At 64.8% G+C, this 42,401-nt stretch carries 43 protein-coding genes and 2 pseudogenes; 25 read left to right on the top strand and 20 right to left on the bottom strand.

Annotated features, from left to right (window positions below):
- The first annotated feature begins 9 nt into the window (after positions 1–9).
- The 7 genes and pseudogenes from GY937_26915 to GY937_26885 all read left to right on the top strand — a co-directional run bounded on the left by GY937_26915 (position 10) and on the right by GY937_26885 (position 3,604).
- Entirely contained in the window at positions 10–111 is a 102-nt protein-coding gene (locus tag GY937_26915; protein ID MCP5060346.1) for a hypothetical protein, read from the top strand.
- A 28-nt stretch (positions 112–139) separates the two neighbouring features.
- Positions 140–685: pseudogene (locus GY937_26910) on the top strand (AAC(3) family N-acetyltransferase).
- 92 nt (positions 686–777) lie between these two features.
- Positions 778–1,599: a nucleotidyltransferase domain-containing protein gene (locus GY937_26905; GenBank protein ID MCP5060345.1), complete on the top strand. Its 822-nt coding sequence runs from the start codon at positions 778–780 to the stop codon at positions 1,597–1,599.
- Between the two features lie 31 nt (positions 1,600–1,630).
- A complete protein-coding gene (locus GY937_26900; GenBank protein MCP5060344.1) occupies positions 1,631–2,125 on the top strand; it encodes a hypothetical protein in 495 nt (164 codons plus the stop codon).
- A gap of 82 nt (positions 2,126–2,207) precedes the next feature.
- Positions 2,208–2,720 carry a GNAT family N-acetyltransferase gene (locus tag GY937_26895; protein ID MCP5060343.1) on the top strand — a complete coding sequence of 171 codons (513 nt, stop codon included), beginning with the start codon at positions 2,208–2,210 and terminating at the stop codon, positions 2,718–2,720.
- Positions 2,721–2,995: 275 nt separating this feature from the next.
- Positions 2,996–3,187 carry a hypothetical protein gene (locus GY937_26890; GenBank protein ID MCP5060342.1) on the top strand — a complete coding sequence of 64 codons (192 nt, stop codon included), beginning with the start codon at positions 2,996–2,998 and terminating at the stop codon, positions 3,185–3,187.
- Between the two features lie 6 nt (positions 3,188–3,193).
- Complete coding sequence (locus GY937_26885; protein ID MCP5060341.1) at positions 3,194–3,604, top strand: hypothetical protein; 411 nt, start codon at positions 3,194–3,196, stop codon at positions 3,602–3,604.
- A gap of 14 nt (positions 3,605–3,618) precedes the next feature.
- Here the strand turns inward: GY937_26885 and GY937_26880 are convergent, their stop codons facing one another.
- The 4 genes from GY937_26880 to GY937_26865 all read right to left on the bottom strand — a co-directional run bounded on the left by GY937_26880 (position 3,619) and on the right by GY937_26865 (position 6,513).
- Positions 3,619–5,037: a hypothetical protein gene (locus GY937_26880; protein MCP5060340.1), complete on the bottom strand. Its 1,419-nt coding sequence runs from the start codon at positions 5,035–5,037 to the stop codon at positions 3,619–3,621.
- A gap of 84 nt (positions 5,038–5,121) precedes the next feature.
- Positions 5,122–5,724: an HAD family hydrolase gene (locus GY937_26875; GenBank protein ID MCP5060339.1), complete on the bottom strand. Its 603-nt coding sequence runs from the start codon at positions 5,722–5,724 to the stop codon at positions 5,122–5,124.
- 72 nt (positions 5,725–5,796) lie between these two features.
- The gene (locus tag GY937_26870; protein MCP5060338.1) at positions 5,797–6,075 is read right to left on the bottom strand and encodes a hypothetical protein; all 279 of its coding nucleotides are present in this window, start codon (positions 6,073–6,075) and stop codon (positions 5,797–5,799) included.
- Between the two features lie 27 nt (positions 6,076–6,102).
- Positions 6,103–6,513 carry a hypothetical protein gene (locus GY937_26865; GenBank protein ID MCP5060337.1) on the bottom strand — a complete coding sequence of 137 codons (411 nt, stop codon included), beginning with the start codon at positions 6,511–6,513 and terminating at the stop codon, positions 6,103–6,105.
- Here GY937_26865 and GY937_26860 point away from each other — a divergent pair.
- From GY937_26860 to GY937_26850, 3 genes are read left to right on the top strand one after another with little or no spacing between them, the layout of a single operon-like run.
- Entirely contained in the window at positions 6,512–6,862 is a 351-nt protein-coding gene (locus GY937_26860) for a DUF4097 family beta strand repeat protein (GenBank protein ID MCP5060336.1), read from the top strand. The genes GY937_26865 and GY937_26860 overlap by 2 nt on opposite strands.
- Before the next feature lie 14 nt (positions 6,863–6,876).
- On the top strand, positions 6,877–7,371 hold the full coding sequence (locus GY937_26855; protein ID MCP5060335.1) for a hypothetical protein: 495 nt from the start codon (positions 6,877–6,879) through the stop codon (positions 7,369–7,371).
- Complete coding sequence (locus GY937_26850; GenBank protein MCP5060334.1) at positions 7,314–7,754, top strand: DUF4097 domain-containing protein; 441 nt, start codon at positions 7,314–7,316, stop codon at positions 7,752–7,754. The genes GY937_26855 and GY937_26850 overlap by 58 nt, the downstream gene beginning before the upstream one ends.
- A 500-nt stretch (positions 7,755–8,254) precedes the next feature.
- Here the strand turns inward: GY937_26850 and GY937_26845 are convergent, their stop codons facing one another.
- Positions 8,255–8,632 carry a hypothetical protein gene (locus tag GY937_26845; GenBank protein ID MCP5060333.1) on the bottom strand — a complete coding sequence of 126 codons (378 nt, stop codon included), beginning with the start codon at positions 8,630–8,632 and terminating at the stop codon, positions 8,255–8,257.
- 84 nt (positions 8,633–8,716) lie between these two features.
- On the opposite strand from GY937_26845, the gene GY937_26840 reads away from it, so the two are divergent.
- Together GY937_26840 and GY937_26835 are read left to right on the top strand one after the other, a co-directional pair.
- Positions 8,717–10,102: an MFS transporter gene (locus tag GY937_26840; GenBank protein ID MCP5060332.1), complete on the top strand. Its 1,386-nt coding sequence runs from the start codon at positions 8,717–8,719 to the stop codon at positions 10,100–10,102.
- A 120-nt stretch (positions 10,103–10,222) separates the two neighbouring features.
- Positions 10,223–10,480, top strand: coding sequence for a hypothetical protein (locus tag GY937_26835; GenBank protein ID MCP5060331.1), 258 nt, complete (start codon positions 10,223–10,225; stop codon positions 10,478–10,480).
- Here the strand turns inward: GY937_26835 and GY937_26830 are convergent.
- Positions 10,473–11,930: a hypothetical protein gene (locus tag GY937_26830; GenBank protein ID MCP5060330.1), complete on the bottom strand. Its 1,458-nt coding sequence runs from the start codon at positions 11,928–11,930 to the stop codon at positions 10,473–10,475. The genes GY937_26835 and GY937_26830 overlap by 8 nt on opposite strands.
- A 130-nt stretch (positions 11,931–12,060) precedes the next feature.
- Between GY937_26830 and GY937_26825 the strand changes: the two genes are divergently transcribed.
- Both GY937_26825 and GY937_26820 read left to right on the top strand, forming a co-directional pair.
- Positions 12,061–13,368, top strand: a complete 1,308-nt coding sequence (locus GY937_26825; GenBank protein ID MCP5060329.1) for an amidohydrolase — start codon at positions 12,061–12,063, stop codon at positions 13,366–13,368.
- Positions 13,369–13,377: 9 nt separating this feature from the next.
- The gene (locus tag GY937_26820) at positions 13,378–15,795 is read left to right on the top strand and encodes a glycerol-3-phosphate 1-O-acyltransferase (protein ID MCP5060328.1); all 2,418 of its coding nucleotides are present in this window, start codon (positions 13,378–13,380) and stop codon (positions 15,793–15,795) included.
- 21 nt (positions 15,796–15,816) lie between these two features.
- Here the strand turns inward: GY937_26820 and GY937_26815 are convergent, their stop codons facing one another.
- Complete coding sequence (locus tag GY937_26815; protein ID MCP5060327.1) at positions 15,817–16,593, bottom strand: methyltransferase domain-containing protein; 777 nt, start codon at positions 16,591–16,593, stop codon at positions 15,817–15,819.
- Between the two features lie 60 nt (positions 16,594–16,653).
- Here GY937_26815 and GY937_26810 point away from each other — a divergent pair, with 60 nt between their 5' ends.
- The 3 genes from GY937_26810 to GY937_26800 all read left to right on the top strand — a co-directional run bounded on the left by GY937_26810 (position 16,654) and on the right by GY937_26800 (position 21,269).
- Positions 16,654–17,124: a winged helix-turn-helix transcriptional regulator gene (locus GY937_26810; GenBank protein ID MCP5060326.1), complete on the top strand. Its 471-nt coding sequence runs from the start codon at positions 16,654–16,656 to the stop codon at positions 17,122–17,124.
- A gap of 350 nt (positions 17,125–17,474) precedes the next feature.
- On the top strand, positions 17,475–20,120 hold the full coding sequence (locus GY937_26805; GenBank protein ID MCP5060325.1) for a M1 family peptidase: 2,646 nt from the start codon (positions 17,475–17,477) through the stop codon (positions 20,118–20,120).
- A 33-nt stretch (positions 20,121–20,153) separates the two neighbouring features.
- The gene (locus GY937_26800; GenBank protein MCP5060324.1) at positions 20,154–21,269 is read left to right on the top strand and encodes a PA0069 family radical SAM protein; all 1,116 of its coding nucleotides are present in this window, start codon (positions 20,154–20,156) and stop codon (positions 21,267–21,269) included.
- Here the strand turns inward: GY937_26800 and GY937_26795 are convergent.
- Complete coding sequence (locus GY937_26795; protein MCP5060323.1) at positions 21,242–21,700, bottom strand: VOC family protein; 459 nt, start codon at positions 21,698–21,700, stop codon at positions 21,242–21,244. The genes GY937_26800 and GY937_26795 overlap by 28 nt on opposite strands.
- Before the next feature lie 53 nt (positions 21,701–21,753).
- On the opposite strand from GY937_26795, the gene GY937_26790 reads away from it, so the two are divergent.
- Complete coding sequence (locus tag GY937_26790) at positions 21,754–23,484, top strand: ABC-ATPase domain-containing protein (protein ID MCP5060322.1); 1,731 nt, start codon at positions 21,754–21,756, stop codon at positions 23,482–23,484.
- Here GY937_26790 and GY937_26785 read toward each other — a convergent pair.
- Positions 23,481–24,134 (bottom strand): class I SAM-dependent methyltransferase, encoded by a 654-nt coding sequence (locus tag GY937_26785; protein ID MCP5060321.1) that lies wholly within the window; start codon positions 24,132–24,134, stop codon positions 23,481–23,483. The genes GY937_26790 and GY937_26785 overlap by 4 nt on opposite strands.
- Before the next feature lie 103 nt (positions 24,135–24,237).
- On the opposite strand from GY937_26785, the gene GY937_26780 reads away from it, so the two are divergent.
- The 4 genes from GY937_26780 to GY937_26765 all read left to right on the top strand — a co-directional run bounded on the left by GY937_26780 (position 24,238) and on the right by GY937_26765 (position 28,013).
- Complete coding sequence (locus GY937_26780) at positions 24,238–25,305, top strand: MBL fold metallo-hydrolase (GenBank protein MCP5060320.1); 1,068 nt, start codon at positions 24,238–24,240, stop codon at positions 25,303–25,305.
- A gap of 63 nt (positions 25,306–25,368) precedes the next feature.
- The gene (gene fabA, locus GY937_26775; protein MCP5060319.1) at positions 25,369–25,959 is read left to right on the top strand and encodes a bifunctional 3-hydroxydecanoyl-ACP dehydratase/trans-2-decenoyl-ACP isomerase; all 591 of its coding nucleotides are present in this window, start codon (positions 25,369–25,371) and stop codon (positions 25,957–25,959) included.
- Between the two features lie 150 nt (positions 25,960–26,109).
- Positions 26,110–26,772, top strand: a complete 663-nt coding sequence (locus GY937_26770; GenBank protein MCP5060318.1) for a TetR/AcrR family transcriptional regulator — start codon at positions 26,110–26,112, stop codon at positions 26,770–26,772.
- An 11-nt stretch (positions 26,773–26,783) separates the two neighbouring features.
- Complete coding sequence (locus GY937_26765; GenBank protein MCP5060317.1) at positions 26,784–28,013, top strand: cytochrome P450; 1,230 nt, start codon at positions 26,784–26,786, stop codon at positions 28,011–28,013.
- 40 nt (positions 28,014–28,053) lie between these two features.
- Here the strand turns inward: GY937_26765 and GY937_26760 are convergent, their stop codons facing one another.
- Positions 28,054–29,604 (bottom strand): sigma-54-dependent Fis family transcriptional regulator, encoded by a 1,551-nt coding sequence (locus GY937_26760; GenBank protein MCP5060316.1) that lies wholly within the window; start codon positions 29,602–29,604, stop codon positions 28,054–28,056.
- Positions 29,605–29,685: 81 nt separating this feature from the next.
- Between GY937_26760 and GY937_26755 the strand changes: the two genes are divergently transcribed.
- Positions 29,686–31,053, top strand: a complete 1,368-nt coding sequence (locus tag GY937_26755; protein MCP5060315.1) for a hypothetical protein — start codon at positions 29,686–29,688, stop codon at positions 31,051–31,053.
- Between the two features lie 47 nt (positions 31,054–31,100).
- Here GY937_26755 and GY937_26750 read toward each other — a convergent pair whose 3' ends face one another.
- Both GY937_26750 and GY937_26745 read right to left on the bottom strand, forming a co-directional pair.
- Positions 31,101–31,763 carry an alpha/beta fold hydrolase gene (locus GY937_26750; GenBank protein ID MCP5060314.1) on the bottom strand — a complete coding sequence of 221 codons (663 nt, stop codon included), beginning with the start codon at positions 31,761–31,763 and terminating at the stop codon, positions 31,101–31,103.
- Positions 31,760–32,734: an alpha/beta hydrolase gene (locus tag GY937_26745; protein MCP5060313.1), complete on the bottom strand. Its 975-nt coding sequence runs from the start codon at positions 32,732–32,734 to the stop codon at positions 31,760–31,762. The genes GY937_26750 and GY937_26745 overlap by 4 nt, the downstream gene beginning before the upstream one ends.
- Before the next feature lie 123 nt (positions 32,735–32,857).
- On the opposite strand from GY937_26745, the gene GY937_26740 reads away from it, so the two are divergent.
- On the top strand, positions 32,858–34,093 hold the full coding sequence (locus GY937_26740; GenBank protein MCP5060312.1) for a Glu/Leu/Phe/Val dehydrogenase: 1,236 nt from the start codon (positions 32,858–32,860) through the stop codon (positions 34,091–34,093).
- Here GY937_26740 and GY937_26735 read toward each other — a convergent pair.
- The 5 genes from GY937_26735 to GY937_26715 form a co-directional block, all read right to left on the bottom strand.
- A complete protein-coding gene (locus GY937_26735; GenBank protein ID MCP5060311.1) occupies positions 33,990–35,018 on the bottom strand; it encodes an RNA pseudouridine synthase in 1,029 nt (342 codons plus the stop codon). The two genes, GY937_26740 and GY937_26735, sit on opposite strands and share 104 nt — an antisense overlap.
- Before the next feature lie 29 nt (positions 35,019–35,047).
- On the bottom strand, positions 35,048–35,656 hold the full coding sequence (locus GY937_26730) for a redoxin domain-containing protein (GenBank protein ID MCP5060310.1): 609 nt from the start codon (positions 35,654–35,656) through the stop codon (positions 35,048–35,050).
- Between the two features lie 9 nt (positions 35,657–35,665).
- The gene (locus GY937_26725) at positions 35,666–35,800 is read right to left on the bottom strand and encodes a redoxin domain-containing protein (GenBank protein MCP5060309.1); all 135 of its coding nucleotides are present in this window, start codon (positions 35,798–35,800) and stop codon (positions 35,666–35,668) included.
- 55 nt (positions 35,801–35,855) lie between these two features.
- Positions 35,856–38,735: a 2-oxoglutarate dehydrogenase E1 component gene (locus tag GY937_26720; GenBank protein MCP5060308.1), complete on the bottom strand. Its 2,880-nt coding sequence runs from the start codon at positions 38,733–38,735 to the stop codon at positions 35,856–35,858.
- A 195-nt stretch (positions 38,736–38,930) separates the two neighbouring features.
- On the bottom strand, positions 38,931–39,842 hold the full coding sequence (locus GY937_26715; protein MCP5060307.1) for an alpha/beta hydrolase: 912 nt from the start codon (positions 39,840–39,842) through the stop codon (positions 38,931–38,933).
- On the opposite strand from GY937_26715, the gene GY937_26710 reads away from it, so the two are divergent.
- Positions 39,720–40,520 (top strand): CoA pyrophosphatase, encoded by an 801-nt coding sequence (locus GY937_26710; protein ID MCP5060306.1) that lies wholly within the window; start codon positions 39,720–39,722, stop codon positions 40,518–40,520. The genes GY937_26715 and GY937_26710 overlap by 123 nt on opposite strands.
- Here GY937_26710 and GY937_26705 read toward each other — a convergent pair.
- The 3 genes and pseudogenes from GY937_26705 to GY937_26695 all read right to left on the bottom strand — a co-directional run bounded on the left by GY937_26705 (position 40,517) and on the right by GY937_26695 (position 42,194).
- Positions 40,517–41,062, bottom strand: a complete 546-nt coding sequence (locus GY937_26705) for a GrpB family protein (GenBank protein MCP5060305.1) — start codon at positions 41,060–41,062, stop codon at positions 40,517–40,519. The genes GY937_26710 and GY937_26705 overlap by 4 nt on opposite strands.
- Before the next feature lie 18 nt (positions 41,063–41,080).
- Positions 41,081–41,683 (bottom strand): GNAT family N-acetyltransferase, encoded by a 603-nt coding sequence (locus GY937_26700; protein MCP5060304.1) that lies wholly within the window; start codon positions 41,681–41,683, stop codon positions 41,081–41,083.
- Between the two features lie 9 nt (positions 41,684–41,692).
- Positions 41,693–42,194 (bottom strand): annotated as a pseudogene (locus GY937_26695) (flavin reductase family protein).
- Positions 42,195–42,401: the final 207 nt, after the last annotated feature.

Here is a 42,401-nt window from a genome sequence, read left to right as displayed (position 1 = left end):
CGTCTCGCCATCTTCGACTTCATCGAGGGCTTCTACAACCCGACCCGCATGCACTCCACGCTCGGCTACCACTCGCCCGACGAATATGAGACGATGACTTCAGCAGCTTGAAAACCCGTCCACTTTTCCCGGGGAAGATCCCTTCGATGCGCTTTCCTCTGAGGCCGACGAAGACATGGGCGTGCTGGCCGAGGTCTTCCGCCAGCGGCCTGGAACCCGGGTCAATGACCACGCAGCCGCGCGCTACGGAGCGTTGGGGCCCGATGCTGCCGAACTCCTGGAGCCCGTTCCACACAACGACTACCACGGCCCCGGTTCGGTTCTTTCGAGGTTCGCGGGTGCGGGAGGAAGGGTCCTACGCCTCGGAGCGGACCTCGACACCGTGACCCTGACCCATTGGGCGGAATACCTGGCGGCAGTTCCAGACAAACGCCGCGTCCGACGCCGCTATGTACGAGCGGACTCTGGGGAGTGTTGGATCGAAGGCCTCGACGATTCGAACGGAATCGCCGAATGGAAAGGGGGTGACTACTTCCCCCAGATCCTCGTGGACTTCCTGGCGGCGGGCCACGCACGATCGGGGCGTGTAGGCAGTTGCGCAGCGGAGCTCTTCGAAGCGGCAGCCTTCGTGGAATTCGCCGTGGAGTGGCTGGAGACTATCCTCGCTCCGAACATTCGTCCCTGATCCCCAACGCCCCCAGAGAGCCGCTCGTGGAATGAGGCCGTCTGCTTGATTGGCCGCCTCCTCCGAGCAAGGCGCAGCAATGAAGGAACCCGATGCCTCGATTCCAGACATTCCTCGCGTGCTCGGCCTCATTGGCGCTCGCGGACGTCTTGGGACGACTCGAACGCCACGAGCGAGTCATCGGCGCAGCGCTGCTTGGATCGACCGCAGGGAACGTCGCTCCCTGGAGCGATTTCGACATCCTCGTCGCAACGGCGGACGGGCCCGCTTTCGATGTGGAGTTCACCTACGTCGAGCATCGTCCAACCGACGTCATCTTCATGAATCGCGCTGAAATCCGCCGCTTGTCGGCGAAGGGCGCGACGTCGAAGAAGGACGCCGACCTGCTTCGCTGGCTGGGAACGGGGAGGAGCGTCTTCTCGAAGTCGGCTGATTTCCAGGCTCTGGCCGACACCGCTGCCGATGCTCCTCCCGCATCGGGCCCGGCGGATTCCGAGATCTTCTTCCGCTGGGTCGAAGCCAACTTCACGTTGGTCAAGACGCGCCGCTGGCTGGGAGCCAGTGGGTCTTCCTACCGGCTGGCATTGGAGTTCCTTCTACTCGGTGCGCTATCCGCCGTGCTCGCCGACTACCTCGCCTGTCGCGGACATCCCTGGCAAGGCGAGAAGACAGCGGTCGAGTGGCTCGAACAGGAGGATCCCGATTTCCTCGAAGCGCTTGCTGCCGCTAGCCGAGAGACGTCACCCGAACACAAGGTTCGCCACTACGAACGCCTCGTGACGCACGCGTTCTCCCCCGTCGGGCAGCTGTGGGGCCCTGACGAGACGTCTGGCGGATGGATCCGAGCCGACGGCGAAGCTCGAGAGCGAAGCCTCTGGGAAGAACTCATCCAGTTCGAAACCAACCCACCCTGATGCCGCATTCGCGGCGCAGCAGAGGACCAACGTGTCGGAGACTTTCATAGGCGGAGCCGTCGTCGGCCTGATCCTTGCGGCCTTGTTCCTTGGATTCAGAGCGCTGTTTCAACTCGTGCGGAATGGCGTTCGCCACGGCGCCCCCAACCTGTTCGGCGCGTTCGTCCTGTTCGGTGCAGCCGCCGTTCTCGCCGGAACGCTTCTTCCCTCAGCCGAACCTCTCGATGGCAGAACCTCCAGCTTCCTCGGGGGTTGCCAGAAAGGCTGTGTTGCCGACGGCAACCAGGGGGCTGTCTGCCAACCCTACTGCGAGTGCCTGTTGAGCGCCCTTTCGAAGGGAAAGAGTCCGGAGGAGTTCAACGAACTGGTCGCGAGTGCAGGCCGGGAGGGACCTTCCGAATCCGGAAAGGAAGCCGCATCAGCGGCAGAAGCGTGTGCGGCCAGCCTCGACGAGATGCTCCAACCGAAACGCCCGGAAGGCTCTCCTTCCTCGGACCATGGCAGGCCGGAGGAAACCAGCGGATGACGATGCAACACTTCACCTGCCTGCCTTGCGTTGGCATCCGGACCCCGATCCTCTCGCATGTCGGTTTCATGGGAGTACGGCGATGCCGTTCGACGACCAACCCACTCTGAGGGGTAGGCTCGTCGAGCTCGTGCCTCTTCGGAAAGAAGACCGGGAAGATCTCTACGCTGTTGCCGCCGATCCGCTCATCTGGGAACAGCACCCCGAAAAGACACGGCACGAGAGGCCGGTATTCGACGAGTTCTTTCGCGAGTCACTGGCGTCGGGAGGCGCATTGTTGGCCAGCGAGGTTTCGACCGGCCGGGTGATCGGCTCATCGCGATTCCATGGCTACGACGAGCGACGAAGCGAGGTCGAGATCGGCTGGACCTTTCTGGCCCGATCCCATTGGGGCGGCAGGTACAATGGCGAACTGAAGGCCCTCATGCTTCGCCACGCCTTCCGCTACGTGGAATCGGTGGTCCTCTTCGTCAGCCCCGAGAACATCCGATCCCAGCGGGCCGTTCTCAGGATCGGAGGTGTTCGCGAAATCGCCTCTGACGGCCCTGACAGGCTCGTCTATCGCGTCGCGAGCACGGATTACGATCGGCCCTGATCGAGGCATGGTACCGTCACGAAATAGGACCGTGGCGCTGCCCCTGAGCCGTGTCCAGGGGGTTCAGACGGGAGCAAGATGATGCAACCGGTGGATCAGTGAGCGTCCACATGTGTTGGATCGTCCCGCGACGCAATCATTGAACCAGGAGGCTCGTCATCCGCAGTTGTGCAGGACGCACGCACCCTGACTACCGGGTTCCACGCCGGACGCCCGGATGAGCTGCCGGCTTCCGGCTGAAAGGTCCGACAATGCGAGAAAAATGGGGACCGGCCATGTTTGCGGCCGCCCTTTGCGTGATCGCCATGGCCGGCCTCGCCTCTGGCCGCTGGGAATCGGCGGCTCCGGCCTTCTTCTCGTTCCTGCCCGTGGTCTTCTTCCTGCTGTGCCAGAAGATCGAAACGCTCTCGAAACGAGTGGAAGAGCTCGAGCGTTCGCACCCTGACGGGCGAACGACACCAGGCTGAAGAGCGTTGCCTTACGAGATTTCGTTCACGAAACGCGTCGAGAGCAATGACGCGGACGAGTACATCAACGAGTGCTGTTTCGGCGGCGACGTCGTATCGGACGTTCTTCTTCCCACCATTCGGGAACGCTACGAGCACGTTCGAGCGAACCAGGAAGATTGGGGCTGGTTCATCTGGTTTTGGCGTGGGCCGGTTTCTCTCGCCATCGACATCTGTTGTGATGATCCCGCTACGGGCGACTTCCGAATTCATCTCATTTCCCGAGTCAAGCGGATGCTGTTCATGAGCCGGGTCGTGGACACACCCGCCCTCGACGAACTCGAATCGACCGTGGTCCGCCTGCTCACGGAATGGATCGGTGAACCTCCGCGTGTGGCCCACCTCGATCACCAGTTTGAAGCAACCGAAGACGGTTAGGCCGGCCCGAACCTCTACTTGTCTTCCGGCCGATCGGAACCACGCGTCGAGAGCTCTTCGCGAATACGCGCATGCTCCCCTTCGTCGAGAGCGAACGTGCGAAGCAAGAGCGCTCCGGCGAGATAGCAGACGAACGGGAAGCCGCCGTAGAGCGTGCGGAGCGCCAGTTTCACGGCATCGGTCTGGTCGACATTCGGCTCGAACCCACTCAATTGCAACACGTAGCCGGTGAGCATCAAGGTCACCCCGTAGGCCGACTTGTAGATGAAGCTCCAGGCCGAGAAGTAGGCACCCTCTTTCCGTTCGCCGGTCTGGTATTCGTCGAAATCGATGACATCGGCCTGTAGCGACGGCGAGAGCGTGCCACCTGCGCCAGCCGCCACCCCGGCCGAGACGGCAAGCAACCCCATCATGATGATGTCACCGGTGCCGAGGAAGAACATCCCGCCGAACGAAGCGCTGGTAAGCAACTGCGCGCAGATCCAAAGGCGCTTCTTGCCGAACCGCCGGGAGAGGGGAATCCAGAGCGGTACGAGAGCACCAGACGGAACCATGTAACAGAGGATGACGATGGGAGCGAGATGCCCGGCACCAACGACGTACTCGGCGACATACAACGTGAGGACGCCGATCGTTGCAGCACCCAGGTTCTCGATCAGGGTGACGGTCAACAGCAGCCGGGCATGGACGTTCCCCCAGACGTCCGCGAGAGCCGAAAAAGGTCTCTCGGCACCTCGTCCCTGGAACTCCGGGCGCTCCCGGAGCCGGAACGCCGCGAACCCGATCATTGCCGCGGTCGCAATTCCAACTCCGACGGCGAGCTGCGACGCAGCGATCCGCGACGCTTCGATCGAAATGCCTTCCGCTCGGATCAGGAACGCCATCCCGAAGAGCGCAAGGATCGAGCCGACCGTCCAGCCGACGTGGCGGGCGCCGAAAATCCGACTGCGCTCGTGATGGTCGCTCGTGAGCTCTGCACCCAGCGACAGGTGTGGAACGACGAAGATCGTCATCGCCGAGTAGAAGCCGAAGACACCGATCGCCGTCCAGGCCGTGAGTTCCCCGCCCGAGAGCGCCATGGGTGGACTCCACGCCATCCAGTACGCCAGGCCGATCGGGAACAGCGACATGAAGATCCACGGGCGCCTGCGCCCCGTTCGGTGCCGGGTTCGATCGCTGAGATAGCCAGCGACCGGATCGGAAATCGCATCCCAGATCCGTGACAGCCCGAAGATGGTTCCCATGGCGGCCGGAGCGATGAGCAGCACATCCGTCGCGAACTTCATCATGTAGAGGCTGAAGAGCAGGAACATGAAGCCGGAGCCGACGGTCGGTAGGCAGTAGGTGACGATGACCGAATGGGGAACGCGCTCGGAAGGCGTCCTGACGGGCCCAGGGGCGCGTTCGATGTCTTCCCTTTCGGTGCTTTCCAATCCACCTCCCGAGGGGCTGAAGGACGGCGCCAGGGTACCGGATCGAAGCTGCTGAATACCCGACCTCTCCCGAACGGAAGGCCCTCAGAGGAATGCGCGCAACTCGTCCAGCTGCCTCAGCGTGATGTCGCCCTCGATCCCAAGCCCGGCGAAGCGGCTTCCTGCGGCTCGTGCCGCGTCGCGATCGTAGGCTGAATCTCCCACGACGAGGCTTTGCCCAACATCGACGCCAAGGCGCTCAGCTGCGTAGAGAACCATGTCCGGTGCTGGCTTTGCACGAGCGACATCCGTTCCCCCGACGACCAGATCCGGTTTTGCCCCCGCGCGCTCCACGAGTTCGCTGGCCAGGGGATTGGGCGTATTCGTGATCACGGCCGTTGGGAGCCCACGCTTCGCGATGTGGGCAAAGACGGCCGGCACCTCGGGCGTCGTCTCGAGACGAGCCCAGTGATCCTTGAAATGAGCCTCGAAGTAGGCCTCGATCTCCGGAATGGATTGGTGCGGGAAGAAGCGCTCACGGTCTGCTTGCAATCCCTGCCCCCAGCATGCATGGAAGACCCCGGCCGAGATGGCCGGGTAACCCCAATCCGAGCTGGCCCCATTCAGCAGCGAAAACCAGACCTGATAGGAATCGATCAGTACGCCATCGAGATCGAAGAGCACAGCGGCAACCCGGGCATTCGTCATCTCGGCAGAATAGGAACCCGGGCCTTTGGCGCAGGCTGGACACTGCGGGCTGCAGCACCGACCCTGCACCTTTCAATCCACTTCCGGTGTCGCGGCGGCCTCCAGGCGCCGTACGCCGCTCCCGAGGGCCCCTCCCCGATGGCACGCCGCTTGCTTTTCAACGCGACCATGCCCCACCGGCTCGTCCTCCTCCTCGCCATGCCCCTGGCCGTGGCCCTGCTCGGCACGCCGAGCCTGGCCGAAACCTGGGAGGAAGCCCTCCCCGACGCCCCCGGTGGAACGGTCGAAGTGGAATTCGATCTCGGCGAAGGGCTCCGTCCGGATCCGGGCAGCCTGACCCTGCGCAGCCACCAGGTAGATGAGGTGCGGGTCGAAGTCCTATCCGACGGCTGGGGCAGCTGGAATGTCGAGCCGAGACTCGAAGAACGGGCGGGCCGAGTGCGGATCGAAATCCGCGTTACCGGTGCGAGTTCCTGGTTGTTCGGAGGGCCGAACATACGAGTTCGCATCTGGGTACCCGAGAAGACGTCCATCGATGTCCGCTCGAAGGGTGCCCCGGTCCGGATCGAAGACCTCGTCGGCTCCGTCCGCTTGCGCACCGAGGACGGCGACGTGGAGGTACGCGGCATCGAAGGCCCGGTCAAGCTTCGCGTGCAGGATGGCGACGCAGAAATCGAAGAGATCAACGGCGACCTGGATGCGAGCTGCAGTGATGGTGGCATCCGGGCCGTCTGGGTTTCGGGCAATGTCGAGGCGCGATCCACGAACGGCGGGATCCACCTCGAGCATGTATGTAGGCGGGCACGCCATCGCCAAGACCCTCTCAGGAGACATCGAGGTTTCGGAGGCCGCGGGCCCGGTGGAGGCGCGCACGGAAGAGGGGCAACTGGCGGTCAGCTTCGTCGGAGCACCTGTCGGCGGCCTGGTCGCAGAGCAGGGGAACATCGACGTCCAGCTTCCGGCCGATGCCGATGCCGAACTGGACGCAGCCGTGACCCGGGGCAAGGTCGAGATTGCCGAGGGCCTCGCTGCGAACCTCGAAACGACGGAAAACCGCGCCCAGGGCGCCCTCGGAAAAGGCGGCCCGCGGCTCTTGATCCGCAGCTCTCGCGGCTGGATCCGCGTACACGGACGTTAGGCGAAAGGATGATCATGTCGAAGAGACTACGAACGGTTGCAGCCGCCACCCTTGGGCTGCTCTTGATCCTGGTGATTCCGAACACAGGCTCCGCTGATGACCTCGAGGCGACGATCCCGATGGAGACCGGCGGACGGCTTCGCATCCAGCTACCCAGCGGACGCATCGAAATCGATAGCCACGACGAATCGAGCGTCGAGCTGAACGGCCGCTCGAGCGGGCGCTTCCGCTTCGAGGTCGATGAGAGCGAGGACGAGATCTTCGTTCACGGACGAAGCGACGGATTCCTGGGCTGGTTCTCGGGCAAGGTGAGCATCCACGTCCGCGTACCCACGAGGTTCTCGCTCGATCTGGAAACGGGCGGAGGCCGGATCGACATCGAAGACATCCACGGCGACGTCCGTGCACACACGAGCGGCGGAAGAATCGGCTTGGAGCAGACACGGGCAATGTGGACATCGAGACCTCTGGCGGCCGGATCCAGGCCCAGGAGATTGACGGCGACCTGAATGCAGAAACGAGCGGCGGGAGGATCCACGTCTCGGAGGTCACCGGAGATGTCGATGTGCACACGAGCGGAGGCAGCATCCGGGTTCGCGAAGCGTCAGGTGAAGTCAGGGCCAAGACCAGCGGCGGCCCCATCGAGGTTCGCTTCAATGGCCAGCCCGAGGGCAAGCTCGAGACATCCGGAGGCTCGATCCAGGTCGAAGTACCGCCGGATCTGGGCTTCGACCTGGACGCGAAGACCAGTGGCGGACGAGTCGAACTGGACGACGAACTGCACCTGGAAGGTGAGAGCGCCCGCTCCGAGATCAAAGGAAAGGTCGGCGGAGGCGGCCCCTCCCTCTCCCTCGACACCTCGGGCGGAAACATCCAAATCCAGGTCCGCTGACCTCTCTGCCGGAGTGCGCCTCGCCCGCGGTGGAGGCCGCTTCGCTTCTCGGGTGTGGCCCTCGAGTCGGCGGGGCTGGGTACAGGCCGGGCGGAATGGCTCGGCCGGGGATCGGGTGGACGCGTAGAAAGCTGGACTGGGTGTTGCCCTTTGCGGCTTTCGCCGCCGGCAACCTACGCGCACGCCGAACGGATTCTATGCCTGCGCTTTATTTCCGCCCGGCCTGTACCCAGCCCCGCCGAAGCGAACCCAGTCGCTTGCACGGCTGGTCGCGGGGCGGGGGGCGGGGGGCGGCCAGCAAGGAAATAGAGCGCAGGCATCTCGTCGGGTGAGCGTGCGCAAGTTCGCTAGCGGCGAAAGCCGCGTAAGCGAACCCGCGGCCAGGTCGAACGCGGCCCTAGAAGCCCCGGCCGAGCCATTCCGCGCTGGCCGCCCCCCGCCCCGCGATCCGAAACAAGAAGCGAAGCGGCCCCCTTCTCGGCCGGAGGAGGGTCGGATGTCTACTTCACGTGGGTGGGGGGTTCCTCGGCCTTGCTGCGTTCGTGCTTCTGGTGGTTTCGGAGGAGCCACTCCTGCCAGACGTCGCATTGGCGAGAGCGCTCCCAGACCCAATCCATGCGTCTCTTGCAGACCGCCTTGGCTTGCTTCGGGGCGTCTCCTCCCTGGCAGCCGGCGAGGAATGCGTCGGCCCAGGGATCGAACTCGAAATCGCCACAGGGGTGTTCCCGCAGCCTCTCGTGTGCGTCGACCCGGGCGTTCCAATTCTCCTTCCATGCTTCGCGTTCCGTCTTCGGATCGACGGAACCGGCTCCTGCCACCACGCTCCAACCCATCAGAGCAGTGAGCGCGACCAGGGCTACGAGAAACGAAAGCCTCATGACCCAACGCTAGCGCCTCTCCCCCAGAACGCGGAGCCCAGGCTACGCTCCGGCCGGCGCGCCAGTGCGCCGAGAGGGAGGCGCATGGCCGCCGGAGCTGAAAACGGGGATCAGGAAGGTCTGACCATCCTGCCGCTCCGCACCAAGCTGGTCTACGCCCTGGGCGACCACACGGTGAATCTGGCGCTCTTCGCATTGCTCTCGGTCTTCCCGGCGTTCTTGACGGAAGTCGCAGGCATGAGGCCCGCCCTGGCCGGCTTGATTCCGTTGATCGGCCGGATCGTCGATGCGATCACCGACCCGGCGATGGGGCGCCTGTCCGATGGCATCACATGGAAGGCGGGCCGCCGACGCCCCTTCCTGTTGATCGGAATGGTCCCCTTCGGCCTGTCCTTCGGCGCGTTGTGGTGGGCGGTGCCCGCTTCCGAGGGCCATGCCCAATTCGCCTACTACGCAGGCGCCTACGTGTTCTTCAGCCTGGCCAGTACCGTGATCGCGGTTCCGTATATGTCGCTCATCCCCGAGATGACGTCGAGTTATGACGAGCGCACATCGATCAATGCCGCGCGGGCCGTCGGTGCCATCCTCGGCGCGATGCTCGCCGCCACCCTTCCGCTCGTTGCCTCGAGTCTCGGTGGCGGCAGCCCCGGCTACCAACGGATGGGCATTGCAGCAGGACTCTACGCGATGCTGCCCTGGATCTTCGTCCACGCCGTCACGTTCGAGCGGCGCGGTGCGATGGAATCGCCGCAGGCGCCCTTCGTGGCCAGCGTCCGCTCGATCGTGCGACGAAAGTCCTACCAGATCCTTGCCGGCTTGTATCTGCTGGGCCGCATCGCCATCGACCTGACCTCCAGCATGTTCATCCTCTTCTTCACCTACCGCATGCAGCGGCCCGAGGATTTCACGCCGACCTTGATGATCTTCATGGTCATGGTTGCCGTCGCATTGCCCATCTGGGCTGCGATCTCCCGACGCACGGAGAAACGCACGATCTTCCTCTTCGGTGCCGCCTGGTGGATCGGATCCCAGACGTTCCTGTTCATCGCCCAGCCGGATTGGCCCTCCTGGGTCGTCTTCCTGGGTGCCGCCATCGGCGGGGTGGGGTATGCCGCGGCCGACATGATTCCGTGGTCGATGCTCGGCGAAGTCGTCGATGAAGACGAACTGGAAAGCGGTGAGCGCCGCGAGGGCATCTACTTCGGCCTGTTCACCTTCATGCGCAAGCTCGGCGGCGCCCTCGGAGTCGCAGTGGCCTTCGCCGTCCTCGATTGGGCGGGCTATCGCGGCGGTCAGCCCGTCGAGGAAGCGCCAGTGCTGTGGATCCGAGCATTCACTGCGATCATCCCGGGTATCTTCGTCTTCCTCGCCGCCATCGTGGCACTCAGCTACCCGCTTGGCCGAGCCCGCCACACGGAGATCCTCCAGGAGCTCGAACAGCGAAGAGCGCAGTCGACCGACCGCGGATAGCCGAAACGGATCCAGGTACGACAGCCAGGGATCGAACCCGGCCAGACGCGAGCCAGCATCAGCATTCACCGAGAGAAAGAGCCGAGCATCGACACGAGAGTTTTCGGCTAGCCTGCCCCGGTGTCCTTCGACGACGAAACGCCCGTGATCCCGGATGGCCTACAGATACGCGGCCTGCGCCATGATCGCGGCTGGAGCCGACGTGCCCTGGTTGCGGCCATCTCGGAGGCCACCTTCCGTGAAAGCGGGCGGCGCGAAACCATCAGCCGAAACGTGCTCGAAGGCGTCGAGGAAGCGAACGAGCCCGTCCCCTACTCCGTCCTCTGCCTGATCGCGGCGGGCCTCGACCGGAACCCGGTGGAACTCGTCCTCAGCTGATCCCCGCGGAAGCGGTAAGCTCTGCGTTCTGGAAGGTGTCCCGGATCAACCGGCGCACATTCTCGTGAAGGCCAAAGCTGAGGTGCGCTCCCGGGTACCACTCGATCCGCGGGCGATCCCAATGCTCCCACAGGTCTCGAACCTGGTGGGCAGGAACGAGCTGGTCGCAGGTCGCGCCAAAGATCGTGCGGCGTTCCTTGGGGACGACAGGTTCCAGGGCCAGGGGGGACGCCGGTGTCATGACTTCCCGCATGACATCCGGGTGGATGCCATACTCCTCCACGGAGCGAAGCATCGTCGGCGGACCGTGACGCCAGATCAGATCCGCGAAATCCGTGGCGGGGATCCCGGGCATGGCACAGGCGAGATCCGACTCGAGGCTCGCCAGCATCGCAGTGTGGTAGCCGCCGAGCGAGAGCCCGTAGACACCGATCCGCTCCCCGCCGCGTTCACGAATCCAGCCGATCATCCGCCGGATGTCCCACATCGCCTGGGAGATGGCGTGCACGGAGTCCATTGCGTTGCCCGTCAAGAAACCGTCGCCTGAGATGCGGCCGATCTTGCGTGGGCCATGCAGCGGAAGAACGGGAAGCAAGACGTTCATGCCGAGTTCGTGGTGCAGCTCGGCGGCACGGAAGGCCGAGAGATCGATCAGCGGTGCACCCATCTGGTAGCCGTGGATGCAGATGATCCACGGGCGATCGGGGGCATCATGCTGCAGCAACCAGCCGTGTGCAGTTCGGGTCGGCGTGTAGGAAAGCCAGCGATCGCGCCCGGGCTCATCGACCGGCGGCTCGTACCCGCTTTCGAAACGCAAGTGTTGATAGTCGACCCCACCCGCGCGAGCGGATGAGAGCGTCGGGGATTCCAGAGGGGGTGGCGTGCGATGATACGAGGCCGGTTTCTCCAACACGCCGCGCTCGGCAAACTGGGCACGGGCCTCCTCGGCCTCCCGGGCGATCTGCGCGATTTCCCCTCCGTTGGGTATCTGCAGAGTCGAAGCCATGAAAGAAAGAATCACATCGTCGCCCGCCACCTCTGCGGCCTTTCGCCAGGTGAGCGGGCTCTGGGGTACATCGGGAGTCGAGGGTGTCATGGCCGCGGTCAGATGGCCCGCAGCTACCACGGAAGCTCCGGACAAGGCGATCAGCAGAAGGCCCGCACCCGGACCGACGGCAAATACCGCGCCGATTCCGAGCACGACCCCGAGCAGGCCGCCGAGCGCCATGAACTGATGCAGCCGAAGATCGCCGGGCAGCAGGAACGCGGGAACGCCTGTCCCCAGGAGCAATGCGCCTGGAAGCGCCGCTACGGCGAACCCGAGCCAGCCCGCATCGAAGGCATGAGACAACCAGAGCAATCCCGCCAGGATGGCCGGCCAAGTCTCCTTCGGGCTGCGCAGCGAGGCGCGAGGGTCATCCGTCGGGTCAATGATCGTGGGCTGGGTCATGCTCGCCTCTCGTTTCGTACGCGTTGGGCCAGGAGATTCACCGGGCCCAAAGGAGGTTACCCTTCGAAGCGCCCGAACGCCGTCGGGTCAGAAGGAGGAAGCCGCCGTGCTGAAGGGCTGGACGAGATTCATGCTAGGGGCGGCATTGCTGGTCTTCCTGGGAGCTCAACCGAACGAGGCGGGTGAACTCGAAACGGCCCTCGTGCGCGCCGTGGCCGCAGGAGAAGGGAGGGTCCAGGCCTGGCGGCGGGATTTTCACTCCCATCCCGAACTCTCCAACAGGGAAACCCGCACCGCCGGAGTGGTCGCATCGGTGCTCGAAGGGCTGGGCCTCGAGGTCCGCAGGGAAATCGCACACACGGGCGTCGTCGGTGTCTTGAGGGGTGGCGGCGGCCCTGGGCCCACGGTCGCCTTGCGCGCCGATATGGACGCCCTGCCGGTCACCGAGGAGACGGGCCTGCCCTTCGCCTCCAGCGTTCGATCGACCTACAACGGCACCGACGTCGGCGTCATGCACGCCTGCGGCCACGACGCCCACACGGCCATCCTGCTGGGCGCCGCCGAGGTGTTGGCGGCCCACCGGGACCAGCTTCCGGGCAACGTGCTCTTCGTCTTCCAGCCTGCTGAGGAAGGCGCGCCGGCTGGCGAAAGAGGCGGCGCACGGCTGATGCTCGAAGAGGGTGTGTTCGATGATCCGCGACCCGATGTCGTTCTGGGGCTGCATGTGGTTCCCCAGTACGAAGCCGGGAAGATCGCCGTGGTTTCCGGAGGCGCCATGGCCGGCTCGGATCGACTTCATATCCGCGTGCGCGGCCGTCAAACCCATGCGGCTTATCCCTGGCTCGGGATCGACCCGATCACGGTGGCCTCGAGGATCGTCCTCGCATTGCAGGCGATTCCGGGGCGCCGCGCCGATGCGCGCTTCCCCTCGATCGTTTCGATTGGCGCGATCCACGGCGGTGTGCGCGGCAACATCATTCCGGACGAAGTCGAACTCCTCGGAACGATCCGGCACACCGAGCCGTCGATGCAAGCCGAGCTCCATCGAATGGTGGAGGAAACCGCCACCAAGATCGCAGAGAGCGCCGACACCAAAGCGGAGGTGGAAATCGGCATTGGCTACCCGGTCACCTACAACGATGCTTCCTTGACCGAACGGATCCGACCAGCGCTCGAACGGGCCGCTGGGCCCGAAGGCGTGGTACGCGGTCTGCTTCGAACCGGGGCCGAGGATTTTTCGTTCTTTTCGCGTGAAGTCCCCGGTGTCTACTATTGGCTCGGGATCCGGAAACCGGGGCTGCCAGAACAGGATGCGGCGCCGAACCACTCGCCCCGCTTCGTGATCGACGAGAGCGCGCTTCCGCTCGGGGTAAGGGCCATGGTGCTCACCACCTCGGACCTGCTGATTCACGGCACCGGCCAGGCACAGGCGAGGTAAGCTGGGTTCATGGCTGAACCGAGTGCGCCCGCTGTCCCGGAATTGGCGGGCATCGCTGGAGATGCGAGCGCGCCCCGGGAGCCCAAATGGCAGTCGAGTGGGAACAGGAGGATCAGCTTCCTGATCGAGGCCGCCGGTGGCCTCGAAGAGCGCATGCTGCGTTCTTGGATCGATCGCGCGCGCCCGGACGATCACCCCGCTGACCAGGTGGAGATCTTGCGTATCCCGTCGCCAAGGCGCGGCCGCAGTGGCATCGACCCGGGGCTCGAGCCGACCCTGGCCGCCGGCGATGATCCCATGCTGTCACCGCTGCGCGTCGCCTGGCTTCCCGTCACCCGCGACGGCCAACGCACCGCGCGCCTTTCGGACATCCTGAAGCTCGGAGATCCCCGCGACCCGGGTTTCTTGCGAGCTCGGTGGATCCTCCGGAGCGCCCCCGAGCGCTGCCGAATCGTCACCGGGGAGCCAGCACCGGCCTCCGATCTGCGTCGGCGCTGGCGCGAAGCCGCGGGTGGCGACATGGGAAGCACGATCGGCCTGGCCGATTTCGTGGCGCGCCAAGCCGCTCTTGCGCTCGAGCGCGCGGAACGCCGGCTCCGGGGCGCGCGCTACAAGGTGCCGCGATTCGTCTCCGATGAGTTGTTATCGCGCCCCGCGTTCCGCGGAGAGCTGGCCGGGCTGGCGCGAAGCCTGGGCAAGAGCGATGCCGCCATTTCAAAGCAAGCCGCCCGTTACCTCAAGGAAATCGCCGCCAGCCACAGCCCCTTCGTGATCGACCTGATCGTCCAGCTCTGGACATTCATGTACTCCCGCGCCTACGGCCGGGTGCTCCACCATCTGCCCGCCCAGATCGAGAACTTGCGGGGGCAGCTCCAACAACATCCCGTGGTCTTCTTGCCAACGCATAAATCGAATCTGGACCACGGCGTGCTCCAATCCCTCCTCCACCAGAAGGGTCTTCCGCCCAATCACACCGCGGGCGGCATCAACATGAACTTCTTTCCGCTGGGCCCCCTCGTTCGGCGCAGCGGAATCTTCTTCATCCGGCGCACCTTCAAGGACAACCCGGTCTACAAGGCCGTTCTTCGTCACTACGTCGACTACCTGATCGAGAAACGCTTCTCCCTCGAGTGGTATATCGAGGGCGGAAGGTCCCGCTCTGGCAAGCTCCTGCCGCCGCGCTTCGGCATGCTCGCCTACGTGGTGGACGCCTACCGGCGAGGGTGCAGCGAGGACGTTCAGCTGGTGCCCGTCTCGATCTGCTACGACCAGATCTCCGACGTTGGGGACTACGCGAACGAAGCTCGCGGTGGCGTGAAGGAGAGCGAGGGCTTCTTCTGGTTCCTGAAGATCCTGCGCCGGATGTCCCGCAGCATGGGAAAGATCGTGATCCGGTTCGGGGAGCCGATCTCCCTGGCCGCCAGCCTCGGCCCTTCGAATCCCGATTCCGAGCCCGACCCCGACGAAGAGAACCTGGCGCTCCAGAAGCTCGCCTTCGAGGTATGCGTTCGCATCAACCAGGCCACACCGATCACCCCCATCTCCCTCGTCTGCCTGGCCCTGCTCGGGCGCGGCGATCGGGCGCTCACGGCGGAAGAGATGGTCGCCGCCCTGGCCAACCTGGTCGGCTACGTCGGGCGCAGGGGACTCGCCACCACCGAGCCGCTCGATCTTTCGAGTGAGAAGGGAGTCGCCACGATCCTCGAAGAACTCACGGAAGGCGGACTCCTGGTTCGCTACGACGCGGGCCCCGAGGCGGTCTACCGCATTGCCGACGACCAACATCTGGCAGCAGCCTACTACCGCAATTCGGTGATCCACTATTTCGTCGCCGGCGCGATCGGCGAGTTGGCGCTGCTGCGTGCGGCCGAAGAAGACGTAGAAGACCGCCGGCACGAATTCTGGGACATGGCCATGGGGCTCCGCGACCTGTTGAAATTCGAGTTCTTCTTCGAAGAGAAGGAACTCTTCCGGGACGAGCTGCGCCGCGAACTCTCGCTACATGACCCGACCTGGGAGAATGCCCTGGACGAGGGAGCCGAGGCCGTGGTCGAAGTGCTCCAGACCATCCGACCTTTCAGCGCTCATCGCATCCTTCGCCCCTTCCTCGAGGCCTATCGTGTCGTCGCCGATGTGCTGGTTCGGACAGATCCGGACGACCCCATCGATGAACCGACCTTCCTGAACCGTTGCCTGGCTCTCGGCGGCCAGTACGCCTTGCAGCGGCACGTGAAGCGCCAGGAATCCGTTTCGAAGGTGCTCTTCGCCACCGCCTTGAAGCTCGCCCGCAATCGCGGTCTACTCGACCCGGCGGCGGACCTGAAGCAGCGGCGAGCCGCTTTCGCAGAGGAGCTCAGCGCTGCGATTCGGCGCGTGGATGCGGTCGAAGCCCTGATGCGAGCACGTCAAGCGGGCCTGTTCGACTGAGCGTGGCAGGCAGCCCCGAGTTCAACGCTCCGCTTCGATGAGCGCAGTGGTCAAGCAGAAATCGTGGGGCCCCGGCGTTCCGATCTGCAAGAAGTCTCGTGCGACGGTGGGGGCACCGTCGAGCAACCGACGCAGCACCTTCTCCTCCGCCTCGGGGGTCGCCATCCGTCGGATCCAGGCATCGAAATCGATCTGACAGGACCAGCTGAGGGGTGTTCGAGATTGAAGCCCGGCGGCTCCCAACATCCGGGACCATTCCAGGGCCGTGTGATCCCGCACGTGAGACGGGTCGCGTACCAACTCGATCGTCTGGAGAAAGCTATCCGCAGCGGAGTCGGGTGTGCTCACGATATCGACCAACAACAGGGCTCCTCCCGGGCGTAGCACTCGTGCGATTTCCGCGACGGCGCACTCGGGGTGCGCATAGTGGTGGGCACTGTAGCGGGAGGTCACCAGATCGAAGCGGGCATCCGCGAACGGCAAGGCATCCACATCCCCCTGTTGGAAGGCGAGGCGGAGACCGCGTTCGCGCGCCAGGCTGCGTCCCTGTTCCAGCATCGGTTCGGTCAGATCCAGGGCGACCACGTCGAGGCCGCGCGCTGCCAGGGCGAGAGCGGTATGGCCTGCCCCACAGCCCACGTCCAATACGGCCGTGGCGCCTCGCTCCAGTGCACGGTCAACCAACGCTTCAAGATCGGGCCCGCCGGCGTGGACATGGCTTGCCCCGTAGTTGGCCGCGACAGCGCCAAATTGCCGTTGGACAGCAGCGTTTACATCGCCGGGATCAGAAGCTTGCATCGGGGTCTCCTCAACTATTTAACTTGCACCTATGATTAACCCAGGTTAATCTATTTGTCCATGGCAGACGCCCGAGACCGGTTGATCTTGAACCTCCAGGAGCTCGCGGATCTATTCGCATGGCGACGGAGCCAGTTGGCCGCCGAGGCTGGCTTGCGCGAGAGCGAATGGCGCATGCTCGAAGAGGTCGAGAGCGAGCACTTCCTGCCGTCTCTCTTTGCGAGAGAACGGGCCTGTACGCCGGCGGCGGTCTCCAAGACCCTTCGGGCCCTTCAGGAGGCAGGCCTCGTCAGAGCCCGAATCGACTCCGAGGACGGACGCCGGCGACGCTACTCGTTGACGGCCGCTGGAGGACGGCGGCTACGCGCCCTGCGCACCGCACGGGAAGAAGCCCTGCGTGTGATCTGGAGCGATCTTCCGGAACGCGAATTGGCGCGCTTCGCCCGCTTCAGCGAAGGCCTGGTCGATCGGCTCCGGTCCTACGCAAAGGACCAGGAGCCGGAAATGCAGAAGGCCCGGTCAGCGAGCTGACCGGGCCTTCCAGGAAACACAGACGCGTTCAGTTTCGTGCGCGTCGCCCGAAGCGAGCCAGGCGCACGATGCCAGCGCAACACCCAACAATCTTCGATTCGGCACAGGAACTCCTTCGAGAAAAGCCAGCCCTTGGAGGTACGTGGTGCGCCGGGTGCTGTTGCGTCACGAAAAACCCCCTGCCCATCGTTTTTTCCAGCGAGCGCCGAGAGTCCACCCCCAGGGGGAGTTGCCGGTTAACGTGTCGGAATAATTCGGTTTTTTCTCCCCTTCCCCTGGTGAAGCCGAGGTACGGCAGGCAGCGAGGAGCCTCCCTCTGGCTATTCTCCGGCGCGTTTCAAGGGGGAGCCATGGCGGCCAAGCGAACGAAGAAGAAGAGCACCGGAACGGCCAAGCCGGTGGCGACTCCGCGCCGGAAGTCCATCCGGCTGTCGCCCCATGTGCGACCAACGGAAGTCGATGTGCATCTGGAAGTGGATCCGACGCTGAGCGACGGGTTCCAGGGTGAGGTCGTCCACCGGTTGAAACTGGCGCGGCGCGCCCGGGTCATCGAACTCCATGCCGACGACCTGCGTCTCAGCCGTGTACGCGTAGAGGTCGATGGTCGGAGAGTGCGCGCGAGCCTCCTGCGCTGCCCCGAGCGCGAAACGGTGGAAGTCCAACTTGCCGAAGGCATACCCGCAGGTGAAGCCACGCTCTCACTCGCGTTTCGCGGAAAGCTGCGGAGCGATCTGCGCGGGCTGTATGCCGCTCGCTCCGGGGAGCGACGCTACGCCTTCACCCAGCTCGAGGCGGCCGATGCACGACGCTTCTTCCCGTGCTTCGATGAGCCCTCGTTCAAGGCCCGCTTTCGAATCTCGATAACGACAGCCGCCGAGAACACGGTGCTCTCCAATGGCTCGGCAGAGAAGACCGTTCCGCTGGGCCGTGGACGCAAGACCGTGCATTTCGAGCGCACCCCGCCGCTCTCCACGTACCTGCTCGCTCTGGCGGTGGGGGATCTGGAAGTCTCGGCCCCCACGAAGTGCGGCCCGACAGAAATTCGTGTCTGGCATGTGCCGGGCAAGGGCGCACTCACGGCGTTTGCCCTGGAAGCGGCTCGGGAAACCCTCGCCCGCCTGGAGGCCTACTTCGACCTGCCGTACCCCTATTCCAAACTCGATCTGGTGGCGGTGCCCGATTTCGAAGCCGGCGCCATGGAGAATGCAGGTGCGGTCTTCTTCCGCGAAACCCTGCTGCTCGTCGATCCCGCCACCGTGACGTTGCAGGAGAAGAAGCGCGTCGCCGAAGTGGTATGCCACGAGTTGGCCCATATGTGGTACGGCGATCTGGTGACGATGGCCTGGTGGGATGACCTGTGGTTGAACGAGGCATTCGCCACCTGGATGGCCTTTCACGTCGTCGACGGCTGGAAGCCCGAATGGAAGATGTGGAACGATTTCCAACACTACCGTTCAGCGGCCCTCGGGATGGACGCCCTGCGCGGAACCCATCCGATCTACACGAAGGTGCGCAACCCCGAGGAAGCCACCGAGAATTTCGACCTGATCACCTACGAAAAAGGCGCTTCCGTCGTGCGGATGATCGAGCGCTATCTGGGCCCGGAGTCCTTTCGCTCGGGCGTGCGCAACTACATCGCCGCCCACCAGGAATCCAACACCGTGGCTGCGGATCTATGGGATGCGTTGTCGGAGGCATCGGGACAGGAAATCGAGCCGATCGTGCGCGCCTGGATCGAGCAGTCGGGATTTCCTCTGCTTCGCATTCGTCGGGAGCGCAAGGACGGCCAGACGCGGCTGCTGCTGCGACAGGAACGCTTCGCCCCGCGCCCGGGAAAAAGCAAGCGAGCCAAGGCGCGAGATTCCGCGAGCTGGCCCATCCCGTGGGTGGGTCGCGTCGGTACGGGCAAGGAACGCAGCCGGACCGTTCGGCACCTGATGACGAGGAAGCGCGACATCGTGCCGCTTCCCCAGGTACGCCCGCGCTTTCTCTACGGCAATGCGGACGAGGGTGGCTTCTTTCGTCCCCTCCACGAGCCGGCCGAGCTACAGGCCCTGGCGTCCTCTCGAAGTGCGCTTTCGGCCGTCGAGCGCATGGGATTGGTCGGCCATGCCTGGGCAGCCGTGCGCGGCGGCCACGCAGAGGTGGGTCCGATGCTCGACCTGCTGTTGGCCTTTGGAGATGAGAAGGACCCGGATGTGTTGAGGGCCGTCGCTGGGCCGCTGGCGGAGCTATGCGAAACCGCGAAGCGCGTCCTCGGGCCCGAAGCGGAGCAAGAACTCCGCGCCCGGATTGCGTCTGCGTTCGGCCCGGGCCTGGAGACCTGCGGCCTCGATGCTCGCAAACGGGAGACGGACGACGAAAGGCTGCAGCGCGCCGTGCTGCTCCATCTGGTCGGTCACGTGGGCGAACGCGAAGCCACGCGTGCCGAAGCCGCGAAGCGGTGTGAGGCGTACCTCGATGACCGAGCGGCGATCGATCCGAATCTGGCCGACACCGTCGTCGGCATCGGCGCCGGAGACGGAAACGAGGCGCTCTTCGAGCGATTCCTCGTCGAGGCCGAAGCCTCGGCCACCCCGCAGGAGCGGCGGCGTTTCCTGATGGCGCTCGGCGCGTTCCGTGCACCTTCCCTGGTGCGGCGAGCGCTCGATCTCTGCCTCACGGAAAAGGTGAAGACCCAGGACGTCGCCATCCTGTTGACCCGAATGCTCGGCAACCCGGCCGCGCGCGAAGCCACCTGGGCCTTCATGCAACGACGCTGGAAACGGCTGGCAAAGCGCATGCCCCCGATGATGGTGACTCGCCCGATCGAGGCGACCCCGAACCTCGGCGGTCGTCGCTATCGCGCCGAGGTTGCCCGCTTCTTCGCTGAGCATCCGGTCGCGACCGGTCAGCGTGCCGTGAAGCAGGCGCTGGAGCAGTTCGACCTGGATCGTGTCTTCGACGGGAAGACCCGGAAGCCGCTGGAGAAGTGGATCAGGGCACAGAGGGCGTAGCAGGCGCGTTCGATTTTCGCTTTACTTTCGTCTATGAGAGGCCGAGGCGCAGCCAACAATCCGCCCAACCGTTTCGATCGTCTGCGTTACGTACGAACGGCAGCGGATCTTCCGCCCCAATACGGGGAACGCGGCGAGCCGGTCGACCCGAGCCTCGAGGTGGATCCGGGCACGGTACTGATCCGTGACGCCAGCCGGACCATTCTGTCGACCAACGACAGCCCGGACGTGGGCTTCGATACGAGCCTGAACCCCTACCGGGGATGCATGCATGGCTGCGCCTATTGCTACGCGCGCCCGAACCACGAGTACCTGGGCTTCTCGGCAGGCCTCGATTTCGAGACCCATATCCTCGTGAAGGAGCGAGCGCCGGAGTTGTTGCGCAAACGTCTCGGCTTGCCGAGCTGGAAGCCCCAGGTGATCGCCTTCTCAGGCGTGACCGATGCCTACCAACCGGTGGAGCGAAAGCTCGAGATCACCCGGCGCTGCCTGCGCGTGTTGGCGGAATTTCGCAACCCTGTCGCGATCATCACGAAGAACTGGCTGATCACCCGGGATATCGACCTCCTCGGCGAGCTGGCGAGCCACCATGCGGCCTCCGTCGTCCTCTCGATCACGACGCTCGACGCGAAGCTGCAGACCCGGATGGAACCGAAGGCATCGCGGCCGAGCAAGCGGCTGGCCGCCATCGAGCAACTCGCAGCAGCTGGGATTCCGGTGGGCGTGAACGTGGCGCCCGTCATCCCGGGGCTGACCGACCATGAAATCCCGGCCATCGTGCGCGCCGCATCCGACGCGGGAGCGAGCTTCGCGGGCATGATCATGCTGCGTCTGCCTCATGGTGTGAAACACCTCTTCGCCGATTGGCTCGAGCAACACGTACCGGATCGCAGGGAAAAAGTGTTGAACCGGGTACGCGCGATGCGCGGCGGGCAACTCTACGATGCGAATTTCGCCTTCCGGGGCCGCGGCAAGGGCCTCTTCGCCGAGCAGACGGAAGAACTCTTCCGGCTTGCCTGCCGCCGCTCGGGCCTGGACACGCAGGGACCCATGCTCTCCGCGAAGCGGTTTCGATGCATGGGCGCCTCTCGGCAGATGGATCTATTCGGAGATTCCGTGGATCAAGAAGAAGAAATCCCGCCCTCCTGAACGGCCAGTCCCACCTCCTGTCCAAACGCGACTTCGAGCGTATGGCCATCTGGATCCCGAATCAGCCCGAAATAGCCGACCGGAGGGCCGAGGTCGCTGGCCGCCCGGTCGAGGATCCCTTCTCTTCGAGCACGATCACATCGCTCGTCGACCTCTTCCCGGGATTCGCACGCGACACCGAGGTGGGCAAACGAGGGAACGACGCGCGCTCCAATGCGTCCAAGCGCCCGCCTCAGGAACGCGGGCCGGGGAGCCTGGATCAACACGATCACGAAGGGCCGCGTGCCGTCCGTGACCCAGGCGACGCGCGCGCCGTTGCGTTCCCGTCGGTCGTGCACCGTGCGCATGCCCGCGTACCGCTCGTAGAAATCGAGACTGGCAACAAGATCGGAAACCATGAACGCTACGTGAGTCAGACCCAGATCAGACATGGATGGCTCCGTCGGTAGGCGGAAGGTCGAGACGGCATGGTATCCTCCCCCTGATGCACTCGGAAGCGGAGCTCGAACGGCTGCTGCGCGGCATCGATGGGCGAGGCTACAAAGCCTACAAGGAGCTTCAGCGCGGGCGCTACGAACTCAACGGGTGCCAGCTCTTCGTAGACCACGTGCAGGGCGATCCCTTCGCGGCGCCGTCCCGCATGCGTCTGCGGGTTCCCATGCAGACGGCACGCATCCCGAGCGACCTGTTTTCGAATCGTGTGAGACGCGTCGCGTTCGAGGATTTCGTGGCGCGTGCCGTGGCTCGGGCCATCCGGCACGAAACGCGCGGCGGGCGGGGCTCGGGCAAGAGTGGCCGGGTCGAGATCGACGCGGGCGGGCAGGAAGTCCTCGAGCGGACAGCGGCCTCGGTCTGCAGCGAGTTCATTGAAGCCCGATTGGAAGTCGGGCTTCCTGCCGCTGGGCGCCGTGTGCTGGGCCGTGAGGCCGAGGAACTCCTGCTGGACGAACTTCCTGCCATCGCCCGAACCGCTCTGCGAATGGAAACGCTCGGAGAGGAAGATGCGCGCCGCCAACTCGAATGCGCGGAAGACCATGCGGCCCTCCAGCGCGAACTCGACACGCATGGTCTCGTCGCTTTCGTAGCGGACTCGGCCATTCTGCCCCGGGAGAGTGGCGCCAGCGATCACCCCCCGCAGAAGAACGCCGTACCCTTCAGGGCTCCGGATGCGCTGAGGCTCACCGTCTGCCTGCCCTTTGCAGGCGAGGTCGGTGGGCTGGGGATTCCGAAGGGCGTCACACTCATCGTCGGTGGCGGCTACCACGGAAAATCGACGCTGCTGCGAGCCCTGGAGCGAGGCGTGCATCCTCACGTTCCGGGCGACGGGCGGGAGCAGGTCGCGACTCGTGCCACGGCAGTGAAGATTCGTGCCGAAGAAGGTCGTCGCGTCACAGGCTGCGACATCCACGCCTTCATCGATGATCTACCCCAGGGCCTCGGCCCGACGCGATCGACCCGTGCATTCGAGAGCGACGACGCCAGCGGAAGCACCAGCCAGGCGGCGAATATCGTGGAGGCCATCGAAGCGGGCAGCGACCTGCTGCTCCTCGATGAGGACACCTCGGCCGCCAACTTCATGGTGCGCGATGCACGCATGCAAGCGCTCGTGCACCCGGACCATGAGCCGATCACGCCCTTCGTCGATCGGGTGCGAGAGCTGTATGACGTCCTGGGCGTCTCGAGCGTGCTCGTCATGGGGGGTTCCGGCGACTACTTCGATGTGGCCGATACGGTGATCGAGATGCGCGACTACCTACCGCGAGATGTCACGGCAGAGGCCAAGCACATCGCAGCGCAGCATCGCGACGGCATGCGACAGCGCGAAGCGAAAGCTGGGATCGAGCCACCGCGCCACAGGGTCCCGGATCGGCGGAGCCTCGACCCATCTCGCGGTCGACGTGATGTCAAGGTGGACGCGCGTGGCAAGGACGCTCTCCTCTTCGGCACGAGCGAGATCGATTTGCGCTCGGTCGAGCAGCTGGTCGATCCGAGCCAGACCCGCGCCATCGCGCAGATCCTCGTGCGCGCCAGGGAAGAGTGGATGGGACCGGAGATCACGTTCGCCAATCTGCTCGACCGGATCGAGACGAGCCTAGACGAAGAAGGCCTCGACCCGTTTTCCGATCGACCCATGAACCTGGCCCGTCCCCGGCGATTCGAAGTAGCTGCCGCGTTGAACCGCCTGCGGACGCTTCGTGTCGAGCCCGCGCGCTAGGCGGCCTGCTCCCTCAGCATTCCGGTCGTGAGAAAGAGCTCACCGAAGAGCGTTCGTCTGGCCGGTTGGGTCGCGATTTCGACCAGCCCCGCCATCTCCATCAATCCCGGCAGCTCCCCCGCCACATCCTCATCACCGTGCTGGTGCGACGCCAGATGGGAAAGCAGCCCGTGGAGGCCGTGACCCGCTGCGCCGAAATCCAACACGTTCAGACTGCCGCCCGGACGCAATACGCGTCGAATCTCGGGAACGGCTGCGCGCACTGTACTGGGCGCAAGATGGTGGAAGACGAGCGAAGACACGACGCAGTCGAAGGAGCCATCCTCGAACGGCAGCGCATCGGCGAAGCCCTGCTGCCACTCGATGTCCAGGCCCGCCCGAGCCGCCTTTTGACGGGCGCGCGCCAACGCCTTGGGGTCCGGGTCCATCCCGCAGACCCTTGCTTCCGGGCAAGCCGTGAGGAGTTGGATCGCCAGACTGCCGGTGCCGCATCCGAGATCCAGGACCCGATCGCCGGGTTGCGGCGCAACCTCATCGATCAACGCGGCTCGAATGCGATCTGCACCCATCAGCCTGAGGAGCGGGTCGTAGAGGGGCAAGAGCCAATCACGGCCGGCTGCGGGAACGAAGGACCTCGGGGCCTCGGACATCGGGAGGACTCCTGGCGCGCGTGCCCGCTGAATGTAGTTCGGATTCGAGACCCCGCCCATTGCGATAGCCTCCCGCCTCGATCATTCGCGGGAGGGGAAGGCGATGGGACGCAAGGGACTCATGCTGGGAGCGATCGCGATCGTCGCATTGGGCGTGTACGCCTTGCGTGCGCCCCTCGCCATGCAACTCATGCGGGCGGCGGCAGGCCGCGCCATCACGGCGAACGCGCTTGGCGCCCTGCCGGACGGCTTGCATCTGATGCTCTGCGGCGCCGGCAGTCCCCTGCCCGATCCGCAGCGCTCCGGGCCCTGTATCGGCGTCGTGGCGGGTGGGCAGCTCTTCATCGTCGATGCGGGGTCTTCCGCCGCACGGAACATGATCGCGTTGGGCCTGCGTCCGGGCGACCTCGAAGCGGCCTTCCTCACCCACTTCCACTCCGACCACATCGATGGCCTCGGCGAACTTGCGCTCCAGCATTGGGCCGGCGGAAACGACGACCAGCGCCTGCCGCTGTACGGGCCCGAAGGTGTCGCTCGTGTTGCCTCCGGATTGAATGAAGCCTACCGCCTCGACGTGGGGTACCGGGTGGCTCACCACGGTACGGCCACCATGCCGCCAACTGGAGCGGGCTTCGAGGCACGTCCGTTTTCGACCCCGGCCGTCGGGGAACCCGTCGTGGTATGGAACGAGAACGGCGTCCGCGTGACGGCCTTCCGGGTCGATCATGCGCCCATCGACCCCGCCGTCGGCTACCGCTTCGACTATTCGGGTCGATCCCTCGTCATCAGCGGCGATACCATCCAATCGGCCGAGATCGAGCGAATGGCCAAGGACGTCGATCTTCTGGTGCATGAAGCGCTTGCGGCGCATCTCGTTCAGGTCATTACCGAGGCGGCAATAGAGCAGGGGCAGACCGCCTTGGCCAAGATCACGACGGACATCCTCGACTACCACACGACCCCGGTGGAAGCCGCGGAGACTGCGCAGAGAGCTGGCGCCAGGCACCTGCTCTTCTACCACGTCGTTCCCGCTCTGCCGGTGCCCGGTTTGGCCGCAGCATTCCTGGACGGTGTGGATGACGCCTACGAGGGTGGCTTCACGCTGGGCAAGGATGGGGTTCGGGTCTCCCTGCCAGCTGGGTCCGACGCGATCGAAATCAGCGGCGACTGAGAAGCCAGCGTCTCGACAGGAAAATTACACACGGCCCGATGCGCCTGTGCGAACCTCTCCGGCATGAAGTACGACGAATTCTGCCAGCGAGACCATTTCGACCAGGAAGAGGTTCTCGCTCTCGGCCACGGGACGCTGATCGAAGATCCGCCGGATGGCTTCGTCACACGCCTTCCGATCCCCCCGATGCTGATGATCGACCGCGTCACCCACATCTCCCGAAAAGGCAACAAGGGCGCGATGACGGCCGAGCGCGACGTGCGTCTCGACGATTGGTTCTTCCAATGCCATTTCCGCGGCGACCCGGTGCAACCGGGTTGCCTGGGTGTCGACGCCGTGTGGCAGATGCTCGGGATGTATTGCGCCTGGAACGGTGGAATCGGTGGGGGGCGCGCCCTCGGCGTGGGTGAGGTGGATTTCGGCGGGGAGATTCGTCCCTACAACAAGGTGGTGCGCTACGAGGTGAAGATCGTGCGCTTCGTCAGCCTGCCGGCAAGTGGCGCCAGCATCGTGATCGGGGATGCCTCGGTGCTCGTCGACGACGAGGAGATCTACACCCTGAAGCGCGCCAAGGTCGGCGTCTTCCGTGGAATCGACTACCCGGATTACCCCAAGCACTCTCCGAACTCGATCGGCGGCAAGACAACGGAATAAGTCAACAAACGGGGACGGGGTTTACAATTGACTTGTTGAAACGGGGCATTGCCCCGTTTCAACAAGTCAATTGTAAACCCCGTCCCCGTTTGTTGACTTATTCCCCGCGGGGTACTTGACGAGCGATCGATCGTTAGTTTTTATTGCCGGGTGTCCCAAATCGCCTCCCCTCTCACCGAGCCTGCCTCTGCGCCCGCGCGCAAGGGAGAGCTGACGGCGACACGCATCCTGGACGCGGCGGAGTCGTTGTTCGCCGAGAGGGGCTACGCAGGAGCCTCCCTTCGCGATGTGGCGGCTGCAGCCGGCTTGCGGATCCCGAGCCTCTACAACCATTTCGAGAGCAAGGAGCTGCTCTACGCGGCGGTCCTCGACCGCGGCGTAGACCCGGTGCTCGACATCCTGAACGGCTTTCTCGCGGCACCCGTGAATGAGCGCCCCGAACATGCCGATGTGATCAGCCAAGTCATGGCACTTCTCGAGCGCCACCCGAACCTCCCGGCCCTGCTTCTCCAGGAGACCCAGACCGGCGGACGCAGGCTCACACCCGTCCTCCGGCGTCGGTTTGCACCGCTTTTCGGCCGGGCCTTCGAGACCGTGAGGGCAGCCGATGATGCCGGCCGTTTCGAACCGGAGGAGATCCCGCTCTTCGTTCTCGCCCTCTACCACGTGATCGTCGGCTTTCACTCGATCACACCGTTCTACCGCGAGGTTTCCGGCGATGACCTCTCTACGCCGGAGTCTCGCGCCCGACAGATCCGCCTTCTCACCCGCCTGGTCGAAGCCCTATTCGACCACAAGCCCGTTCGCTCTTGAAGGAGAACCCCATGGTCGATGCCGATATCGCATACCTCGATTCCGGAAACTGGGAAGAGGAGGCCATGCTCGAGCGCATGCGCTGGCTTCGCCAGAACGAGCCCGTGCGCTGGTCCGAGAAGGATGAGCTGTGGACCGTCGCCAACTTCGACGATGTCGTCGCGGTGTCGAAGGATCAGGCGACCTTTACGTCTGGCCTCGGCGTGCGCCCCGGTAACGACGTCAAGCTCGGCCTGATCGACGAAGAGGAGCCCCGCCACGGTCAGCTGCGCGGCATGATCAACAAGGGATTCACCCCGCGGATGGTGAAGATCCTCGAGAAGACGTTCCGCGAGATCACGGACGAAGCGATCGATAGCGTAGCGGCCAAGGGCGAGTGCGAGTTCGTCACGGAAATCGCAGTTCCCCTGCCCCTCCGCCTGATCGCTGCGATGATCGGGATCCGCGACGCGGACTATGACAAATTCCACCACTGGTCGGACACCATGATTGCCGCGGACGGCAACATGGATGATCCGGTCATCACGGCCCGTGCCGGCCAGTCCTACCTCGAATACGCAACCTACGTCACGCCCATCATCGAGGATCGGCGCAAGAACCCCAAGGACGACCTTGTCAGCATCCTCACCGGCGCCAAGGATTCGGGTCTGCTGAAGAAGTACGACGAGACAGGTCCCACCACTGATGCCATCGGCGACCCGGATCTGCAGAACGACGAGCTGATCAAGCTGATGGTCATCCTGATGGTCGCGGGGAACGAGACGACCCGGAACGGGATCTCCGCCGGCATGCAGCTGCTCATCGAAAACCCCGAAGCCCGGCAGCGCCTGATCGACGACCCGTCCCTGATTCCCAATGCCGTCGAAGAAATGGTCCGCCTCGCCACGCCGGTGCGCTCCTTCGGGCGTACGGCCACCCGCGACACCGAGCTCGGCGATCAGAAGATCAAAGCCGGCCAGACGGTGCTGCTGCTCTATCCCTCGGCCAACCGGGACGAGCGCCAGTTCGACGACCCGGATCGCTTCGACATCGATCGCGCTCCCCACCACCTGGGTTTCGGCATCGGCAATCACTTCTGCCTCGGTGCCAACCTGGCCCGCATGGAGATGCGCGTGGCTATCCAGGAGATCCTGCGCCGACTGCCGGATATGGAGTACACGGCGGGAGGGCCGGTCCTCGTCCCCTCGGCCCTGGTTCGAACGTGCGCGGAAATGAAGGTCCGCTTCACACCGGAGGCCTAGCCGCGACGAGAACGCACTCCTTGATGAGTGCGGCCGGGCCTCAGCCCTCCGAGCGGAGGCGCTCGAGAAGTTGGGGATCCACCCTCGCTTTCACGGTGCGCCGATCGAGGCCGAGGCGGCGGGCCGCTTCCTCGTAGCTTCCTGTCTGGTGATAGAGCAGCGTCGCGTAACGCACGCCCAGCTCTTCCATATCCAACTCCCCCGCGGCGGTCGCGGCGGCGAGTTCCCCACGCATTCCGGCGGCAGCCCGCACCTTCGTCGCGGTGGGCGCCGCATAACTTCCGCGGATCACCACGTTGCGGATGCATTGCTCGAGCTCTCGAATGTTCCCGGGCCATGCGTAGTCGCTACCAAGCTCGGCGTGGATCCATGCCTCCACTTGCCCAGCCACTGCGTCGGCCTCGTCGCGTCCGAATAGCCGCCGTGCAATCACCAGGATCAGGTTGTGGAGATCCCCGGGATGATCCGCCAACTGATCGCGCAGGCTCGGCGTGTGGATGCGATCCGAGCAGAGCCGGTAGTAGAAATCCTGCCGAAAAGCACCACCCTGCATTTCCTCACCGGGATCCCGATTCGTGGCGGCGATGATCTTGCCTTCGAATTGGCGCTCCTGGATTTCGCCCAGGCGTTGGAAAGTGCGACTCTGCAGCACCCGCAGCAGCTTCACCTGGATCTCCGGATCGAGCTCGCCGACTTCATCCAGGAAGACCGTGCCGCCCACGCCGCAAGCCTCGAGCCAGCCCTCCCGGTCGTCCACCGCGCCGGTGAACGCTCCCTTCTTGTGGCCGAAGAGTTCCGACTCGATCAGCGTCGGTGAGAGTGCCGACAGGTTCAGTGGATGAAACCCAAGCGTGAATCCCTCAGCGAACGTCCGGGTGTCCGAATCGAAGGGGATGTAGCGGGAGAAACCGATCGCTCGGGCCACCAACTCCTTTCCTGTTCCGGATTCACCGGTGATCAGGGTCGTGAAATCGTGCATGCGGTCATGGAGCACACGCCGGTAGCGCGAGCGATCATGGCTGAAGATCGATTGCCAGACCGATGCCCGAAGCTTCGCTGCCGGGAGCGAGGCGCCGAAAATCTGACGAAACACGTGGTGGAATGCGCGGCGGGTCTGGTAGCCGTAGGCGAACAAGAAGGCCGCGTCCCGGCGAGCTCCGCTCCCGAGGCCCGTTGGTTCGAAGTAGCCCGCGACATCTACCGCAAAGCGATCGTAGGCAGGCACCTTGCGGGGGCGCCCGTCTGCGTCCCGCTCCATCGCCTCGAACCAGATCGGCGCATACTCCGCGTACAAGGCATAGAGAACCAGATCTTCGTAGAGTGCAAGCTCCTCATCGCTGGCCGGCTCACCCCGGGAGAGCCGATCCCGCAGAGTCGGGAGAAGCTGTCGCACGGCGTCGTCGATTGGCGCCAGGTTCGCATTCAGACCGCCGAGTTCCGTGTCCACATTCCAGACTTCTCGCGTGGCGACGAAGCGCCCCCCGAGCACATCCTTCTCGATCGCGATCCGCTCGGGCAGGAACGGATTCACGTGGGTCAGGCGCGACATCGCATCGGCGATGGCACGTTCCTTGCCTCTCATGAGCGTCATTCGGTGCTCCGATGTTCTGGGACGCGCGGAGACGGGACGCACCGCGGATCTGTACAGTGCATGTACAGTAAGGAGCATCGGATGAATAGTCTTCCCGCTGAAGCCCCGGCCGAGCGGGGCCGAAGCGCCGGATTCGTTGCCTGGCTTTGCAAGGCGCTGATGGGCGTCTTCTTCCGCGAGGTGGAAGTCATGGGGCGGGAAAGGCTCCCCCGTGGCGTCCCCCTCCTGCTCGTCGCGAATCACCACAACAGCCTTGTCGACCCGGCTTTGCTCCTCGCCCACCTGGACGTAGACCCGCGGTTCCTGGCCAAGAGCACTCTCTGGCACATCCCGGTGATGCGCCGGCTCCTGGATCTGGCCAGCGTGATCCCGGTGTATCGCCGCCAGGACGAGGGCGCCGATACCTCACGAAACCAGGAGACCTTTGCGCGTTGCCACGAAGAACTGGCAGCGGGCGGTGCAATTGCGCTCTTTCCAGAAGGCATCAGCCACGACGCCCCCCACCTTGCAGAACTCAAGACCGGCGCGGCGCGGATCGCGCTCGAGGCCGAGGAACGATTTGGCCCGCTCGGCACCTGGATCATTCCCGTAGGTCTGACGTTCGAAGAGAAGGGCACGTTTCGATCGCGGGCCTTGATTCGCATCGGAACGCCAATCGATGTCAGTGCGTGGCAAGCCGATCAGGCGCGTACGCTCACGGACGCGATCCGTGAAGGGCTGGCCGAGGTCACCCTCAACTATCCCTCGGCGGAAGACGTCCGCGCCGTCGAGACCGCGGGGGATCTCATGGCCGGCAAGAAGTTGGAACTCCCGTCGCGCATGGCTCTCGACGAAGCCTTCGCCGTGCGTCGGGATTTCATCGCGGCCGGCGAACGATTGCGGGAGCTCTTCCCGGAGCGAATGCGGGCACTCCAGGCCCGGCTCGAGAAATACGCCGAAGACCTGCACCGGATTGGCGTGCGCGACGACCAGATCGCCGCTCGCTATCGCAAGCGGGACATCGGACTCTACGTCCTGGGCAGCGCATCCCTGATGCTCTTCTGGTTGCCGATGGCCCTCGTTGGCACGCTGATCCATTTCGTTCCGTACCGACTCTGCGGTGTCGTCGCGCGGTTCATGAAGACCGAAGACCTGCCCGCCACCATGAAACTCTTCAGCAGCTTCTTCCTCTTCCCCATCACCTGGGCCCTCGTCGCCGCTGCGGTCTGGGGCGCAGCCGGACCCTGGTGGGCATTCTTCTCCCTCATCGTGACGCCGGTGACCGGTTTCTTCGCAATGCTCTTTCACGAGCGCCACGAATTTTTCTGGAGCGAAGTCGACGCCTACCTCTCCCTGAAGCTCAGGCACCGTAGTGCGAGACAGCTCCGAGAAGAGCGGGAGGCGCTACGCGCGGAGCTTCACGGCCTTGCGGATCTGGACCCGAAGAAAACCGACCCGACACACAGGTAGTGGCATGCCGGCGTTGGGATTCCGGCTCCCGATCGAAATGCCGCGCCCTACTCCGAAGTTTCGATCTTCGCGTAGGCTGCGAGCGCGTTCTCCGCCGACGCCTCGATGACCCCCGGTTCGAGAACCACGGCCTCCAGCCAGTCGGGCCGATCCATGCAGGCGACTGAAACGGGATGGTCGAGGCCCGAAAGCTGGGCCGCCTGACGCGCAAACGCCGTGGCGTAATCCGGCGGCCGAACGTCTCGGGCAAGCTCCGCCAGGGCGAATGGATCCGGGGGCGCCACACCCTCCGGATCCGGAAAGACCACCGACGAGGAACCGGGCTCGCGGCCGCCGCCCGCCAGACCCAGGCCGTCACAAAGCACGATCCCACGCACCTGTTTGGGCCGGGCCCCGGCAAGGAGTAGCGCGATGTACGCTCCCAGACCGCGGCCCAACAATGTGCCCTGGCCCAGATGGTCGAGGACCGTCGCCGCATCACCCATCAGGACTTCAGCGGTATAGCCACCGCCCGCCGGAATGCTGCTCTCTCCGTGACCCGTGAAATCGAGAGCGTGGATCGAGCCAGGCCAGCCTCGAGCCTCTGTCGGCACCTCTCCGGGCGAACGCTCACCGAGCCCGTGAAGCAACAGCAGCGGCGGGCCGGCCTCGCTGCGAAGGGTGTGAAGGGCCAGCTCGACGTGGACATGAGGTAGACGCTTCACCGTCACGAGAGGTACTCGAGTACGGCCGCGGCCACACGTTCTGGTTGCTCGATGTGAATGAAGTGGCCCGTATCTTCGAACTTCACGAGTTCGGCATTTCGCGGCAAGAAGGGCAACGCTCCTTCGGGCGTCGTGCCCCAACCCATCGGTTCTTCTTTCAGGCCCAGGATGGCCAGCATGGGGACGGGCATCGCCACCATGCGGCGCAGGGACCAGACCGCACGCCAAGGGCCGAAGCCACCGGGGCGAAGCACGGGATCGATCTTCCAGCGCCAGCCGTCGTCGTCACGTCGTGCACCGACGGTGACCAGATAGCGCAGCCATTCGATGGAGAGCCGCGGGTTCATCTTCTGGCGCCGCCGGGCGAGGCCATCGATCGAATCCGCGCGGCGAACCTTGGTGCCCGCCCGCCCGCGGTGATCCAGCCAGGTCGCAAGCTCGGTGGCGAGCAGCTTGGTGCGATCGTGGTCCGCCACATCCGGCGGGTTCATCTGGGACGGAATCCCGTCGATGTTCACGAAGCGGCTGATCCGATGGGGAACCGCCTGGATCAGGTGGATGGCGATACCACCGCCCTTGGAGTGGCCGAGCAGCGGAATCGGATCCGGCCCGATCGAATCGAGCACCGCCAGCATGTCACGCACATCGGCATCCCAGCTATAGAGCGCGGCATGGGGCGAATCTCCGTGGCCGCGCTGATCCCAGCAGACGACGCGGTAGCCCGCGTCGGCGAGCAGAGGCGCAAACCGATCATAGGTGCCGGAGAAATCGAAGCCGCCGTGAGCGAACAGGATCGGCTGACCTGTAGGTGCGCCCCACTCAAAGACGGCCAGCTCCAAGCCGTGGCTCACGACCGTCCGCCGGCGATCCGGCCGGCGAGCTCCGGGATAGGTCCGGGCAGCGCTGAAAGCCTCGTCAGCCTCCGGGTCGGAGGCTTTCTCGGCCGGCGAGGCAGGCCGGCGGGCAGCTTCGTTCACGATGGGTCTCTCCACGGCGCGAGCGCAGGGTAACCGCCACGTCCCAGGCTTCCAGGCTGCAGACCTCCGGGCCCAGCAAGCAGGCTCGTGTCGGGGCACCAGACAGCCGAAACCAATGAGGCCATGGAACGCCTCCTCGATCTTCCGCCTCGAACCGTAGCCGGCGAGCTGCGGGAGCTTGGTGGCGGATTCGCCTCGTGGATACGCCAGGGATCCAACCTGGAGGCCTCGCACGACTCGTTGCTGGAGATCTCCGACTTCCTGGAGGAGGGGGTAGGAGGCGCTCGCGGCCACGAAGCGGTGTTCCTGGCGGTCGGACCCGAGACCGGCGCGCTCTTCGGCGCGTTCCTCCACGCGACCTCCCGCGGTCAGGCCCAGGGTGGCCTTCGGCGTTGGCGCTATCCGGATCTCGCGACGTTCCTGAGCGACGGCTTGCGCCTCTCCTGGGGCATGTCACGCAAGAATGCTCTGGCAGGCCTCTGGTGGGGCGGAGGCAAGGGCCTCATTGCAGGCCCCGAGAATCCGGACGACGCGACGCGCAGGCTCCTCTACCAGGAGTACGGCGATTTCGTGAGCTCACTCAGCGGCTGCTACATCACGGCGGAAGATGCGGGCACGTGGCCCGAGGACATCGCCAGCGTTTTCGAGCGCACCCGTTTCGTCACCTGCATCCCCGCTAGATGCGGAGGCGCAGGAAACCCCGCGCCGTACACCGCAGCCGGCGTCGTCTGCGGAATGGAAGCCGCACTCGAAGCCCAGGATCTGGACGGTCTGGCGGGCCGACGCATCGCGATGCAGGGCCTTGGGAACGTAGGCACCGTGATGGTCGACCTCTTGTTGGCCCGCGGTGTCGGTTCGATCGTCGCCAGCGAAATCTCAGCCACACGCTGCGGAGAGCTTGCGACGCGCTGGCGCGAGGCGCCGGTGGAAGTGCGCCTCTCACGCCCGGAAGATACCGACCTGCTCCTCGAGCCCTGCGACGTCCTGGTACCGAATGCACTCGGGGGCGTGATCGGACCCGAGATCATCCCGCGGCTTCAGACGAGGATGATCTGTGGTGCGGCCAACAATCCACTGATGCGAGAGGATCGCGATGGGGCGGCACTCGCTGAGCGGGGTATCACCTACGTGCCCGATTTCGTGGTCAATCGGATGGGTATCGTCGCCGTCGCCAACGAGCAGTACGGCCGGCTGGAGAAGGATCCGGCTGTCGCGCGGCACCTCGACCCGGCCTGGGAAGACGGGATCCCGGCCGTCACACGGCGCCTGCTCGAACTCTCCCGAGACGCCGGCATCCCTCCGGTAGAAGCCGCCAACCGGCTGGCCGAGAGCCGCTGGTTGCGTTGGTTGGTGGGATGAAGTCTGCGGGCGGTGGAGCCTCGATTTCGGTGCGCTTTGAATCCTTGGGCAGGGTCAGGGCGATGCTCCGGGCGTGGAGCTGCACGCGGCCGGCTGCGTGGGGAGCGCTGGCTTCATAGGCGGGGCCGTAGAGATCGTCTCCCACGACGGGATGCCCGAGAGAGGAGAGGTGGACACGGATCTGATGGGTCCGACCGCTGATCGGCCTTGCTTCCAGGAGCGCTCGACCGTCCACCTCTTCGCGGAGGCCCACCCGTGTCTCGCTCCAGCGCCCTTCATCGCCCGGCCAGGCACCGAGGGCGAAACACGGGCGCCGGGTGTTGGGTGCGCGCTGCATCCAGCCGGCAATCCTGCAGCCCCGCCAGGCCGGCGGAGGTGAGACCCAGGCGAGGTAGCGCTTGTGCACGCGGCGAAGCTCGAGTGAACGTTGGAGATGACTCGCCGCCGCGCTGGTGCGGGCGAACACGGCAACGCCACTCGTCTGGCGATCGAGCCGATGCACGGCACCTAGCGTCGGGCAGTCGAGAAGCTGGCGAAGCGCCCCCTCGAGGGAGTGCCTCACAGAAGCGCGGGTCCGCTGCATCGGAAGCCATGCCGGCTTGTTCACCGCGACCAGGCCGGAAGCATCGAGCAACACCGCGTCTGCCCCGACACCCGGAACCTCGGGCTCGCGCTCGAAACCCCAACCGACCACGCGGGTCCCGGCCGCCAGCTCCGTGGGTGGCCGATCCGGGTCGAGGGGCTGTCGATCGAATTGGAGGCCTCCGTGCCAGAGCACGCGATCGAAGGCGGCGGGGCCCGGAACCCATCGCGACCGGGCCTCGCTGACGAAAGCAGACCAGGCGCAGGTCCCGTCCAGCCTCCACTCCTGACGATGCAGCAGCGGATCCGCGCGTTCAGCCTCGGGAGATCGGAGGCTGGCCACGTCTGGATGCCAGGCCCTTGAAGCCGGGCCTAACGAATCGGAGCTGCGTCGTCGGCCAGGCGAGTGATGATCGCCGCCGATTCCGGCGTTGCCTGCCCGCCCACGACGAGACAAGGTGCGGTCTCTGCGCCGGAGGCAGCCTTGAGCGCCTCGAGAGCCGTCGCATCCTTGCTGACATTGCGCACTTCGACGCTGCCGAGATGCAAGTTGTCCATCGCCACGCGAACCGCACGGGAGGAGCCACACGCATCCTTCAGATAGACGACAGCGCCGGGTGTACCGGCTGCAGCCGCGAAGTCTTCACGGCTGCCGTCGAAACCGCCGTCGACCCCCTCGGCCAGGGAAACGAGCTCACCGATATCTCGCTTGCCAGCCGGACCCACCGAAGAGGCATGACGGACCACGCCGCCCGCGTCGATCAGGACCGTCGCTCGGTCGGTAATGCCCGGCCCGTCGAGATACAGGCCGTAGGCACTCGCCATGGCACCCTTGGGCTGGAAATCCGCGAGCAAGGGGAAGGAGATACCACCCAGATCGCGAGCCCAATTGGCGTGGCAATAGTGGCTATCGATACTGACACCCAGGACCTGGGTGTGGGCCGCCTGAAACTCGTTGAGCTGCGCTTCCAGCGCAGGCACTTCTTCGCTTCAGGTGGGCGTCCAGTCGAGAGGGTAGAAGACCAGCAGGACGTGCCTGCGGCCCGCGAAATCCGAGAGGGAGACGTCCCGCCCGAACTGGTCCTTGAGCGTGAAATCCGGAGCCCGGTCACCTTCGTTGATCATCGACCGGTTATAGGCAGCCCCGCGCCCGATGGCCACCCGGCTGAGCGGATTCCGGTCACACGCCCTTGAAGGCGACCTCCAGCAACGCCGCCTGCTCGGCCCGATGGATTCGCCCCGAGCCTGTGGCCGGGCTCGCGTGGTCCACGCGTCCGGCGTAGCCCAGTTTGGCGAGCGTGAGCAACTGGCCCTGGAGTCGCTCGCGGACGAACGTCCACGGCCCCATGTTGGCCGGCTCCTCCTGGACCCAGAACACACCTTCGGCCTCGGCGTAGCGCTCCATGATCTGCTGGATCCGCGCTTCGGGCCAAGGGTAGAGCTCTTCCAGTCGAACGATCGCCACGTCGCCGGCCGCGTCCCCCGCGGCCACGCCGTCACGTTTCTCGCGATGGGCCAGAAGGTCGTAGTAGACCTTGCCGCTGCAGAAGAGCACGCGACGCACCAACGAGGGATCCAGGATGCTCGAATCGTCGATCACCGGCTGGAAACCGCGGTTCACGAAATCCGCCACGTGAGAGGTCGCTCGAGGAGCGCGAAGCAGGCTTTTCGGAGTGAAGACCACGAGCGGTGCGCGATAGGCCCGCCGCATCTGCCGACGCAGCACGTGGAAATACTGCGCAGGCGTGGTGCAGTTGACGACCTGGTAGTTGTCTTCGGCACAGAGCTGCAAGAAGCGCTCGATCCGAGCACTGGAATGCTCCGGCCCCTGCCCCTCGTAGCCGTGGGGCAGCAGCATCACGAGCCCACTCATGCGTTGCCATTTGACGTGAGCGCAAGTGATGAACTGGTCGATGATCACCTGGGCGCCATTCGCGAAATCGCCGAACTGGGCCTCCCAGAGCGTAAGCGTCGTTGGATCGGCCAGGCTGTAGCCGTACTCGAAGCCCAGCACCGCAGCCTCGGAAAGGTGGCTATCGAAGACCTCGAAGCGGGCCTGGGTCTCGGAGAGATGATCGAGGGGTGCGTACTCGTTTCCCGTTTGCTGATGAACCAGCACGGCATGTCGGTGGCTGAACGTCCCCCGCGAGCAATCCTGCCCCGAGAGACGAACCGGCGTGCCTTCGACGAGCAGGCTGCCGAAGGCGAGCGCCTCGCCGGTGGCCCAATCGATCGGTGAATCCTCGGCGATCACCTTGCGGCGCTTGTCGAGCATCGCGTTGAGCTTCTTATGCACTTCGAACTCAGCAGGAACGCTTGCCAGGCCTTCGGCGATCTGTGCAAGGCGCTCGACCGGAACCGACGTCTCGCATTCGTCGCGGGAATCCGTGCGCTCGAAACCCTGCCACGGCCCGCGAGGCTCGTAGGGCTCGTCAGGCCCGGGCGGCTTGGTCTTGATGACTTGAAGCGCCTGCTGCAACTGGTCGCCCAGATCCTCTTCGATGCGTTCCACATCGGCCTGGGAGAGCGTTCCGCCGCGAACCAGTTGCTCGGTGTAGAGCGCGCGCAGGGAATCCTTCGCGCGGATCTTCGCGTAGAGAAGCGGATTCGTGAAACTCGGCTCGTCTGCTTCGTTGTGGCCGTGGCGGCGGTAGCAGATCAGGTCGATGACCACGTCGTCACCGAAGCGCTGACGATAGGCGAAGGCCAGCTTCGTGACATACACCACGGCCTCTGGATCGTCACCGTTCACGTGGAAGATCGGGATCTGGATCATCTTCGCGACATCCGTCGCGTACAGCGTCGAGCGGGCTTCGTTCGGTGTGGTCGTAAAACCGATCTGGTTGTTCACGATCACGTGAATCGTCCCACCCACCGAGTAGCCGTCCAGATGGGAGAGGTTCAGGGTTTCCGCCACCATCCCTTGCCCAGCGAAAGCGGCATCGCCGTGCAGGAGAACCGGTACGGTTTGCTCACCCTTCTCATCGCCGCTTCGGATCTGCTTCGCCCGGGTCCGACCTTCGACAACCGGATCCACGGCTTCGAGGTGCGAAGGATTCGCGGTCAGGCTCAGGTGAACGCGTTCACCCGAGCGGGTGCGGCGATCGCTCGAAAAGCCTCTGTGGTACTTGACGTCGCCGGAACCGAACGGCGAATCGTGCTCCGCCACATCCTCGAACTCGGAGAACATGGCCTCGAGACTCTTGCCGAGGATATTGGAAAGCACATTCAACCGGCCACGGTGGGACATCCCCAGCACCAGCTCGCGAGCGCCGCGAGCGGGCGCCTCCTCGACGATCGTATCGAGCAGCGGGATCAGCGCTTCGGCCCCTTCGAGCGAGAAACGCTTCTGGCCGAGGAACTTGGTGTGGAGGAAGCGCTCGAAGAGCTCCGCCGCACAGATCTTCTCGAGGATGCGCAGACGCTCTTCGGGAAGCTGGGTGGTGTCGTTCTCATGCTCTTCCATCTGCTGAAAGAGCCACTGACGACGGCCCGGATCCTGGATGTGCGTGAACTCGACACCGATCTTGCGGCAATAGGTCGAGCGCAGACGGTCGAGAATCTGCCCAAGAGTCTGGATCGGGCCACCCGGCAGATCGCCCGCGAAGAACGATTGATCCCGGTCGTCATCGCCGAGACCGTAGTGGGCGGGATCGAGTTCCGGGAACTCGCTACGCGAATCTGCCAACGGGTTCGAATCCGCAATCCGGTGGCCGCGGGCACGATAGGCGTGAATCAGACGCAGCACGCGGGCGTGCTTCTCGGCAACCTGCGGGCTCGCAATGGGAGGGGAAAGCGCTGCCCTCGAATCGGCTTCCGTCTTGGAAACCACGGCGGGGGCCGGCGCAGGTTTCGTGGCGGCTGCCGGCTGGCGAGGGCTCTTGACGTCTCCGAAGAGTTCGGCCCAACTCGCATCGACCGAACCCGGATCGAGGGTGTACCGCTCGCGAATCTCCGCGACGATGCCTGCGTTGACACCGAAACTACCGGGGGCCGGCTTTTCGCCGCCTCCCTCGCCCGACGCCTTCTCTGGGCGGCCTTTCTGGCGGACGGCGCTCACCGCTCACCTTCCTTTTCTTGAGGGCAACCTGGCAACTGGAATCCTAGACCAGCCTGCGGAGCCCCTCGACATCTTCGCGGCATGGCCTTCCGGTCATCGGCTGGCCTAGCCCGAGCATGAAGCCCAAACAGAGAGGCGTAGCCTAGGCGCCGACCGGATGCCCCACCACAGAGACCCCGCAATGCGAGCCCGGGTTCATGAGACTTCCTGGTCCGCAACGAAGCCGCGCACGGCCTCCACGATCAGTTCCGGGCGCTCCATCGGCACCAGATGCCCGGCGTCGACCTCCTCGAGGTGCGCCGCCGGCATCATCGCGACCAGTGCCTGGTGAAAGGGCAGCGGGAAATTGCCGCCCCTGGCCCACAGCCACAGAACCGGCGTCTGGGTACGCCGCGCCAACACCCGCACATCGAGCCCGCGGCTCTGGTTGAACACCGCCGCCTCGACCTCCGGGGAACACTTGAGCTCCACATTGCCATCAGCGCGCTTGTGCAAGCCATCCAGCGTGTAGAGGTCGAGGGCTTCGGGTTGCCAGGCGGCAAAGAAATCCCGTTCCGCCCACCACTCCCGGGCTTCCTCGGCGCTTGGCCAATCTGCCCGCCGCTTCAGCGCACCCTCGACCAGGTTGTCCACGTGAACCGGACGCTCCGGAGGTTCCTGGTCCGGCGGTGGCGGGGTCACGGGATCGACGAGCACGAGCCTGCCGAAGAGACCCGGCCTGCGGGAGGCAGCCCCGAGCATCGAAGTCCCACCGAAGGAATGACCAACCCCGACGGCGATCTGGCGATCTCCCGATTCAGCGAGCAGTTGCTCGGCCACCGCGATCAGGTCGAAAGCGAACTCGTCCCAGGCGTAGACGTCCGCCGGATCTCCCGCCGGCTGCGGAGAATCGCCGTGCCCGCGGGCATCCATGGCAACCACCCGGTAGTCCGCACGCAAGCCTTCCGCGACCCTCGCCCATGTGCCCTTGCAGAAGCCGTTGGCATGGTGCAGAAGGGCGATCGGGCCCTCCCCGCCCCAATCCAGCAGCGCGATCTCGGCACCCCGATCGGGCAGAACGATGCTGCGACGCTCGGCCTGGGCAAGAAGAGAGGCTGCGATCTGCATGGGGCGGACACCTTAGCCGTACCCTTCTCGGGCCGCCGGGTCCGTTACCCTGCACCGGTGACGAGCCTGGACCCCGATCTCCGCGAGCGCATCCGGGGCCACATGGATGGCTTCGATCGTACCGCGGAGACCCTCGGTGAGCGTCGCCATGCCGCGGTGGCCCTTGCCCTGCTTCCCGATGACGAAGGGCGTGCGTGTTTCATCCTTACACGACGCGCGGCCCGGCTGCGCAATCATCCTGGCCAATGGGCCCTTCCCGGTGGCCGCCTCGACCCGGGGGAGACGCCGGAAGCCGCTGCCCTCCGCGAGCTTCACGAAGAGGTAGGCCTGGATCTCGAGCCCAGCTCCATTCTCGGCCTGCTGGACGACTACCCGACCCGAAGCGGCTTCGTCATCACCCCGGTCGTCACCTGGGCCGGTGGAGCCAGGGAACTCGTTCCCGACCCGACCGAGGTCGCCGAGATCTACCGCGTTGCCCTCGAACTCCTCGACGCCCCGGACGTACCCCGCCTTCGACGCATCCCGGAAAGCGAGCGCCCCGTCATCTCGATCCCGCTACTCGGAACCCACATCCACGCACCGACGGCGGCCATCCTCTACCAGCTCCGAGAGGTCGCCATGTGGGGACGAGGGACCCGCGTCGCCCATTTCGAGCAACCGCTCTTCGCCTGGCGTTAGTCCGCCGCCTGGCCGCTGCGACGCGCTTCCAGAATGATCCGCTGCACGATCTCGTCTTTGGCGGCGGTGTAGCCTTCCCGATCCGTCGGATACAAGGCTGCGAGCGTGGATTTTTCGGCGGCGTAGGCATCTCGCGCGGCATCATCGCCACGCAGGAAATCCCGGAACAAGAGGTAGGTCTCCCACTGAGGATCTTCCAGCGTCACGAGATGGAGGTGATGAGTGCGAACGTGAAGATCGGATTCACGCATCAGCACGTGGCCACCCTCCGCTCCTGCGTCGACCATGTATTCGTAGCCGAGCTGGCCGAGCGCCTTGAGGGCGTTCGTTACATCGCTGACTGAAGCGACACCGATCGCGATATCGAGGATTGGTTTCGCGGGTAGCCCGAGAACCGAAGTGCTGCCCACATGCTCGATCTCACAAGCCAACGACGAGAGGGCACCACGCAGCCTCGTTTCTTCATCCGAGAACTCCGTGGCCCATTCCTGGCGATGGGGAACCAGCTGGACTACGCGTTTGTCGAGTCCGAGTGCGCTCACGTCGCCCACCCGAGCGACCTACTCGTGGCCCGTCGGAAGTTCCGGGGGATCGACGAGGCTCTTGTACCAGAGCAGCTGGACCTCCTCTGGAAGGTCCGGATAGGCGAAGCGGTGGATACCATGGAGAACACAGCCCTGGCGGGCGTAGAAGCTGCACGCGGGCACGTTGTCGTTCTGGGTCTCGACCTTGAGTTGGCAGCAGCCGCGCCCCCTGGCCCATTCACACGCCGCTGCAAAGAGCGATGCCCCCACCCCTTTGCGACGGCTACCCCTTGCCACCCGAAGATCCCAGAGAACCGCGAGATCCGTGCGACCCTCCAGCATGTGCAGGCCCTTCGTATCGAAGGCGATCACCGCCCCACCGATCCGCTTCTCGGCCTCCCAAGCCGAGAGCAGCCCCCAATTGGCCAGATCGAACTGGCGACTCCACTCGGTCGGATGGCTCCCTGAAGTCGCGTCGTAGTTCTTCTGGTAGACCGGCAGGACGGCGCGCTCGGTCAACTCGAAGCCTCCGAGACCCCGATCCCGAACCCCGACATCGAGGACGCGGGTGACGTCGAACTCGATCTCGATGTGGGCATGAGCTTCGAGATGGGCCAGGCTTTCTTCCCGAATCTCCATCTCGCTCCTCTACCCGCCGTAGAACGTGCTCTCGCCCAGATCGCCGAGCGCAAGGATCGCGTCATCCGGCCTACCATCGATCTCGGCGTTGAGCCCGGCCCCGATGACCTCCCCGAGGAAGATCGAATGATCACCCTTCTCCAACGTGTCGACGAGCCTGCACTCCAGGGAAGCTGCTGCATTGGCCAGGACCGGGGCGCCGGCCTCACCGATCGTGAACGCCTCGCCTCCGATCGAGTCGCCCTCTCGCTCCAGCGGCTTGAAGAACGAAAAGGCCATGTCGTTCTGTCCCTTGCCCTAGCACGTTCAACGCGAACGCCTTGGATTCCTTGATCAGCTCGTGGGCACCCGAGCCATCCTTCACGCCAACCGCAACCAGCGGGGGTTCGAACGAAGCCTGGGTCACCCAGTTCACAGTGGATGCCGCGACGTTTCCCTTCGACTCCGCGGTGAGAACGTAGAGTCCATAGGGAATCATGCGGAGTGCGGTCTTCTTGGCCTGGGCATCCATCTGCGTTCACCTCGCGATTGGTTGGGATGACGACGGTGCGGGAGGATACTCAGGAAGGCCTGATGGGGCTAGTGATATGATTCATAAATAAAGGGCACTATTGGACTATCCACGTTACCCTCGCGGCGAACGGCCAGAGGGGCACGATGCGGGTCGCAGCCGAGATTCACCTCAGCAAGAGCCAGCGGGCGACGCTTCAGCAATGGT

This window comes from bacterium (assembly GCA_024228115.1).
Classification (GTDB): Bacteria; Myxococcota_A; UBA9160; order UBA9160; family UBA6930.
Note: the sequence above shows the minus strand (reverse complement) of the source record. Positions and strands in the feature narration are given on the sequence as shown.

Bases quoted from the DNA above. Each gene is read 5' to 3' on its own strand.
- GY937_26905 (MCP5060345.1), top strand. From the start codon at position 778: ATGCCTCGATTCCAGACATTCCTCGCGTGCTCGGCCTCATTGGCGCTC.
- GY937_26895 (MCP5060343.1), top strand. From the start codon at position 2,208: ATGCCGTTCGACGACCAACCCACTCTGAGGGGTAGGCTCGTCGAGCTC.
- GY937_26890 (MCP5060342.1), top strand. From the start codon at position 2,996: ATGTTTGCGGCCGCCCTTTGCGTGATCGCCATGGCCGGCCTCGCCTCT.
- GY937_26875 (MCP5060339.1), bottom strand. From the start codon at position 5,724: ATGACGAATGCCCGGGTTGCCGCTGTGCTCTTCGATCTCGATGGCGTA.
- GY937_26860 (MCP5060336.1), top strand. From the start codon at position 6,512: ATGTATGTAGGCGGGCACGCCATCGCCAAGACCCTCTCAGGAGACATC.
- GY937_26865 (MCP5060337.1), bottom strand. From the start codon at position 6,513: ATGCTCGAGGTGGATCCCGCCGTTCGTGGATCGCGCCTCGACATTGCC.
- GY937_26855 (MCP5060335.1), top strand. From the start codon at position 6,877: ATGTCGAAGAGACTACGAACGGTTGCAGCCGCCACCCTTGGGCTGCTC.
- GY937_26845 (MCP5060333.1), bottom strand. From the start codon at position 8,632: ATGAGGCTTTCGTTTCTCGTAGCCCTGGTCGCGCTCACTGCTCTGATG.
- GY937_26840 (MCP5060332.1), top strand. From the start codon at position 8,717: ATGGCCGCCGGAGCTGAAAACGGGGATCAGGAAGGTCTGACCATCCTG.
- GY937_26830 (MCP5060330.1), bottom strand. From the start codon at position 11,930: ATGACCCAGCCCACGATCATTGACCCGACGGATGACCCTCGCGCCTCG.
- GY937_26825 (MCP5060329.1), top strand. From the start codon at position 12,061: ATGCTAGGGGCGGCATTGCTGGTCTTCCTGGGAGCTCAACCGAACGAG.
- GY937_26820 (MCP5060328.1), top strand. From the start codon at position 13,378: ATGGCTGAACCGAGTGCGCCCGCTGTCCCGGAATTGGCGGGCATCGCT.
- GY937_26815 (MCP5060327.1), bottom strand. From the start codon at position 16,593: ATGCAAGCTTCTGATCCCGGCGATGTAAACGCTGCTGTCCAACGGCAA.
- GY937_26810 (MCP5060326.1), top strand. From the start codon at position 16,654: ATGGCAGACGCCCGAGACCGGTTGATCTTGAACCTCCAGGAGCTCGCG.
- GY937_26805 (MCP5060325.1), top strand. From the start codon at position 17,475: ATGGCGGCCAAGCGAACGAAGAAGAAGAGCACCGGAACGGCCAAGCCG.
- GY937_26800 (MCP5060324.1), top strand. From the start codon at position 20,154: ATGAGAGGCCGAGGCGCAGCCAACAATCCGCCCAACCGTTTCGATCGT.
- GY937_26795 (MCP5060323.1), bottom strand. From the start codon at position 21,700: ATGTCTGATCTGGGTCTGACTCACGTAGCGTTCATGGTTTCCGATCTT.
- GY937_26790 (MCP5060322.1), top strand. From the start codon at position 21,754: ATGCACTCGGAAGCGGAGCTCGAACGGCTGCTGCGCGGCATCGATGGG.
- GY937_26785 (MCP5060321.1), bottom strand. From the start codon at position 24,134: ATGTCCGAGGCCCCGAGGTCCTTCGTTCCCGCAGCCGGCCGTGATTGG.
- GY937_26780 (MCP5060320.1), top strand. From the start codon at position 24,238: ATGGGACGCAAGGGACTCATGCTGGGAGCGATCGCGATCGTCGCATTG.
- fabA (MCP5060319.1), top strand. From the start codon at position 25,369: ATGAAGTACGACGAATTCTGCCAGCGAGACCATTTCGACCAGGAAGAG.
- GY937_26765 (MCP5060317.1), top strand. From the start codon at position 26,784: ATGGTCGATGCCGATATCGCATACCTCGATTCCGGAAACTGGGAAGAG.
- GY937_26760 (MCP5060316.1), bottom strand. From the start codon at position 29,604: ATGACGCTCATGAGAGGCAAGGAACGTGCCATCGCCGATGCGATGTCG.
- GY937_26755 (MCP5060315.1), top strand. From the start codon at position 29,686: ATGAATAGTCTTCCCGCTGAAGCCCCGGCCGAGCGGGGCCGAAGCGCC.
- GY937_26740 (MCP5060312.1), top strand. From the start codon at position 32,858: ATGGAACGCCTCCTCGATCTTCCGCCTCGAACCGTAGCCGGCGAGCTG.
- GY937_26725 (MCP5060309.1), bottom strand. From the start codon at position 35,800: ATGATCAACGAAGGTGACCGGGCTCCGGATTTCACGCTCAAGGACCAG.
- GY937_26710 (MCP5060306.1), top strand. From the start codon at position 39,720: ATGGTGCAGAAGGGCGATCGGGCCCTCCCCGCCCCAATCCAGCAGCGC.
- GY937_26715 (MCP5060307.1), bottom strand. From the start codon at position 39,842: ATGCAGATCGCAGCCTCTCTTCTTGCCCAGGCCGAGCGTCGCAGCATC.
- GY937_26700 (MCP5060304.1), bottom strand. From the start codon at position 41,683: ATGGAGATTCGGGAAGAAAGCCTGGCCCATCTCGAAGCTCATGCCCAC.